This window comes from Paenibacillus wulumuqiensis, from assembly GCF_000971965.1.
GTDB lineage: Bacteria > Bacillota > Bacilli > Paenibacillales > Paenibacillaceae > Saccharibacillus > Saccharibacillus wulumuqiensis.
In genome coordinates this window covers 1-57671 of the sequence record NZ_LAQP01000015.1, presented here as the reverse complement: position 1 = coordinate 57671, position 57671 = coordinate 1, and the positions used below count along the sequence as shown (strand labels likewise).

Here is a 57671-nt window from a genome sequence, read left to right as displayed (position 1 = left end):
TTATTCCTGTTGATTCTTCGCTGCCGGTTATTATCGCGGATGAGGATGCTGTGGCCTCCCGGCTGTCGGTATTGTCCTGTGAAAATATACGGCCGCAGGAACGAATGGACAGCTTCTCGCCGCTGCATCCGGCATACATTCTGTATACCTCCGGTTCCACAGGCAGGCCCAAAGGAGTTGCGGTTACCCGCGGCGGACTGGATAATCTGCTGGCCGGAATGCAGGAGCGATTTCGGTTGGAATCTCATGACCGGCTGCTGGCAGTAACGACGATTGCTTTTGACATTTCCGTTCTGGAAATCTATCTGCCGCTCACCATGGGAGCGATGATGGACATCGCCCGCCGGGAGACGATTCTGAACCCGGAAGCGCTGCTGCAGCGCATTCATGAACAGGGCATTACGATCATGCAGGCGACGCCCACGCTGTGGCAGTCGATTGTATCGGTGAATCCGCCAGAGGGCTCTCTGCGGGGACTGCGCATTATTACCGGTGGCGAGGCGCTTTCGCTGCGTCTGAAGCTTGCACTGCAGCAGCTGGGCTGCGAGGTGCACAATCAGTATGGGCCGACAGAGACGACCATTTATTCCACGGCTGCCCGGCTGAATCATTCGGATACCGACAAGCCGCTGATCGGGGGACCGGTTCGGGGCACCCAGCTGTATATTCTGGACGACACCCTGCAGCTGGTACCCCCAGGAGTGGCCGGAGAGCTGTATATTGCCGGTAATGGACTCGCACGTGGATATCTGGGCAGACCGGATCTGACGGCAGAGCGATTCGTAGCCAATCCGTTTGGTGCGCCGGGCAGCCGGATGTACCGTACCGGCGATCTGGCCAAATGGACCCTCAACGGCGAAGTGGATTACCTGGGCCGTGCCGATCACCAGATCAAGATTCGCGGGTTCCGCATGGAGCTTGGCGAGATTGAACATGTGATCTCCCGCTATCCGGGCATGGGTCAGGTGACGGTTATCGCCCGTGAAGATCAGCCGGGAATGCAGCAGCTGGTCGCCTATGTCGTCGCCCATACCGAAGCGGCCGCTCCGCTGGATCTGGAGCGGCTGCGTGATTATGCGGCCGAAGAACTGCCGGAGTATATGGTTCCGGCAGCATTTGTCCAGCTGCTGCAGCTGCCTCTGACGCCCAACAAAAAGATTGACCGTCGCGCGCTTCCGGCACCGGATCTGAAGCTTGCCTCCTCTGTGCGCGAGCCACGAACACCGCAGGAGGAACTGCTGTGCACTTTATTTGCCGAAGTATTGCAGCTGCCCCATGCAGGCGTCGACAGTGACTTTTTCCGGCTGGGTGGGCATTCCCTATTGGCAGGGCGTCTGATGATCCGGATACGTGAAGTATTTGGAGTGGAGATGAATATCTCCAGTCTGTTCCAGTCGCCTACTGTCGCAGGATTGGCCCGTCAGCTGGATCGGGCGCACAGTGTCAGACCGGCGATCCGTGCCGAAGTCCGGCCGGAGCGGCTGCCGCTGTCTTTTGCCCAGCAGCGCCTGTGGTTCCAGTACTGTCTGGACGGACCGAATCCGACGTACAATATTCCACTGGTTCTTCATTTGCAGGGAGCACTGGATACCGAAGCGCTGGCTGCCGCTGTGCAGGATGTGATCCAGCGGCATGAGACGCTGCGGACCATTTTCCCGCAGGTGGATGGTTCTTCCTATCAGCAGATTCTGGAGCGGCCGTCCGCAGGTTCATTACTGACTGTCCATGATGTTCAGCCGCAGCAGCTGCCTGGTCTGCTGTCGGAAGCTGTGCGTTACAGTTTCCGTCTGGCCGAGGAGCCTTCGCTGCGTGTGCAGCTGTTCCGTACAGCACCCGAGCAGCATACACTGCTGCTGCTGCTGCATCATATCGCCGGAGATGGCTGGTCGCTTCATCCGCTGGCCCGCGATCTAAGTGCTGCCTATACTGCCCGCTGTCAGCAGCAGACTCCTGCCTGGAAGCCTCTTGCCGTACAGTATGCCGATTACGCGATCTGGCAGGGTCGTCTGCTGGGCAGCGAAAGTGAGCCGGACAGCCTGATGCATAGACAACTGGAATACTGGACACGTACGCTGCATCATCTGCCGGAACAGTTGGAGATTCCAATGGATCATGCAAGACCATTGGTGTCCAGCTATGAGGGAGACAGCGTACACTTTTCTCTGTGGGCAGAGCTGCACGAGGAGCTGCTGCAGCTGGCCCGGACGCATGGAGCCAGTCTGTTCATGGTGCTGCAGGCCGGTCTGGCAATCATGCTGACCCGCCTTGGAGCTGGCAATGATATTCCAATAGGCAGCCCGATTGCCGGACGCAATGACGATGCTGTCGGCGAGCTGGTCGGCATGTTTATCAATACGCTTGTTCTACGTACGGATACATCGGGCAATCCAAGCTTTGTGGAACTGCTGTCCAGGGTGCGTGAGCGTAATCTGGAAGCGTACGAGCATCAGGATATGCCGTTTGAGCGGCTGGTGGAAGTGCTGAATCCGCCTCGTTCCCGGTCGAGACACCCCTTATTCCAAATCATGCTCGTCCTGCAAAATACGCCGGATGTCCGCTTGGAGCTTCCAGGCATACAGGCGCAAATGGAAATCCGTGGTGCCGGCACTTCCAAATTTGATATGACTTTTGAACTGACAGAGCGTTACGGACCGGATGGTCGTCCGCAGGGGCTGGACGTTATTCTGGAATACAGCCGCGATTTGTTCCGCAGGGAGACTGCCGAGCGTATGGCCCGCCGTTTCCAGAAGGTACTCGCTTCGGTAGTGAGTGTACCGGACTGTCCGGTAGGGCAGCTGGACATTTTGCTGGACGAAGAGCGTTATGAGCTGACAGCTGCCCCTGTCTCTTTGTCCACTTCTATCGATGAATCCGTGCCCCTGCTGGATCTGATCGGTCGGTTTGAGCAGCAGTGTATACTGCAGCCGCACAAGACAGCAGTCAGCTATGGTGAAGACTGCTTGACCTATGCACAGCTGAATGCCCGTGCCAACCAGCTGGCCCATCTGTTGATCGGGCATGGAATCGGTCCGGAGCAGTTTGTCGCGCTTGCTCTGCCGCGTTCGGTGGAGCTGGTGATCGGTATTCTGGCCGTGCTCAAATCAGGTGCTGCCTATTTGCCGCTGGACCCGGCTTATCCGGCTGAGCGTCTGGCCTATATGCTGGAAGATGCCGAGCCGGGCATCGTCATCATAAACAGGGATACCTGTGACAAGCTGGATCTCTCTGCAGCCCAGACGGCTATCATACTGGACGATGCAGACACAGCCATCCGGCTCTCTACACAGGATGCACAGAAAAGTCCTGCCGCAGACCATCCGGCAGCAACAAATGCCAACCGGTCTGCCTACATGATCTATACCTCCGGTTCGACCGGACGCCCCAAAGGTGTCGTTATTCCGCATCAAAATGTCATCCGGCTGTTCACTGCTACCGAACACTGGTATGGATTCGGTCCGGAGGATACATGGACGCTGTTCCATTCCTATGCTTTCGACTTTTCTGTCTGGGAGCTATGGGGAGCGCTGTTGTATGGAGGCCGTCTGGTGATTGTGCCTCATGATATCAGCCGCTCACCGGACCGGTTTTTGCAGCTGCTGGCAGCAGAGCGGGTAACGGTGCTCAACCAGACCCCATCGGCTTTTTACCAGTTAATGCAGGCCGATCTGGAAAATAAGGAACTCGGACAGCAGCTCACGCTGCGATACGTTATTTTCGGCGGGGAAGCGCTGGAGCTTGGCCGACTGACAGACTGGTATGAACGTCATGCCGAGGATGCTCCGCGTCTGATCAACATGTACGGGATTACCGAGACGACCGTCCATGTCAGCTACAATGAACTTGGCCGTGAGTCGGCAGTATCGGGCGGCAGCAGTCTGATCGGTGTGCCTATTCCCGATCTGCAGGTATATGTACTGGATGAATATTTACAGCATACGCCATCTGGCGTTGCGGGTGAGATGTATGTAGCCGGAGCTGGCCTTGCGCGCGGATACTGGCGTCGTCCCGAACTCACGGCCGAACGGTTTGTGGCTGATCCGTTCGGGCCGGCAGGCAGCCGGATGTACCGGACCGGTGATCTGGCACGCCGACTGGCGGATGGTTCACTGGATTATCTGGGACGAGCCGATCAGCAGGTGAAGATCCGCGGCTTCCGCATTGAGCTGGGCGAGATTGAATCAGCCCTGTCGCGTCATCCGGAGATTGCGCAGGTCGCTGTGATCGTCAGGGAGGATCAGCCCGGGGATCAGCGTCTGACCGCGTATATCGTTCCATCAGCCGGTTCGGAAGCTTCCTCTTCATCATGGCGGCAGCATGCCTCGACATTTTTACCGGATTATATGGTTCCGGCAGCATTCGTTGTACTGGATGAACTGCCGCTCACGCCAAATGGCAAGTTGGATCGCAAAGCGCTGCCGGCACCGGATCGATCTGCAGCTGCAGGCAGTCAGGCACCGCGCAATCCGCAGGAAGAGATGCTCTGTGATTTATTTGCCGAGGTACTTGGACTGGAGCGTGTCGGGATTGAAGACAGCTTCTTCGAACTGGGTGGTCATTCGCTGCTGGCGGTTAGGTTGATGAGCCGGATCAGGGAAGCGATGGGATATGAACCGGGAATCGGTATTCTGTTCGAAGCTCCGAGTGTTGCCGAACTGGCTGCCCGGCTCGATGGGGATACAGGCAGCAATGCACTGCAGGTACTGCTGCCGCTGCGTCCCAATGGAAGCAAGGCACCATTATTCTGTATTCACCCGGCTGGCGGTCTGAGCTGGTGTTATGCGGGACTCATGAAGCATCTGGAGACAGAGCGGCCGATTTACGGACTGCAGGCCCGCGGGATCGGTGAAGCAGAAGGTCTGCCTGCCTCCCTGGAAGAGATGACTGCCGATTATGTGGCCCATATTCGTACGATTCAACCGGAAGGCCCTTATCATTTGCTGGGCTGGTCACTCGGTGGCAATGTCGCTCAGGCGATGGCCGTGCAGCTGCAGCGTGAAGGACAGCAGGTCGCTCTGCTGGCTGTACTGGATGCATACCCGAGCCATTATCTGCCGATTCGTGAAGAGCAGGAGGAAGAAGAAGCGCTGACTGCACTGCTGGCCCTGGGCGGATATGACCCGGACAGTATCGGGGATGGTCCGCTGGATATGGCGCGGGCCATGGAGATTCTGCGCAGTGATACGAGCGCACTGGCCAGCCTAGATGAAGAGACGATTATGAAGCTGCGTACCACCTATGAGAACTCGGTGCGGCTGCTCAGTCATTATGTACCGGAATCTTTTGACGGCAGGATGCTGTTTTTCCGGTCGACGATTATTCCGGACTGGTTTGACCCGATTGAGCCGGAGATGTGGGAGCCTTATGTGGCAGCCGGTCTGGAGCGGCATGATATCGCCTGCCGCCACAAGGACCTGTGTCAGCCCGGACCGCTGGAGATCATCAGCAGCGTGCTGTCCGGACATCTGGAGCAGTCCCATCAACGAATGATAGCGATGAATAGCAGGAGGGATGGACAATGAAAAATCCATTTGAGCAGACGGACGGGCAGTATATCGTACTGATCAATGAAGAGGGCCAGCATTCACTATGGCCGGCAGCGATGAACATTCCGGCAGGCTGGTCTGTCGCGCTGTCATCATCAGATCGCCAGACCTGTATGACCTATATTACTGCCCACTGGCAGGATCTGAGACCGCAAAGTATCCGTCAGCAGCAGGCAGCCGTTCGCTAAAAAGAGCAGATGCTGAATTAGACAGCAGTTCGCTCAAACGACCAAGCGATGAGCTTCCGATTCAGGCAGTTTTCGCTTAAGCAACGAGCTTCTCTTTCAGACAGCAGTCTACTCAAGCTGCCGATTTCTGCTGACAGATAACCTATACCAAATAACAGCAAAAAGGCTGATCCCGGTCATTTCCTCTGACCTGGCATCAGCCTTTTTGCTGTTGATACACTTATCTATTTACCTGTTTGCACAATTGTACGATCTTCGTCCAACCATTCCCTATACTGTAGTGGAGGAATGAATCGGAGCATGGAGCTGCATATATTCCGCATCGAACAGCTGATCCTGCATCATATCGATCACATTCCAGCGATGCTGATCCACGATAATATAGCCGTTATACAGCCGCTTCACATATACATGCTGTTTGGCCTGAAGCACACAGCGGGCATTGGCATCGCTGCCGACCGTACCGGCGATAATGCGTTCTTCGGCCTCCAGCCGTGAGCCGCGACATACCGACTGGTCTTTCATAAAGGCAATGCTGCCTGCGGAGTAGAGATTGCTCTGCAGCACCCCTTCACGGGTAATCAGAATATCGCCGTTGGATTTGATTTCGCTGGACTGACAGCGGGACAGCTCGATATTGACCTGAATCTCCTGCATGCTGGACACACTGGCATACAGCCGATCCAGATACCCGCGCATGCTCAGGACCATCTGCTCATCCACCTTTTCCAGAATGCTGGCAGAGCTCATCAGATCGGCGAGCATCAGCTTGAGCTGCTCGGTATCCTTGGTCTGAATATATTGAATACTGGAAAAAACCTGCAGCAGTTCGCGCCCGAGTTCCGGAATATTCCGGAATTTGCGTTCGATCAGCAGCATGACCATCTGGCTGTACCGTACCGGCTGATTGCGTGTACGCAGCTCGTCGGCGAGCACCTGGGCAGCCATATCGAGCTGGCGCATTTCGTGACTCAGCTGCTTCGACGCGGCATACATCCGGTTGAACATGACGCCAAAATAGCCCGAATAGACCCGTCCGCCAATCACCGTACCCTGAATGGAAATACTGCCGGTTGCCGTAATCGTTGAATTGTATACATTACCGTGAATATATACATTGCCCAGTGATTCGATGATCATATGATCAGTCACATTGCCATGTACAATCACGTCTCCCGCAAACACAATATTGCCGGTACGCAGATCCACATCGCCGCTTACGACAAAAGCACTGGAAATGTCCACCTGCCGCCGATTGCCGCGACCGGTCATCCGTGGACGACCCGGACGCAGGGCAATAATCTCGCCCGCTTCATTCATTTCGGTAAATTCGCCGGGGGTGATCTCCAGATCCTGCGCCGGCCGCGGAGGAAGTTCATTGCCGAACACATCATAACCGGGCATTCCGTTGACCGGTGCATGTTTGGTGGCAATCACTTCCCCTTCATGCACTGAAGGAATCCGACGGTAGCTGCGATGGTCGATGACGCCGCCAGCCTCGTGGAAGACAGACTCAATCTGCTCCGGGAAAAATAGTTCCAACCGCGCATCGGTTCCCGGTACGGACGCCTGTCCGCGTGCGATAACAATCGGTTTGCCGGAAGGGAACTCCAATTCCTGCAAAATGGCTGCTTTATCGATATTTTTGATAATATGTCGGCTCTCCAGCGCATCCATAATATGAGTGAATTCCAGCGTCTCGGTAATGCGCTCGCGGTCGGGTACGGCCTGGACCATAACCTGGGCAGCTGCCGGAGTATCCACGAGATTCCATTCATACCGGACCCGCTCATGCAGGATCAGGTAGGCTTCCATCTTGTCCAAAGTAACCTTAATCTCAAACATTGGATCATGCTGCAGCTCCCAGGTGACGATATCCTCCTCCCCGATCGGAGCAGTGCCCGCGATGATATTTTTATTTACGATTAGCGTGACCGGAGCGACTCCGTGAATCGAAGCCGGGCGTCCTCCCTGACGTGGGGGGAATACATGAATCCGGTTATCTTTGATCTTGACCCATCCGTGCTTGCCGCCGTCTGGAATATCTTCATCCCGTATCGAAGGAGCCGTCGAGTCGGTAGGTTCATTTGTTGAATTCTGCGTGGGATGCCCTGATTCCTGGCCGGATAGGGAGTTAGACATCATGGATACCTCCATTTCGGTTCAATTGCATATCAGCCGATATGATAACGATTGCAATATATAGGAAATTAATAATATTTGTTTAATAGTTAAATAGTTCTAGGTATATTATAATACACATTTTCCCAATTAAAACTTATTTTCGGATAATAAGGACCAAGATTTTCAGCAAAATTTTAAATATACGTTTCCACTGCTGAATATCAACCTGTTTAGCCAGTATATACCAGATGGAAAGGGCTGGCGAATGACGATTAAAAAATACATTTGAAAAAATTATAAATTACGGTATAATATCATTTGTCGCTTAATTCTACATACTATTTGTCCCAGTAGCTCAGCTGGATAGAGCAACGGCCTTCTAAGCCGTCGGTCGGGGGTTCGAATCCCTCCTGGGACGTAAAAAAGCTCTCTTCATTTATTGAAATGAAGAGAGCTTTTTTCATTTATTTACGTGTAGGAACTGGATATTCCTAGAATACCAGGCAGCTGACCCATCAGGCATTGGTGACCAGATACGTCACATTGCATACATTGCCGCTGCCGCCGATCGTTTGGATATTATAGGCGGGAGAACTGGATTGGGCAGAGAATCCATCCGATCCCACATAAGGGTCATCAAAATAAAGAGTGATCTCTCCCTGAGGAAGTTTGTAATAGATCGTTCCTTCAGCACCGGTTGCAAAACCATCCGAATCAGCTTCAAAATTAAGCGGTTTCCCATTATTGGGAACATTGGTTGGAGAGACAATCCATTCACCATGAGCAAGATTGGTTTTACTTTCCAGGACCAGTTCGCTATCCGTTACATTAATTACGGTAATATGAACCTCGCGTGCTGACATAAGTAAATCACTCCTTATGAATAAATAGTAGGTTGCAAACCCAGTCTATAATAATTTACATTTTATGTATATATAATAAAATAAAGGTAATTTAAATAGGCTTAAATAAGTTTATACGTAGTAGCAATCAAGCGCTAAAGTTCGCATATCATCCAATTGTTGCAGCAAATTAAGGCAGATTATATACTCAATTCATCTCTTACCGATTAGCAGCTTACCCGGTTGCAGCCGGTCCATACCATAAAATAGAACCACAGGCAGGAGGAACCAGATATGAAGAACTGGATGCGGCATATACAGCAAATCCCGACCATTTTGCAGGCTGTACTGAATATTACACTCGGATTGGTCGCTTTTACATTATGCTTTTTCCTGTTAAAAGAAACCTGGTATATTTTCAGCTTCATCTTTATAAGCGGCGATCCAGGCACGACTGCCTATGAGTTTATGGACAAGCTGCTCGTGTTCTTTTTGTACTTTGAGTTTATCGCGCTGATCGTCAAATATTTCAAAAGCGGATTTCATTTCCCGCTGCGTTACTTCATTTATATTGGTATCACTGCGATTATCCGGCTGATCATTGTCGATTATGAGGACGCGATGAATACACTGCTATGGTCGCTGGCGATTCTGGCACTGCTCGGTGCGCTGCTGCTCGCCAATAGTCGTCCGATTCGCCGTGACAACTGACAGAGGCATATGCTGTCAGGAATATGATACGATAGTGGTACAATTATTAATGAAGCAATGGAGGACGAACAGATGACAGAACAGGTGAGAATCTCCCAGCGCAGTGCCATTCTTATTGAACGCCTGCGCTCGGACGGCATTACCGAAGAAGTGCTGATCCAGTCACTGGATCAGCAGGAAGAGGCCCCGCTGCGGGCAGCCAGCAGCAGTGATATTGATTTTGCCGAGTGGATGAATTATGCCGCCGAGCATGGTGAACAGCTGGTGCAGGCAGTACGTGACGGATACCGTATGACCTTTACTACCGTACCGGGCATGAAAAATTGGCTCAAGTACGCGCTGGATATGAAGGCAGGACGTGATTATACCGAGGGGGAAGAAGGACGGCTGGACGGCCTGCAGCTGACGCTGGAGCAGGCGCAGCAGCTCAAGGACACTATTGCAGTTAACTGGGTGCTGCTGGAGCATGAAGACGGCACCGCCTCACTGCTGCTGCGTGCACTGCTGACATCATCGGTCCCTCCGCAGCTTTAAGCTGACGATGCCAATCAACCAGCGTTTGGTAGCATAAATGTGACTTAACAGCATGTAGCATCACAATCGCTGGGTTTAGTACCTTTACTGATGTGCCGACAGTTGGCTCCCTTTGCGTACAGCTGTGCGGTATTCCCGGGGGCTAACCTGACACATCTGCTTAAAGATTTTGCCAAAGTGAGAGAAGTTGCCAAAGCCTGAGGCTTCCGCAATATCGATAATTTTGAGACCCGATTCCCTCAGCAGCTGTTGGGCCGTCTGAATACGTACCGTATTCATATATTCGGTCAGATGAAATCCGGTCGTCCGTTTGAACATCCGGCTCAGATGCGAGGGACTCAGATGAAATTGATCCGCAATACCCTGCAGGGACAGCGGCTGCTGATGATTCTGCTTAATGTACTGGGCAATATCCGACATCTGCTGCTGCATCGCGGTCCGGCGGGCCATCGGTTCTGCTGAAGCTGCGGTCTGGCTGCGGGCACAATGTATAAGCAGTTCCATCACCAGATGATGGATCAGCAGCTCATATCCTTCCGCCTGCATGGTCAGTTCACGCACCAGCTGCTGAATGACCGGCTGGATCAGCGCCTGATCACGCACAGCAGTATGGAAGACCGGATAATCACGCTGAAAAGGCTGCAGCAGCCACTGCTCATGTTCCCCAAAATGCTGCTCTACAAACCGGTCATTAAAATACACCACAATCCGCTTGTGATCCGGCAGCTCGCCGGGAAGGGTCCGATGCAGTTCATTTTTCCCGATAAATACAATATCTCCGGTACGCACCTCATAGATCTGATCACGGATAAAATAAGTCCGTTCCCCCGACAGCAAAATATACATTTCATAATGAGGATGTACATGCTCGGTCGCCATGGCAAAATAATCGCTGCGTACCGTATATTCAGCGACGAGCGCGTGCGGATTGGTCAGATTGCTTTGCATATCTGAAAACATCGCGTATTTCCCCTTTCTATTGTAAGCGCTACCCAGATAGAGTATAGCATAACAAAATAAGCGGTATTACCAAAAGAAAGCATCATTTGCGGCGAACAGTACCGCTTTCTTTGCTAATCTGGTCTCAGACAGCCTTATCCGATTCTGAGGAGGAATACACCGATGAAGCCAAAGAAATATGCACTTGTAGGAACAGGTGGACGTGCGGAGTTTTTTTATGGAGCGATCGCCCGTGATTTTCGTGACACAGCCGAACTGGTCGCTTTTTGTGATATTAATCAGACGCGTGCCCGCTATGCGAATACACTGCTGGAGCAAAAATATGATTATCCCCCGGTCGATTTGTATACTGCCGACCACTTTGACGAGATGATCAGGGAAAAGCAGCCCGATATCGTCATCGTAACCAGTGTGGATCGTACCCATCACCGTTATATCATCCGGGCGATGGAGCTGGGCTGCGATGTTATTACCGAGAAGCCGATGACCGTTGACGAGCATAAATGCCAGGACATTATGGATGCTGTGGCACGTACCGGACGCAATGTGAGGGTGACTTTCAACTATCGGTATGCGCCTCATCATACCCGGGCGCGTGAGCTGATCCGTGACGGAGCGATCGGCGAAGTCACTTCCGTGCACTTTGAATGGCTGCTCAATACCCAGCATGGCGCGGATTACTTCCGCCGCTGGCACCGGGACAAGCGCAACAGCGGCGGACTGCTCGTGCACAAGTCGACCCACCATTTTGATCTGGTCAACTTCTGGATCGGCTCCCAGCCGGAGACGGTATTTGCTTTTGGCGACTTGCTGTTTTATGGCCGGGAAAATGCAGAGCAGCGCGGCATTACTTCCTTTTATAATCGGGCGACCGGCAACCCGGCAGCAGAGGGCGATCCGTTTGCGCTTACGCTGGACGACAATCCCAATCTCAAAGCAATGTATCTGGATGCCGAGCATGAAGACGGCTACCAGCGTGATCAGAGCGTGTTCGGTGACGGCATCAGCATTGAAGATACGATGAGTGTCATCGTCCGCTACAAGAACAGAGCCATGCTCACCTATTCCCTGAATGCCTATATGCCATGGGAAGGGTACCGGATTGCCTTCAACGGCACCCGCGGACGAATCGAAATGCAGGTGATCGAGAAATCCTACGTCAATGCCGGCGGAGACAAAGCCGACGAAGGTGCACTGGAAGGCAAGCAGATCACTGTATTTCCCATGTTTGCCGAGCCTTACGAGGTGAAGGTAGAGGAGAAAGCAGGCGGCCATGGCGGCGGTGATCCTGAATTGCTGAACGATCTGTTCGGCGAGCCTGCCGAAGACCCGTTCCACCGGGCTGCCAACCATATCGACGGAGCACGTTCCATTCTGACAGGCATCGCTGCCAATCAGTCGATCCGCACCGGACTTCCTGTTCAGGTAGACAGCCTTATCCATATTCCGTCAGAGATACTCTCCGCGGCAAAGGCGCGGTTAGCAGCAGACCAGATAACCCGTTAGAGAAAAGCCTATTTATCATCTATTTCTCTATTTGCATAGACGGTACGCTTGCCCGGAGGGTGAGCGATCGTCTTTTTGCGTTTGCTGGTAAGAGAGCTGCCGGAACGGGTAATAATAAGGAAGACTGAAGCAACAAGGAGGCAAGCCTATGAACAGTTTAAATTGGGCGGTCGTCGGCACAGGAGAAATTGCACATGATTTTGCGACAGCGATTCGCCAGGTAAACGGCAATGTCTTCGCCGTCTGCTCACGTGAGATGAAACGGGCCAGAGAATTTGCGACCGAATGCGGTGCACAACATGCTTATGACGATTTTGAACAGATGCTGCTCGAACCGGCAATCGATATCATATATATAGCTACTCCTCACAGCAACCATCATAGCTACGTGATGAAATGTCTTCATGCCAACAAGCATGTTTTTTGTGAGAAAGCGATTACAGTGAACAGCAGGGAATTGCAGGAGATCCGGACACTGGCAGAGGAGAAAAAGCTGGTGCTTGCGGAAGCGATGACCATTTACCATATGCCGCTCTATCGGGAGCTGCGTAGATTTATGGAAAGCGGCCGTCTCGGTGCCATCAAAATGATCAATGTGTCGATGGGCGATCCCAAGAAATACGATCCAAGCAACCGATTCTATAATCCTGAACTGGCCGGGGGCGCATTGCTGGATATGGGAGTCTATGCCCTGTCATTTGTACGCTGCTTTTTGTCGGGCGAACTGGAACAGATTTTGACCAGTGTGGAAAAGGCTCCAACCGGCGTAGATACACAATCCACCACTATTCTCAAAACGAACCGGCGGGAACTGGCTGCTGTCTCCCTCGCGCTGAACGCATCCATTCCCCGGTCTGGCATGATCGGATGTGAAAAAGGGTATATCGAGGTGAAGGAATTCTCCCGTGCCGATCAGGCGATTGTCCATTATACCGATGGCCGTACAGAGACCATTCAGTCCGGATCTTCCAGTCAGGCACTCGCTTACGAAGTGGAATACATGAATCGCTGTGTACGCGGAGAGCAGGAAGAGCATACGATGAGACTGACTACCGATGTGATGGAGCTAATGACTCGCATCCGGGACAAATGGGATATGTATTACCCGCTTGAGAAAAATACGACTTCTTCCAGCCAGGAAGAGATTCTGTAAACCCCGGTCTATCTACCATCAAGAAAACGACCTCAAAATCAAACGTACCTGTAAATCAAAAAAAGAAGCCAATCACCATAAGCAGGTGATTGGCTTCTTTTCATTTCATTACGTCCCAGGAGGGATTCGAACCCCCGACCGACGGCTTAGAAGGCCGTTGCTCTATCCGGCTGAGCTACTGGGACAAATATTCAATATTTCAAGCGCAACAAAAATATAATATCATGAACCAAGCTGGAAGGCAAGCAAAATTAATGCGCGACTGCTTCTCCGCCTGTATCTTCAGTATGTCGGAGAGAAATAAATCTCTGTGTGCTCGTACACCTTAAGAGCGTCCATATAAGAATTATGCTTCCCTCTGGTCGTATCGGTAGATATGGTTTATATACATTATAGTAGGAAGCAGCAGCGTTTTTGAGCCATGCACAAGCTGTGCTATAATCATAAAATCACAAACCATGTGATGAATGTAGGAGGTGCCGTTATCGCTGATTCAACGAATTCACATACAGACAACAATCGGAATGTAGTCCTGTTTCCCAAGACACTCGACTATTATCAGGTTGAATTGACCAATATGCTTGAAACGGAGCGCTATCATGAAGCCATGGAACTGCTGGAGTTTTTGCTGCAGTGCCAGGGCCAGGATCAGCGCCAGCTGGAAGAATGGGAGTCGCTGCTCGGATGGCTGCGCACAACGTTCCCGGAGGCTGCGCATGACCGTTTCGAAGGCCAGGGTGCCGGCGAAGAGGAAGATTCTGCTGCCAACAATGAGCAGATTATGCGTGACCGCATCCGGCTGAAGCAATCTGAAGACCGTTTATATGAAGAAAAGCTGCTCAAGACAGCAATGGAGCGTCCGGTAACGGAACGTACGCTGCTGGCGCTGGAGCAGTTGTCTTATCTGGAGCAGCCGGATATCGAACAGCGCCTGATCGACTGGCTGCAGGACGATCACCAGATTCATCCGCTGATCCAGTTCCGTATTTTGCAGACGCTGCGCCGCCGCGGTTATCGTGGAACGGTGTCCTTTATGCATCAGCATGAACGGGTGGATATCGAGGTGGGGACTGTCCCGCTGGACCCGACAGAGTTTCCGCTGACCATCATCCAGATTCTGGAGCGCGTATCCGACAAGGCCGAGATCAGCGCACCGAATCTGTTTTACTTTGCCCAGGAGCTCTGGACCCAGTTCATTATGAGCATCTATGGAACGCAGAATTATATCTGGATCACACGCGGTGATGATGCGGAGATTGATATCTGGGCGGCTGCGCTGCATCACACGGTGGCAGAGACGCTTGAAGGCAGCAGCAACGAAGAAGAGACGCGCAGCATGTACGGAGTAACGGACAGCATCCGCTTCCGTTACGAACAGGCTTACCGCGCGATTCACCAGTTTGTAGCCAGCCAGATGCCCCGCTGAACAGCCATGTGCTGAACATCCGGGCACAGTGCAGAAACAAACTTGATAAAACATGAATTGTTGTATATACTATAGTGGTTATTCTGCACGTGAAATGTATATAATTTCAATAATCAATTCATGTTAATATTTTTTGGAGGGGAATTCTTGAAATGACAGCAAAATGGGAAAAAACAGAAAAGAACCTTGGCGTTCTTGAAGTAGAAGTATCTGCTGAGCGTGTAAGCGCAGCAATCGATAAAGCTTTTAATAAAGTAGGCAAAACTGTAAGTGTACCAGGTTTCCGTAAAGGTAAAGTACCACGGTCTATCTTCGAAGCGCGTTTTGGCGTAGAGAGCCTGTACAATGATGCAATCGACATCCTGCTGCCGGAAGCATACTCCGAAGCAATCGATGAGACTGACATCTTCCCGGTTGACCGTCCTGAAATCGAAATCGAGCAGTTCGAAAAAGGCCAACCATTCAAATTCAAAGCCAAAGTTACTGTAAAACCAGAAGTAAAACTGGGCGACTACAAAGGACTGGAAGTTCCGGTATCCAAAGTAGAAGTAACCGACGAAGACATCAACAGCGAGCTGGAGCGTCTGCAACAGCGTCATGCTGAACTGTCCGTAGTTGAAGAAGGCGCTGCCGAGAATGGCGATACCGTATCCATCGACTTCGAAGGATTCGTAGATGGTACTCCATTTGAAGGCGGACAAGCAGAGCGTTATTCCCTGGAACTGGGTTCCAACTCCTTCATCCCTGGCTTTGAAGAGCAGGTAGTGGGTATGGCTACTGGTGACTTCAAGGATGTAACAGTTACTTTCCCTGAGAACTACCATGCAACTGAACTGGCTGGCAAAGAAGCCGTGTTCAAAGTAAAACTGCATGAAATCAAACGCAAAAACCTGCCTGAGCTGGATGATGAGTTTGCCAAAGACGTTAGCGAATTCGATACACTGGACGAGTTCAAAGCTGATCTGAAAGAGCAAATCGCTTCCCGCAAAGAAAACGAAGTAAAAGCAGCCAAAGAAGCGGCAGTTGTAGAAAAAGCAGCTGAAAACGCTGAAATCGAAATCCCGGATGCTATGGTTAGCTCCGAGACCGACAACATGGTTCGCGACTTCGACAACCGTCTTCGTCAACAGGGCATGAACCTGGACATGTACTCCAGCTTCTCCGGCCAGACAACAGACGATCTCAAAGAGCAAATGAAAGAAGAAGCTTCCAAACGTGTTCGTAACAACCTTGTTCTGGAGCAAATCGCCAAAGAAGAGAACATCGAAGTTTCCGAAGACGAAGTAACAGCTGAACTGGAGAAAATGGCTTCCCAGTTCCAACGCAGCGCTGAAGAAGTTCGCAGCATCCTGTCCGCGAACGGTTCTCTGGCTAGCCTGTCCGAAGAAATCAAACTGCGCAAAACAATCGAACTGCTGGTAGACAGCAGCAAAGAAGTAGAAGCAGCAGCTGAACAGGCGTAATTTCACAATTTCATAACCGCGTTGCATTTTTGCAACCATTTCAAATAAGGCACGTATTAATGACGTGCCTTATTTTTCCTTATCTAAAGCGTTTGGCACTATAAACGCGACCCTGCTTCCAATAGAAAAGTGATTTTTGCTTCAGCAAAATATCTTACATTCAGCGTTTGGCACCATAAACGCGACCCTGGTTCCAATAAAAAAGTGATTTTTGCTTTAGCAAAATATCTTACATTCAGCGTTTGGCATCATAAACGCAGGGTATTATTATATGATGCATGTTTTCCAAATATTCATCTTTGAAAAAATGACATGACGCAGTGTACATGTTAAAATAGAATCTGTATTCGTATTTTCGTACTAATATATATATCTGTCGTCATATTCCCTGAAAAGAAAGAGGTTGGTTCTATGAGTCTGGTACCTATGGTTGTTGAACAAACCAGTAGAGGCGAAAGATCTTATGATATTTACTCAAGATTGCTCAAGGACCGTATCATATTTTTAAATACGGCGATTGATGACCATGTAGCCAATCTTGTCATTGCACAATTATTATTCCTCGCTGCAGAAGATCCGGAAAAAGATATCCATTTGTATATCAATTCTCCCGGTGGTTCTGTCACAGCAGGGATGGGTATATACGATACAATGCAATTCGTTAAGCCTGATGTGTCCACGATCTGTATGGGTATGGCAGCCAGCATGGGCTCCCTGCTGCTAACAGCAGGTGCTCCCGGCAAACGCTTCGCCCTGCCTAACAGTGAGGTTATGATTCACCAGCCTCTTGGCGGGATCAGCGGACAGGCATCGGACATGAAAATTCACGCGGAATGGATCATCAAGACGCGTCAGAAGTTAAATCAGATTTATGTAGAGCGTACCGGCCAGACGCTGGATAAAATTGAGCGTGATACGGACCGTGACTATTTCCTGGAGGCTGAGGAAGCCAAGGCATACGGATTGATCGATCAGGTTATTACTCGTCCGCTCACAAGCTAAGAAGGGGTGTAGACATGTTTAAATTCAACGATGAAAAAGGACAGCTTAAATGTTCTTTTTGCGGCAAATCACAGGATCAGGTCCGCAAACTTGTAGCAGGTCCTGGTGTATATATATGTGATGAATGTATCGAACTGTGCACGGAGATTGTTGAGGAAGAGCTCGGTCACGAAGAAGAGCTGGATCTCAAGGATATTCCGAAACCACAGGAGATCCGTTCTATTCTTGACCAGTATGTAATCGGTCAGGATCAAGCGAAGAAATCCCTTTCCGTAGCGGTATACAACCACTACAAACGTGTAAACTCGCAGAGCAAAATTGAAGACGTTGAACTTCAAAAAAGTAACATTATGCTCGTAGGACCGACAGGTTCCGGTAAAACACTGCTGGCGCAAACAATGGCCCGCATTTTGAACGTGCCGTTTGCGATTGCGGATGCAACGTCCCTGACCGAAGCAGGTTATGTCGGTGAAGACGTTGAGAACATTCTGCTCAAACTGATCCAGGCTGCCGACTATGATGTGGAGAAAGCGGAACGCGGCATTATCTATATCGATGAGATCGATAAAGTAGCCCGCAAATCCGAGAATCCTTCCATCACTCGCGACGTATCCGGTGAAGGCGTACAGCAGGCACTGCTCAAAATCCTGGAAGGTACTGTAGCTTCCGTTCCACCACAGGGTGGCCGCAAGCATCCTCATCAGGAATTTATCCAAATCGATACAACCAACATCCTGTTTATCGTCGGTGGTGCATTTGATGGTCTGGAACAATACATCAAACGCCGTATCGGTAAAAAAGTGATTGGTTTCAATTCCGAGAATCAGGGACAAAAAGACCTGAAAGCAGGCGAATACCTGCGTATGGTACTGCCTGAGGATCTGCTCAAGTTCGGTCTGATCCCGGAATTTGTAGGACGTCTGCCGGTTATCTCCGCTCTGGAACCTCTGGACGAAGAGACACTGGTACGCATTCTGTCCGAACCGAAAAACGCATTGATCAAACAGTATTCCAAAATGCTGGAAATGGACAATGTGGAACTCGTATTCGAACCGGATGCCCTGCAAGCCATTGCTCGTGAAGCGATCAAACGCAATACGGGTGCCCGTGGTCTGCGTGCCATCATCGAAGGCATTATGCTTGATGTGATGTACGAAGTACCTTCCCGTGATGATGTAACCAAATGCGTCATTACAGAACAAGTGGTAGAGAGCAAAGTTGTACCTGAGCTCCAGACCGGTAAAGATAAAAAGCAGGAAGAAAGCGCCTGATCAAAGGGAGTGGATGGCATCAGTAACTGTCTGATGTCACCCTGCCCGGCTAACTTCCATCATGTATAAATCATATCGCGCCGGCCTTTTTCCTTTTTTTTGCAGGATAAAGGCTGGTTTGCGGTTAAGCCCAAATGCAAGGGAGAAGAAACCATGTTTTTGAGAGAAAACACTAGACCTGTCAAAGTTGGCGACCTGACTATTGGAGGCAACAATGAAGTTCTGATCCAGAGTATGTGCACGACCAAGACTGCAGATGTGGAAGCGACTGTAGCTGAGATTCTTCGTCTGGAAGAAGCCGGCTGTCAGCTGGTTCGCGTAACGGTTAACAATGAAGAAGCGGCTGCCGCGATTAAAGAGATCAAAAAGCGCATCCATATTCCACTTGTTGCCGATATCCATTTCAACCATAAGCTTGCTCTGCTGGCGATTGAGAACGGTATCGACAAAGTGCGGATCAATCCGGGTAATATCGGTAAACGTGAAAAAGTCGAAGCGGTTGTTCGTGCCTGCAAAGAAAAAAATATACCTATTCGCATCGGCGTGAATGCCGGTTCACTGGAAAACCATCTGCTGGAAAAATACGGTTATCCGACACCGGAAGCCATGGTAGAGAGCGCACTGTTCCATATCGGTATTCTGGAAGAGCTTGATTTCCATGATATTATCGTATCCCTCAAAGCTTCGGATGTGCCAATGGCAATTGCAGCCTACACCAAAGCTGCAGAAGTTATCCCTTATCCGCTGCATCTGGGGATCACGGAAGCCGGTACACTGCATTCCGGTACGATCAAGAGCTCGGCGGGTATTGGTGCACTGCTGGCCATGGGGATCGGATCAACAGTACGTATCTCCCTGAGTGCAGACCCGGTAGAGGAAGTTAAAGTAGCTCGTGAGCTGCTGAAGACATTCGGCCTGATTTCCAATGCAGCTACACTCGTATCCTGTCCGACCTGTGGTCGTCTGGATATCGACCTATTCTCCATTGCCAATGAAGTGGAAGAGTATATCTCCAAGCTCAAAGTACCGATCAAGGTATCTGTACTGGGCTGCGCGGTTAACGGTCCTGGTGAAGCCAAGGAAGCGGATATCGGTATTGCCGGTGCCCGTGGTGAAGGACTGCTGTTCCGTTACGGCAAAATGATCCGTAAAGTGCCTGAGGCCGATATGGTCGTTGAATTGAAGAAGGAAATCGATGCTATCGTGGAAGCTTTTGAAGCGACAGGCAAGATTCCGGGACGCGAAGAACGTCATGCGCCTGTAGTCCAGCCGTAAATATTCGCAAGAAGGCTGACCGGCATCATGCAGCAGTGAAATGCTCCAGGCTACCTGGTGCATCAGGCTATGATGGTGTTCATAGCTGTATATTATCTGCAATTTTAAATGTTACAAAGATAGATGCATAAAAGGATGACTGCCGATCACAGGGTCGGCAGATTCTTGTAAAGATACTGATAGAAGAGAGTTGCTTCTATCAGTATCTTTTTTCAGTTTGGATTGCCTGTCATTGGTGTTTCGACAGGATATTTGTTAAACTTAGGAATGATATAGGCAGTATGATACGCACTAATTATAGGAGGTACGAAAGCGATGGGACCACATAAACATAAGGCACGTCGTTTTCCTTTGCTGCCTTTAAGAGGACTGCTCGTGTATCCAAGTATGGTACTCCATCTGGATGTAGGGCGGGATAAATCCGTGAAGGCCTTAGAAAAGGCGATGGTCGATGATAACCTGATTCTGCTCTGCTCCCAATCGGAGGTTAATATCGAAGAACCGAGTCAGGATGAGATTTTCAAAATAGGTACGATTGCCAAGGTACGTCAGATGCTCAAGCTGCCCAACGGCACCATGCGTGTGCTGGTAGAAGGTCTGGAACGTGCTGAAGTGATTGAATATACGGACAATGAAGAATACTACGAAGTACAGGCAAGAGAACTGCCTGAGGAAGAGAACAACGATCCTGAAGTTCATGCACTCATGCGCACGGTGCTGACCGAATTTGAACACTATATTAATCTGTCCAAAAAAGTCACTCCGGAGACCATGGCAGCCGTGTCGGATATTGAGGAGCCGGGTCGTCTGGCTGACGTCATTACGAGTCATCTGGTGATCAAAATTAAGGACAAGCAGCATATCCTGGAAGCGATCGATGTACATGTACGTCTGGAACGTCTGCTGGATATTTTGCATAATGAACGTGAAGTGCTGGAGCTTGAACGCAAAATCAGCCAGCGTGTCAAAAAGCAGATGGAAAAAACGCAGCGTGAATACTATCTGCGTGAACAAATGAAGGCGATCCAGAAAGAATTGGGTGAAAAGGAAGGCCGGGCAGGCGAAGCCGAAGAGCTGCGTCAGCAGCTGGCTGAACTGACTGTACCGGAGAAAATACAGGAGAAGATCGAGAAAGAGATCGACCGACTGGAGAAAACACCGGCCAACTCTGCAGAAGGTGGCATTATCCGCAACTATCTGGATTGGCTGCTCAGCCTGCCATGGGATAAACGCACCACCGATGATCTGGATCTCCATCATGCCGAGCGAATTCTGAATGAAGACCATTATGGTCTCGACAAGCCCAAAGAACGGGTACTGGAATATCTGGCTGTGCAGAAGCTGGTCAAAAAGCTCAAAGGACCCATCCTCTGCCTCGTCGGTCCGCCAGGGGTGGGTAAAACTTCACTGGCACGCTCTATCGCCAAGTCGCTGGGACGCGAGTTTGTACGCATCTCGCTGGGCGGCGTACGCGATGAAGCGGAGATCCGCGGTCACCGCCGTACGTATGTGGGCGCGATGCCGGGCCGTATTATCCAGGGTATGCGCAATGCCGGCAGCATGAATCCGGTATTCCTGCTGGATGAGATCGACAAGATGGCATCCGATTTCCGCGGCGATCCGTCGGCGGCGCTGCTGGAAGTGCTGGATCCCGAACAGAACAATACGTTTAGCGACCATTTTGTCGAGGTGCCGTTCGACCTGTCGAATGTCATGTTCGTGACGACAGCCAACAGTGTACAGAGCATCCCGCGTCCACTGCTGGATCGTATGGAGATGCTGTATATTCCGGGTTATACCGAACTGGAGAAACTGCAGATTGGCAGACAGTACCTGCTGCCCAAGCAGACCGGAGAGCATGGTCTGACCACAGAGCAATTGGAAGTTGGCGAAGACACTCTTCTTAAAGTGGTTCGTGAATATACCCGTGAATCAGGTGTGCGTAATCTGGAACAGCAGATTGCTGCGCTATGCCGCAAGGCCGCCCGGGCGATCGTCTCCGATGAGCTCGAAAAGGTAACGATTACACCGGAGGATATCAAAGATTATCTCGGTGTACCGAAGTTCCGCTATGGACTGGTTGAGAAAGAAGACCAGATCGGCAGCGTAACCGGACTGGCCTGGACCGAAGTGGGCGGTGAGACGCTGACGATTGAAGTGACTGTCGTGCCCGGCAGCGGCAAGCTGATGCTCACCGGTAAGCTCGGTGATGTTATGAAGGAATCCGCCCAGGCGGCATTTAGCTATACCCGCTCCAAAGCGGATGAACTGGATATTCCGGCAGACTTTTATGAGAAAAATGATATTCATATTCATATTCCGGAAGGAGCCATCCCCAAAGACGGCCCTTCTGCAGGTATTACGATTGCCACCGCACTGATCTCTGCGCTGACTGGACGCTATGTGTCCAAGGAAGTCGCCATGACCGGCGAGATTACCCTGCGCGGCCGGGTCCTGCCGATTGGCGGACTCAAGGAAAAGACGCTGGCCGCACACCGTGCCGGCTACAAAAAGATTCTGCTGCCGCAGGACAATGAACGTGACCTCAAGGACATCCCGGACAGCATCAAGGACGAACTGACTTTTGTACCGGTCTCCACGATGGATCAAGTTCTGGAACATGCACTTTTGCGCGAGACGACGCTGCATTAATAAGCGGGTCTTGCTTCGCAAATGCTCCTGAATGAGTACCGGCCTATCGGCAATCGCACACCTGTATGACCGGATCGATAATCAGACCCATTATTGGTTCAGTACCGTGAAATGTTACCAATCCACAGGGCAGTTGCTATCGATGGGACAGGCAATCAACACAAATGTGTCATAACAGCAGGATGATCCTGATCATCTCATTATAGCGGCATCGCTCACCAGACAGCGGCGAGCGGTGCCGCTTTTTATATTGGATGGAGCCATTTGAGCCATACATCGTCCCGGTTCGTACGAGTACTCTTCATAACTGTACACAAGAAAGCCTGCAATAACGCAAAAGATGATATACTAGGCTAGAAGCGAATCAGTTCGGTAGGCAACAAGATATGAAGGTAACGGGCACATTTGTGATACGGCCGTCAGCGAACGCTAACAGAGCTTCATCACACGTCGTTCATTTTATTTTATATACGAAAGGGATTTCTAACCTATGAAAGTAAATAATGCAGAATTTATTATCAGTGCCGTACGTCCGGATCAGTATCCGGAAGATGGTCTGCCGGAGGTTGCTCTGGCCGGACGTTCCAATGTCGGCAAATCCTCCATGACCAACCGTCTCATTAACCGCAAAAATCTGGCACGTACGAGTGCCACTCCCGGCAAGACCCAGCATCTGAACTACTATCTGATCAATGAGATGCTGTACTTCGTCGATTTCCCCGGTTACGGATATGCCAAAGTATCCAAAAGCCAGCGCGAAGCCTGGGGTAAAATGATTGAGCGCTACCTGCTGGAGCGCGAGCCGCTCAAGCTGGTACTGCTCGTCATCGATCTGCGTCATGCGCCGTCCAAAGACGATATCATGATGTACGACTGGCTCAAGTACTATGACTGCAACATCTGCGTCGTAGCGACCAAAGCCGATAAAATTCCACGCAGCAAGTGGGATAAGCACGTGAAGATCGTCAAGCAAGATCTGGGATTCGTACCGGAGGACGATTTTGTTATGTTTTCATCGGAGACAGGGCTGGGTAAGGAAGAATTATGGTCCATCATCGAACGTCATGCCTTTGCCACCGATGAAGATGAGTTGGAAGAGGAAGAAATGGAATCTTTGTCTGCGAGCGAAGAGAATAGCGACAACCACCACGAACATGAAGAAGACGATATCCCTTCCCAGTAAGCCATAAACTCATAGATCAACCCGCAAAACAAGGTATTTAGCGAGGAAAATGGAGCATCAAGGGCGTTTTTCCGTTCTTTAGGGCGTTTAATCCGTTTTTCTCTGAAATATGCTAGAAATTGTTGACCCGGGCGGCAGGCAATACCTTTCATGATTGATGTATAATAATGAATATATTGGAATGCCAATAGAATTGAGGAGATTTTTATGGCTCAGCGGTTAGCCACAGAGTATATCAAAGCCAGTTTACAGTTGTCGAAAGATCAAATGTCCCAGTTTATCCACTATGCCGAAGATCCCCATGTCCATCACCGGGTAAAAGTACTCGATAATGGCAGTCAGGAAGTGGTGTTTGGTACCAGAAATGGTGAGGAAGTTCATTTACCTTTTGACCTCAAAGAAGGAAGCTATGTCTGTGAGTTGTCTTTCCGCTTGGTAAACCCGCATTTAACAAATATGATTCGTAAATTGTTTGTCGCCTTCAAAGGCTCAGGCATTGTGAATCGGATCTATAATGGATTCACAATGATATATGATTATGAACAGGGTGTTGTGCAGAGGATCACCGAGCATACGGCAGAAGGCGAGAAAGTGATCTACCAGCAAAAGAATATATCGCTGGAATTCACGACGCGTCTGCAGTCCACCTCCATTGAGACGGATATTGAACTGGTCCGCCGCATTGTGGATCAGCTGCTGGATCAGCGGAATGCTTCCCCGGGTCCTCACGAGGAGATTGACCGGGAGCTGCAGATTCAGGCGAAGCGGCTGTTTAGCCTCGAAGCCTGAGCAGTTATCTGTATATGCAACCATACGTATAGACCATTCATCGTGCCGATGAATGGTCTTTTTATATTTATGCATTATTATGTATAAGGAAAACAATGATGATTGGCGGGCAGGCGTATTGGGTAAAACCGCATAAAGCCGGGCTTTTTTATGGACTTACTCATCCCACAAAAATATTTGAAAAAAGCTTGCAATTCGTGTCGATAGATGTTATTTTTAATCTCGTTGAAAATAACATAGGAACCAGGATTCACTCAGGACATGGTAATGTTGCGAGAGATTATTCCCTCGGGAAGTGAATGACGTAGGTCCTAGCGGATGAAATTTCCAAACATTTTATTCCTAGGAAGGGGGAACCGGAAGATGGAATACTCAACTTTCGGAAGACACGTTGCTGTTGATACTTGGGGTGTAGATTTTGATTTGCTGAACAGTGCAGAATATTTGCAGGCTCAGATGGTTGAAGCAGCTGAGGCTTGCGGTGCAACCGTAATGTCTGTTCAATCCAAACAATTTGAACCACAAGGGGCGACAGTGCTTGTTTTGTTGTCGGAGAGTCACCTCTCGATTCACACGTATCCTGAGAGAGGATTCGCGGCTATTGACTGTTATACCTGCGGAGAGACCGTAGATCCACAATTGGCGATCGACTACCTGGTGTCCGTTCTAAAGCCTGAAAAAACGTATGCCAAAAAACTGGTTCGTGGTCTTGGAGAACTGCAAGTCGAGACTCCAGTGATGCAATCCAGCGAACTGATTAATCGATAATAAGGCTTTGCTTTAAACGGGCAAAGAATGAAAATGAATACGGCTTAAATGAAAGGCATCTGGTACTGTGTATCGGATGCCTTTTTATATGCAGGTCGGTTTATCTACAGTATTTGGGTATATCGGCATGCAGAATTGGTTAAAGAAATAAAAGAACGTCGCCGAAATAGTACAGTAGGCAACCTTTTATATGAACGAATACGATCAGGCAATCCATTGGATTAATAATGCATGAAGATGTGTCGGGATTTCATAAACATTTCATAAAGACGGCGAAATTGCCCTTTTTGCTGTGATATAATTAACGTATTGTGAAGAACGAAAAGTGATAAGTTACAACTTTTAGACTAGGTGGGTGAACTTGCAATGCACATTATTGTTGTCGGACTCAACTACCGCACAGCACCGGTTGAAGTAAGAGAACGGTTTGCCATTGCGGATGAAGAATTACCGGAAGCTCTCCGGCAGCTTAAAGATACCAAAAGTGTATTGGAAGGCACCATTGTAGCAACTTGCAACCGTACAGAAATCTATGTTGTACTGGACCGTCTGCATATGTGTGGACATTTTATCCGCAGCTTTATGGAGCAGTGGTTTGGTATTTCCCGTCAGGAATTTACGCAGCATTTATATATATATGAAGATGAGCAGGCGATTGACCATCTGTTCCGGGTAACATGTGGACTGGATTCCATGGTACTGGGAGAGACGCAGATTCTGGGACAGGTCAAACGGTCGTTCCAGCTGGCTCAGGAAAACAAGGCGACGGGCACATGGTTCAATATGTTGTTCAAGCAAGCTGTTACGCTCGGCAAACGCGCGCATTCGGAGACCATGATCGGTGAAAGTGCCGTATCGGTCAGTTATGCTGCCGTAGAGCTGGGCAAGCGCATTTTTGGTGCTTTCCACAACAAGGTAATTATGATTCTGGGCGCAGGTAAAATGAGTGAGCTGACGGTCAAGCATCTGTATGCGAATGGGGCGGCAGAAGTGATCGTGGCGAACCGCACACTTGGGCGGGCTCAGGAACTGGCTCACAAATTTAACGGTACACCATGTACGATGGAAGAAGCGGTTCATCGTCTGCATGAAGTGGATATTCTGATCAGTTCCACAGGCGCACAGGGTTACGTACTGGACCCGGGTACAATCAAAGAGAGCATGAAACAGCGCAAGTCGCGTCCTCTCTTTATGATTGATATTGCGGTTCCGCGCGATCTGGACCCGGCGATTGGTGAAATCAGCAATGTGTTCCTGTATGATATTGATGATCTGGAAGGCATTGTGGAGAGCAATATGGCAATGCGCCGTGCCGAAGCGATCAAGATCGAACGCATGATTCGTGAAGAGATGGAAGTGTTCCAGCAATGGCTGAAAACACTCGGTGTCAAACCGGTTATCCGCGCCCTTCAGGAGCGTGGTGCCCGCATTCATGAGGAGACACTGGAAAGCCTGTTTAACAAGCTGCCTGAGCTGGATGAAAGACAGCGCAAAGTGATTAGCCGTCTGACCAAGAGTATCGTCAATCAGATGAATCACGAGCCGATTAACCGGGTTAAGGAAATGGCTGCCGAGAAAAACGGTGCAGAAACAGTGGAACTGTTTACTCGTCTGTTTGCACTGGAAGAACAGGCTCAATCTCTGGCAGAACCGGCCAAAGAGATCAAGTCTGCTCCTGAGCGGGCGTCTGTGCCATCCCATTCACCGGTTGCTGAAGGAAACATGGCATCCTTTGCTCCCGCAATTCTATAGGCAGGTGATTTGCTTTGACGCTGTTTAACCTGTTATACGATATTATCATTTATTTATACGCCCTGAGCCTTCTGTTTTATTTCTCGGATTGCATACGTCGCAATCCGAGGGCGAAGCGGACGGGCACAGGGTTTCTTGTTTTCGTGTTTATTATTCAGCTGGCCAGCATTACGATTCGTACGATCGAAGAGAAGACGCTGCCGCTGTTCTCAACGTATGACTTTTTCTTTTTCCTGACCTTTATTTTAATATTGATCTCCTTCTTTATAGAGAGGGTGCTCAAGACTGATTATGCCGTATTGCTGTTAAATGTAATCGGCTTTTGTGCTATGGTTCAGAATCGTCTGCACTCTCCCGGCGAAGGGGCTCTGCCCTCGGGCTGGGACACGGTGCATGGTCTGCTGATTCTGCATGTGGCACTGGCGAACCTGAGTTTTGCCTTTTATACGGTGGCTGCGGTATTTGCGGCGATGTATTTATTTCTACACCGCAAGCTCAAGCAAAAGAAATGGGATAACACCGTACGCCGGCTGCCGAGTCTGGAGAGTATGGAGCGGTATACATACACTTCGATGCTTATCGGTACACCACTGCTGATCGTATCACTGATCGTGGCATTAATGTCTATTTTTGCAGAAGGACGATATGTGCTGCTGCTGGACCTGAAAGTCGTATTTACCCTCCTTGCCCTGTGTGTGTATATTGCCTATTTTGCCACTCGGCATATGCGCAATTACTCGGCGGTCGTTATGGCCAGATGGGCGATTGCCGGTTATATCGTATTTATTCTTAATTTTGTGGCCAATACATGGTCGGCATTTCACCAGTGGGTGGGCGTATGAGTGATATTATTCCCTACGTTCCTGTAATGCTGGACTGTAGAAATCAGCACTGCCTGATCGTCGGCGGTGGCAAGGTGGCGGAGCGCAAAGCGCGTAATCTGCTGCAGGGCGGAGCGATCATTACCTTGATCAGTCCGCAGCTGACTCTCGAATTGCAGGAGCAGGCACAATCGGATCGAATCCGCTGGATCGCCCGTGATTATGAGCGGGGAGATGTCTCCTGCGGTGCAGCGTCCAGCGAGAATGGGAAAAGGCGTTATTTTCTCGTTCATGCGGCGACCGCGCAGACGGAGATCAACCGTCAGGTAGCGGATGAAGCGCGTTATGAAGGTATTCCGGTCAATGTGGCGGATCATCATGAAGCCAGTACATTTATCAATCCGATGGTTATTCGACGGGGACGGCTGATCGCTTCGGTTACGACCTCGGGAGCAGGACCTGTCGTAGGACGCCGACTGGCAGGGGAACTGGACCGGCATTTTGGTCAGGAATATGAGACTTATATTGAATTTCTTTATTATTTGCGTCACCGGATCAAGGAGACGATTCAGGACCACGAACAACGCAGACATTTGCTGGAGCAGGCTTCCGATCTAAGTATATTGGAAGAAATCCGGCAGGGTCGGTTTGTCTGGTGGGATGAATCCCGAATTGAACAGTGGATCGCACAACATCGGGGAGAGATAACCTAATGCGCAAAATAATCGTAGGCAGTCGGCAGAGTGCGCTTGCACTGACCCAGACAGGACATGTAATTGATGCTTTGACAGAGCTGGGCAGACAGCATGGAATAGAAATCGAATTTGAGATCAAAAAAATCGTTACCAAGGGTGACCAGATTCTGGATGTTACCCTCTCCAAAGTGGGCGGCAAAGGATTATTCGTCAAAGAAATCGAACAGGCTCTGCTGAATGGCGAGATCGATATGGCAGTACACAGTATGAAGGATATGCCGTCTGTATTGCCGGATGGTCTGGTCAATGGAGCCATTCCGAAGCGGGTAGACCCGCGTGACTGTCTGATCACCCGTAATGGTGGAGGATTGGATGAGTTGCCGCTGGGTGCCAAACTGGGTACGAGCAGTCTGCGCCGGGCGAGCCAACTCAAGGCGTACCGTCCTGACCTGCAGATTGAATCCATTCGCGGCAATATCGATTCACGGCTGCGCAAGCTGGAGAGTGAAGGATTTGATGCGATCATGCTGGCAGCAGCCGGATTGGAACGAATGGGCTGGTCCGACAGGATTAGTGCCTATTTGCCTGCCGATATATGTCTTCCTGCTGTAGGGCAGGGGGCGCTGGGCATCGAGTGCCGTGCAGATGATGAGCATATGCTGCAGCTGCTCTCCCTCTATAATGATGAGCTGACCGCCTTTACGGTAGCCGCAGAGCGTACGTTTCTCGCCAAGCTGAATGGCGGTTGTCAGGTACCGATTGGTGCCTATGCGGTTCGTGTGCTGACATCGGATTCTCAAGCAGACCAAAACATTATACAATTGTCATTAACAGGGATGGTAGCTTCACCCGATGGCAGCACAATACTGAAAGAAACGCTGCAGGGCACTCATCCTGTAGAGCTGGGGCTTGCAGTGGCGGATCAGTTGATTCTGCGTGGAGCGGATAAGATTCTGGCAGAAGTTGGGGGATGAAGAGAATGACCGGCAAGGTGTATCTGGTAGGTGCAGGTCCTGGAGCTCTAAAGCTGATTACGCTTCGGGGCTGGGAATGTATTGGTTTGGCGGATGCGGTCGTCTATGACCGACTCGCAAGCCCGAGGCTGCTCAAGCAGGCCAAACCGGGCGCGGAAAAGATCTATGTAGGCAAGCTGCCTGATCGTCATACCATGAAGCAGGAAGAGATCAACCAGCTGCTCGTCGATCTGGCACTGCAGGGCAAAACGGTCGTGCGCCTAAAAGGCGGAGACCCGACGATCTTCGGCAGGGTAGCCGAGGAAGCCGATCTACTGCGTCAGCATGGAATTGAGTACGAGATTGTACCGGGCATCAGTTCTTCCATTGCTGTTCCGGCTTATGCAGGCATTCCGGTAACGCACCGGGATTATGCTTCTTCCGTATCGATTATTACCGGACACGAGAGTCCGGATAAGCTGGATCAGAGTATTCACTGGGATAAGGTAACTAACGCCACGGGAACACTCGTATTTATGATGGGTGTTGCCAAAATTGGCTATATCAGCGAACAGCTGATCCGTCATGGACGTCCAGAAGATACACCGGTAGCCCTCGTTCGCTGGGGAACACGGGCAGAGCAGGATACGCTTGTCGGCACGCTCAAAGATATTGCAGTCAAGGTGGAAGAGGCCAATTTCAAACCGCCGGCTGTCATTGTTGTGGGTGAAGTGGTGAATCAGCGTGAGCGGATGCAGTGGGCTGAACGGTTGCCTTTATTCGGCAAACGAATTCTCGTTACACGTGCACGCAGCCAGGCGAGTGAACTGGTCGACCGGATCGATGAACTGGGCGGAGAGCCTTATGAATACCCGGTTATCGAGACGGTCATGCCTTCCTCGGAGCCGGCTCGCCAGCAGATTGCGCATGCTTTCTCACAGCTGGAGCGGTATGACTGGGTGTTCTTTACGAGTGTGAATGGGGTGGAGTACTTCTTCCGTCATCTGGAAGAGCAGGAACAGGATATTCGTTCACTGCATCATGCCCGCCTGGCAGCCGTAGGTCCGGCTACGCTGGGAGCTCTGCGCAGCCGCGGTCTGACGGCTGTTGCCCTGCCAGAGAAATTCCACGCTGAAGGCATGCTGGAGAGCCTGGAAGGCCAGCTGGAGGCCGGACAACGTGTTCTGCTGCCTCGCGGCGATCTGGCACGCGCCTGGCTCCCGGATACGCTGAGACAGATGCAGCTGGATGTGACAGAAGTCGATACGTACGAGACGGTCATGACCGGCGAAGACGATATCGAGCTGCGCAAGCTGTTTGAAGAACAGGCGATCCATGCGGTTACTTTTACCAGCTCATCGACCGTTACGAATCTGCTGGCAGCGATGCGCAAAATGGGCTTCGACAATCCGGTGGAGACGTTGCAGCATTCGGTCATTGCCTGCATCGGACCGCAGACCGCACTGACTGCCGAACAGGCAGGCTTGTCTGTAGGCTTGATGGCGGAGCAGTCCACACTGGATGGATTAATTGATATTTTATGCCGCTGGAATGCGGGCAGTGTCCCGCTTCAGTCGCAATAATTGATGATCGACATAGCGTATGCCGACCACCGCTTGAGCAGGTCGGCTTTATTTTATAAACAAGAGAGGAAGTATAATCATGAGTCAAGCTTTTACACGTCACCGTCGTCTGCGCAAAACCGCTGCTATCCGCAGCATGGTCCGCGAAACCCGTCTGCATAAAACCGACTTTATCCAGCCGGTATTTGTAACCTACGGTACCAATGTGAAGCAGGAAATCTCTTCAATGCCGGGTGTATACAACTTCTCCATGGACCGCATCGGTGAAGAGATTCAGGAGATCGTCGAGCTGGGTATTCCGGCAGTTATGGTATTCGGTGTGCCTGAGACCAAGGACAGCGTCGGTACCGGTGCCTATTCGGAACAGGGCATTGTGCAGCAGGCGATCCGTTATATCAAGGAAAACTATCCACAGCTGGTTGTCATTGCCGATACCTGCCTGTGTGAATTTACTGACCACGGACACTGCGGTGTAGTTCACAGTCATGAGATTGACGGTCATATCCATGCGGATGTGGATAATGATGAGTCGCTGGTACTGCTTGCTCAGACGGCTGTCTCCCAGGCACAGGCAGGAGCGGATATTATTGCCCCTTCCAATATGATGGATGGATTCGTCTATGCGATCCGCGCTGCTCTGGATGATGCGGGATTCCAGGACATTCCGATTATGTCCTATGCGGTGAAATACGCTTCCGCATTCTACGGTCCATTCCGTGAAGCTGCCCAGTCGGCTCCGCAGTTCGGTGACCGCAAATCGTATCAGATGGACCCGGCCAATGTACGTGAAGCGCTGCGGGAAGCGGAGAGCGATGTACAGGAAGGCGCCGATATGCTGATGGTCAAACCGTCACTGGCATATATGGATGTACTGCGTGCGGTGCGCGAGAACTTTGATCTGCCGCTGGTAGCTTATAATGTCAGTGGTGAATATGCCATGGTCAAAGCTGCCGCACAGCAGGGCTGGATTGACGAGCGCGGCATTGTAACCGAGATGATGCTGGGCTTCAAACGTGCCGGAGCAGATATGATCATTACGTATTTCTCCAAGGATGTTGCACGCTGGCTGCGTGAAGAATAGAATGACGATTTCACCCGTCCATTCGGGATTGCCCATGAACAGGACGGGTAAATATACGGGACAGGGAAAATGAATACAGTCTGAAGCGGTGCATCGGTCTGTCCGGTGTACTCCAGGTCTGTATCATTTGGATACCATTTATGGAGGTGCTTGATCAATGAATAATATGAACTCCGTGCGTCGTGATGAACGCTCGCGCACAGCTTTTGAAGAAGCCAAACAGTATATTCCGGGCGGGGTGAACAGTCCGGTTCGCGCTTTTAAAACGGTAGGTCTGACGCCCGTGTATGTGGATCGTGGAGAAGGCTCCCGTCTGTATGATATCGATGGCAATGTATTTATCGATTATGTCGGCTCCTGGGGTCCGCTCATTATGGGACATGCTCATCCGGACGTCGTTCGTGCGCTGCAGGAAGCGACGGTAAAAGGCACAAGCTTTGGCGCACCGACCGAGATTGAGACGCGTATGGCCAAGCTGGTCGCCGAGCGTGTGCCGTCGATTGATATCGTGCGTATGGTAAGCTCCGGCACGGAAGCGACGATGAGCGCGATCCGTCTGGCACGCGGCTACACCAAGCGCGATAAAATTCTGAAATTTGAAGGCTCCTACCATGGACATGGCGACAGCCTGCTGATCAAAGCCGGTTCCGGTGTAGCTACGCTGGGATTGCCGGATAGCCCGGGGGTACCGGAATCGGTAGCTTCCAATACGGTGACGGTTCCTTACAATGATCTGGAATCGGTCCGTCTGGCGTTTGAACGTTTTGGCGAGGATATCGCCTGTATTATCGTTGAGCCGGTAGCCGGCAATATGGGGGTAGTTCCTCCGGCAACCGGATTCCTCGAAGGTCTGCGTGAAGTGACATCGCAGTATGGCAGCCTGCTGATCTTTGATGAAGTCATGACCGGATTCCGCGTGCATATGAACTGTGCCCAGGGACGTTATGGAGTAACTCCGGATCTGACCTGCCTTGGTAAAGTAATTGGCGGCGGTCTGCCGGTTGGAGCTTATGGCGGCAAACGCGAGATTATGGAGCAGATTGCGCCGACAGGCCCTATTTATCAGGCAGGTACACTCAGCGGTAATCCACTCGCGATGACAGCCGGTTATACGACACTGAGCCTGCTGACGCCGGAAGTGTATGCGCGTCTGGAGCAGATATCTGCCCGTCTGCAGGAAGGATTCGAAGCCAACGCTCGCGAGGCAGGCATTCCGCTGACGATTAACCGTGTCGGCTCCATGGTCTGTCCGTTCCTCACAGAAGGACCGGTAACCAATTACGATACCGCCAAAGTGAGCGATATGGATATGTTCAAACGCTATTTTGGCGCGATGCTGGATCGTGGCATCAGCGTGGCACCGTCTCCATTTGAAGGCATGTTCGTATCCGGTGTGCACAGCGATGAGGATATCGAGCAGACGATCGCAGTTCACCGCGATGTCATGAAGTCGCTATAATGATGACACCTGCCATGGACGACCACAATGGTTCCAATACCGGGAATCCTTCTTTCAAATCGATTCGAGCCGCTGCGGAGCGCCGCGGTGAATGGCTGGAGCTCATGCCCGGCCGTGAGCTTGATCTGCAGCAGACCGAGCAGCGTCATACCCGGATGATGCAGTGGCTGGAAAGCCAGTCTTTCCCGGTCAAACTGCTGGGCAGGCTTCATTCCAAAGGAGAAATCAAAATAACCGGCGACCGCATCAGACTGCGTTTGTTCCCGGCAGCCGAGTACGGATTTGAGCCGCGTTATGATCATCCGGTGGAAGTTCTGTATGAAGATGATTACATCCTGGTGGTGCACAAGCCGGCCGGTATGGCTGTACACCCTGCGGATCAGCAGGATACACGGGTGACGCTGGCCCATGCTGTAGCTGCGCATTATGAGAGTACCGGCCAGGATTGTGCCGTACGCCATGTCCATCGTCTGGATGAGGACACGACCGGACCGGTACTGTACGCCAAGAACGAATTTGCCCTTTCCCTGATGGATGAGCAGATGCGGGAGAAGCTCATCGACAGACGTTACGCTGCACTCGTGCAGGGCAATGTCAGTGATCAGCTGACAATAATCGATGAACCGATTGGCAAGGACCGTCATCACAAGCAGCGCCGCCGGGTATCACCGGGTGGACAATCTGCCGTTACTTTTGTGGAAAAGGTAGCTGGTACCAAAGCCGCCAGTCTGGTCAAGCTGAAGCTGGAGACCGGACGGACGCATCAGATCCGTGTCCATATGAGCTATATGGGGCATCCGCTGATCGGTGACGCATTATATGGTGGTCGTAGCGATCTGCTGGATCGCCAGGCACTGCATGGCGAACAGCTTGCTTTTGTCCATCCGTGGACGGGTGAAGAGACGGTCGTGGATGATCCCTGGCCATCGGATATGCTGCAGCTGGCTGAGAGCCTCAAGCTGATTGGACAGGAGTAATGACGCCTTGCAGTTACAGGCGGGCTGCTTTTGATTTAAAGTAAATACAGACAGGCTGGCATTCGGCAGGCATACGCTGGATGTCAGCTTTTTTATTGACTTTGCCACGTCTACAAGTTATGATGTTGAGTGAAAATTAGTTCAAAAACTGTGAACGGAAATAGTAGACATGATCGGCCTTTAGAGAGCGGAACTGCTGCGCTGAGAGGTTCTGTAGGATGCGATACGTCGAAGTCGTCCGGGAGTTGTTCATTTGAGACCAGGCTTGTCCGATCCCCGAGATCGGCAGCAGTAACAGGTATAGAATGGACCGGTAGCAGCCGTTATCTGTCTTAGAGTGTCGTTATCTGATGCGTATTTTCAATATAATCGCAAGGAAGTACAGGTAGCGAAACAAAGGTGGTACCACGAGAGCCAGGCCTTTCGTCCTTTGAGACGAAGGGCTTTTTTTGTTGGTCTGGCCTTACTGGTGGATAATAACTACCGAACAACGATCATACACGGTTTAATACGCAGAAACGGGTATTCATGGCATCTGCTGTCCCGTGCATGCATCAGGTGTACACTTTTACTTATATGATAATGATGGAGGGATCTGTATGACAGAACCAAACACTAATCCGGCAGCAACATCCATGCCGACAACGTATGACCCCAAATCCGCCGAGCGCAAATGGTATGACTACTGGATGGAAAATGATTTCTTCCGTGCAGGCCAGCGTCCGGATGCACAGCCATATACGATTGTTATTCCACCGCCGAACGTAACCGGTATGCTGCATATCGGCCATGCGCTCGACTTTACCCTGCAGGATATTATGATTCGTACCAAACGGATGCAGGGATATGATGCACTCTGGCTGCCGGGTTCCGACCATGCCGGTATTGCTACCCAGACCAAGGTAGAGCAGAATCTGCGCGCCGAAGGCATTACCCGTCATGATCTGGGACGCGAGAAGTTCGTGGAGAAAGTGTGGGAATGGAAAGACAAATACGCACAGACCATTCACGAGCAGTGGGCCAAAATGGGCTTCTCTCTCGATTACTCCCGCGAGCGTTTTACCCTGGATGAAGGGCTGTCCAAGGCAGTACGCCAGGTATTCGTAAAATTGTATGAAAAAGACCTGATCTATCGCGGAAAACGCATCATCAACTGGGACCCTCAGGCACGTACGGCCCTGTCCGATATCGAAGTGGAATACAAAGAAGTAAACGGTCATCTGTATCATCTGGAGTATCCGCTGAAGGATGGAAGCGGCTCGATCACTGTAGCCACAACCCGTCCGGAAACCATGCTGGGTGATACTGCAGTAGCTGTTCATCCCAAAGACGAACGCTACAAAGATATGATCGGCAAAATGCTCGTACTGCCAATCATCGGCCGTGAAATCCCGGTAATAGCAGACGATTATGTAGACCGTGAATTCGGCAGTGGTGCCGTGAAAATCACACCTGCCCATGATCCGAATGACTTTGAAATGGGTCAGCGCCATGATCTGCCGCAGATCGTAGTGATGGACGAAGGCGGCATTATGAATGAAAATGCCGACAAATACCAGGGCATGGACCGCAGTGATGCACGCAAACAGATCGTCAAGGATCTGCAGGATGCCGGTGTACTGATTCGTATTGAGGATCATGTTCATCAGGTAGGACACAGTGAGCGCTCCGGAGCTGTAGTTGAGCCGTATCTGTCTACCCAGTGGTTCGTTAAAATGAAGCCGCTGGCTGATGCAGCCATCGAAGCACAGCGTAATGGCAAAGGTACGAATTTTGTACCGGACCGTTTTGAGAAAACATACCTGAACTGGATCGAAAATGTACGTGACTGGTGTATTTCCCGCCAGCTGTGGTGGGGTCATCGCATCCCGGCCTGGTACTGCGAAGAGACAGGCGAGATTATCGTATCCGCCGAAGATCCAAGCAATCTGCCTGAGCATGCGGGCAAAACGCTGCGTCAGGATGAAGATGTACTGGATACCTGGTTCAGTTCGGCGCTGTGGCCGTTCTCCACACTCGGCTGGCCGGATGAGACAGAAGATCTCAAACGCTATTATCCAACTGATCTGCTCGTAACCGGCTATGACATTATCTATTTCTGGGTAGCGCGCATGATCTTCACAGCGATTGAGTTTACCGATCAGATTCCGTTCAAGGATGTGCTGATGCATGGTCTCGTACGTGCGTCGGATGGGCAGAAAATGTCCAAATCGCTCGGCAACGGGGTTGACCCGCTTGAAGTTATCGAACAATATGGCGCGGACGCGATGCGTTACATGATCTCTACCGGCAGTACGCCGGGTCAGGATTTACGTTTCCGCTGGGAGCGCGTAGAGCAGTCCCGCAACTTTGCCAATAAAATCTGGAATGCTTCCCGTTTTGCACTGATGAACATGGAAGGATTCACTTTTGAAGATATCGATCTGACCGGCCAACTGAGCACGGCGGACCGCTGGATTCTGCATCGCATGAACGAAACGGCGCGCGATATTACACGCCTGATCGATTCCTATGAATTCGGGGAAACCGGACGCTTGCTGTACAACTTTATCTGGGATGATCTGTGTGACTGGTATATCGAGATCGCCAAGCTGTCCCTGTATGGAGAAGATGCAGCTGCCAAGAAGACGACCCAATCCGTACTCGCGTATGTACTGGATCGCACGATGCGGATGATTCATCCGTTTATGCCGTTCATTTCCGAAGAGATCTGGCAGCATCTGCCGCATGAAGGACAGACCATTACACTGGCGGCGTGGCCGGAATTCGATCCTGCACTGGAAAATAAAGCAGCTGAAGAAGAGATGAGCCTGCTGATCGATATGATCCGCTCCGTACGTAATATCCGTGCGGAAGTAAACGTACCGATGAGCAAAAAAATCGAACTGCTCGTTAAAGCCAATGATCAGCAGTCCCTCGATATCATCGAATCCAATGCCCATTATATCCAGCGCTTCTGTAATACTTCCGAGTATCAGGCAGGTCTGGAACTGAATGCGCCGGACAAGGCGATGTCCGCTGTCGTAACCGGTGCGGAACTGTACCTTCCGCTGGCAGGACTGCTCGATATCAGCCAGGAAATTGCCCGTCTGGAAAAAGAAATGGCTACGCTCAACTCCGAAGTGGAACGTGTGGAGAAGAAGCTGTCCAACCAGGGCTTCGTATCCAAAGCACCGGCGAAAGTGATCGAGGAAGAACGTGCCAAACAGGCTGATTATTCCGACAAACGCGACAAGGTTCTTGCCCGTATTGCCGAACTGAAAGGTTAAGGTGAACGTTATGGAATACGAAACTGGGGAGGGGCAGCCAGCCCCTCTACATACGTACGAACAGGCTGTGGAGTGGATTAATAATCTGATTCCTTTTGGCATTCGTCCGGGATTGGAGCGGATCGAGCAGCTGATGCAGCTGCTCGGCAATCCGCACCGCAGGCTGAAGTTCATTCATGTGGCAGGCACCAACGGCAAAGGCAGTACCTGTGCCTTTCTGACGCGGGTATTGATTGAATCGGGTTATGATGTAGGTACATTTACTTCGCCGTATATCACCAAGTTCACCAACCGTTTTCAATATAATGGTCAGGATATCCCCGAAGAGACGCTGCTTCGTGTCGCCAATCGTCTGTATCCGCTCGTCGCGGAGATGGCAGCGACCGAACTGGGTTCTCCCACCATGTTCGAAGTATCGACCGCACTGGCTATTGTGTATTACGCCGAAGAGTGCTATCCCGATGTTGTCGTATGGGAGACCGGTCTTGGAGGACGGATGGATGTGACCAATATCGTGCATCCGATTGTGTCGGTGATCACGAATGTGGGTTATGATCATACGGATATTCTGGGAGATACACTAGAGCAGATCGCCGGCGAAAAGGCAGGCATTATCAAGCCCGGCGTGCCGGTAGTGACCAGTGTCGATCAACCGGAAGTAATCGAAGTACTTGCCCGCAAAGCGGAGCAGTGTCGTACAACCATGTATTTGGCAGGCCGGGATTATACGGCAGAACGTCTGAGCGGAGACGAGGACAGCCAGTCTTTTCATTTCAAGGGACCTTTCCGTGAAATGGATATTCAGATCGGTATGCAGGGCGAGCATCAGTGTGCCAACGCCGGCCTTGCCATGATGACGCTGGAAGTGCTGCGTCAGTATATGGCCTTTGTGCTGGATGATGAGCCGCTGCTGTCCGGGTTCCGTCATACATTCTGGGCAGGACGCCTGGAAAAGGTGTCGGATCACCCGCCGATTGTACTGGATGGCGCGCATAATCCGGAGGGAGCCGCTTCACTCGTGAAGAGCATTCCGCAGACGTATACGTACAACAAACTTCATATGCTGGCAGGCATGCTGGAGAACAAGCAGCATGAACCGGTATTCCGTCATCTGCTGTCCATTGCGGACACATTGATTCTGACCGAACCGGATTTTAGACGTAAAATGGATGCGGACAAATTGTACGAGCTTGTCCGTCAACTACAACATGACATGAACAAAACGGAAGTTGAGATTATAGTGGAAAGTGACTGGAAGCAGGCATTGGAGCTGCTGAAGTCACGCACAGAACGGGAAGATCTTGGGGTCGTTACCGGAACACTGTATTTAATTTCAGATGTAAGAGCGACTCTTTTGCATCAATCCGATTCTGAAAAGGGCTGGTGAGACATAATGAATAAGACAGAACATGTACATTTTATAGGCATCGGCGGTTACGGCATGAGCGCTATCGCCAAAGTATTACTCGAAATGGGCTACAAGGTGACCGGTTCGGATGTCGCGATGAGTGCATTGGCAGCCAAGCTGCAGCAGCAGGGCGCCGAAATACACATCGGACACGACGCACAAAAAGTACACGGCGCGGATCTGCTCGTCTACTCTTCGGCAGTAGCAGCCGATGACGTGGAGCTCGTAGAGGCGAGACGTCTAGAGATTCCTGTACTGCATCGCTCCGAGATGCTGGCACGTCTGCTGAACGAACGTAAAGGGGTAGCGGTGGCAGGAGCGCATGGCAAGACAACCACGTCTTCCATGATCGCACTGGTGATGGAAGAGTGTGACGCTGATCCAACGTATATTATCGGCGGAGAGATCGTGAATCTCGGCACCAATGCCAAGGCAGGCAAAGGGGACTATGTAGTCGCCGAAGCCGATGAGAGCGACGGCACGTTCCTGCAGTACCATCCGACGATTGCAGTCGTAACCAATATTGAAGCGGATCATCTGGAAAACTATGACGGTGATTTTGCAAACATCAAAGCGGCTTATGTACAATTCCTTAGCCAGCTGCGTCCCGGCGGTAAAGCAATTGTCAATGCGGATGACGAGAATGTCCGCGAACTGCTGCCCAATATCCAGGGAGATACGGTTACCTTTGGTATTCAGCAGGATGCAGACTATACGGCAGAAGACATTCAGCCGGATGACCGCAAAATCTCATTCATGATGAAATACCGGGGCGAGAAGCTGGGAACTGTCCAGCTATCCGTACCGGGTATCCATAATGTCTATAATGCAATGGCAACGATCATTTCCTGTCTGGAAGCAGGACTTTCCTTTACTGCTGTAGCGGCGGCGATTGTACGTTTCCAGGGAGCTAAGCGCCGCTTCCAGGTGATCGGTGAAGCCAAGGATGTACTGGTTGTGGACGATTATGCCCACCATCCAACCGAGATCGAAGCGACCCTGCAGGCTGCACGCGCAACCGGCAAAAAGATCATCGCGATCTTCCAGCCGCAGCGGTATTCACGTACCTTCTTCCTGCTGGATGAATTCAGCCGTGCTTTCACGGAAGCGGATGAAGTGATCATTACGGATATTTATGCACCGGCTGGCGAGAAGCAGATCGAAGGCGTTCACTCTTCCCGTCTGGTCGAGCTGATCCGTGAGAACAGCAACAGCAATGCCCGCTATATCGCGGAAAAGGAAGAAGTCGTTACCATGCTGACTTCCCGCCTGGAACCGGGAACACTGATCATTACAATGGGTGCAGGCGACATCTGGAAAGTATCCAAAGCGCTGGCGGAACAGTTGGAATCGGCACAAAAAGCCAACTGATTTGCCTGCTGTCGGACATTGGACAGATGATGTTTTATCAAAAGACTGTCTTCGGACAGTCTTTTTTAACGGGATTTTCAGCAAAACAAACCTCTTTTCTTTTTTGTTTGTATTGCTGTAAGAATCAACGTATAATAATGTGGTGTCAAATCAAAGGCAGGGGAAAGACAGCATGAAAAAAAATGCAGGAACATTAATTTTATTTTTGCTGCTGGGCTGGCTGATTGGCGAATGGATCGCTACACTGCTGGAGCCTGTAGCAATTTTATCTTTTCTGACCAAGTCGACGACCATTGACTGGTCTCCCAGTGCCAATTTGAACATTATACGCTACAACATTGAGCTTCATCTCAAATTGAGCCTGCTCAGTCTGCTCGGGGTAGTGGCCGCGATATGGCTGTACCGCAGACTCTGAATCATTCAATAATAACATGTAAAAGGAGAGGGCCTTTCTTATGAGTAGAGAATCTCAGCGTCGTATCATACTGGCGTCCGCTTCTCCACGGAGGAAGGAATTGATGGCCTCTTTACAGCTGGAATTTGAAATTATGCCGAGTGAAGCCGACGAATCCGTACCCGGGGATTGGTCTCCGGAACGTATCGTTACTGAACTGGCCCTTCGTAAGGCAAACGCTGTATGGGAGCAGTACCCTTCCAGGGTGACCGATGCGGTTATTGTCAGCAGCGACACGATTGTCGTGCTGGACGACCGTGTATTTGGCAAACCGGAGAATGAGGAACACGCTGCGGCCATGCTGCAGTCTTTACAGGGACGGAGCCATTATGTGTATACCGGAATCGCCTGCACCGATACGGCAACTGGCCGCACTCGCACGGATTACCGGCAAACGCTTGTACATATGAAGCCTCTCACACCAGAGCGGATTCAAGCTTACGTACGCAGCGGTGAACCTGCCGACAAGGCCGGGGCCTATGCCATTCAGGGATTGGGTTCCACACTGGTTGACCGTATTGAAGGCTGCTATTTTACCGTAGTGGGTCTGCCTGTTTCGCTGCTAAGCGATATGCTGGAGGAGTTTGATATATCCGTTCTTGGTTCTTAATTCTGTCATAGAGAAGAGGAGTACCGATGGAGGCGCCACAATATCGTTTGCGTGATATTCCTCTCGAAGATCGTCCGCGTGAACGGATGATCAGTTATGGAGCCGAGGCACTCAGTCATGCCGAACTGCTGGCTATTTTGCTGCGCACCGGCACAAGAGACGAGTCTGCCATTCATCTGGCAGCACGGATTTTGCAGCAGGTGGGCACCGTTCGTCAGCTGGTAGATCTCAGCATCGAGGAACTGACGGAGATCAAGGGAATCGGCACAGCCAAAGCGATCCAGATCAAGGCTGGAATCGAGCTGGGCAGGCGAATTAGCCGTACTGGCAAGGAAGACGCCATGGTGATCCGCAGTCCGCGCGATGCCGCCGATTTATTGATCGAACAAATGCGCTATTTGCAAAAAGAACATTTTGTATGTTTGTTTCTGAACACTAAGAATCATATTATTTCCCAGGAAACATTGTCGATGGGCAGCCTCAATGCTTCGATTGTACATCCGCGTGAAGTATTCCGTGCAGCGATCAAATGCAGCAGTGCATCGGTCATCTGTGCACATAACCATCCGAGCGGCGATCCTACGCCAAGTCCGGAGGATATTTCACTTACCCGGAGACTCGTTGAAGCAGGGCAAATCATCGGAATTGAAGTGCTGGACCATCTGGTCATTGGAGATATGAAATTCGTAAGTTTGAAGGAACAGGGCTTCATGTAATATAATAGTCGAGATTCAGAGGAAAGGGAGTTAAAAGTTATGTTTGGTGGTTTTACGAAAGATTTGGGGATTGACCTTGGGACAGCAAATACACTGGTGTATGTAAGAGGTAAAGGAATTGCAGTTAGAGAACCTTCCGTAGTCGCGATCCGTACGGATACGAATACGATCGAGGCTGTTGGCGAATCCGCCAAAAAAATGATTGGTCGTACACCGGGTAACATCCGTGCCATCCGTCCGATGAAAGATGGCGTTATCGCTGATTTTGATACTACAGCGACAATGATCAAATACTTTATCCGCCAGGCACAAAAACAGCGTTCGATGTTCCCGCAGCATCCGAATGTAATGGTATGTGTACCTTCCGGCATCACTGCAGTTGAGCAGCGTGCGGTTGAAGATGCAACCAAACAGGCTGGAGCACGTGAAGCCTACACGATCGAAGAACCATTCGCAGCAGCGATTGGTGCTGATCTGCCAGTATGGGAACCAACAGGCAGTATGGTTGTCGATATCGGCGGCGGTACAACAGAAGTTGCCGTTATCTCTCTCGGTGGTATCGTAACGAGTCGTTCCGTGCGTGTAGCCGGTGATGAAATGGATGAAGCAATCATCCAGTACATCAAGCGTCAGTACAATCTGATGATCGGTGAACGTACATCCGAGCAGCTCAAAATGGATATCGGTTCTGCGATTCCTTTTGAAAAAGTGGAAACAATGGAAATTCGTGGTCGCGACCTCGTATCAGGTTTGCCAAAAACACTGACCATCACTTCCGATGAAATCTCTGAAGCACTGTCCGATACGGTTGCTGCTATTGTGGAAGCTGTCAAAGTAACGCTGGAGAAATGTCCACCGGAACTGGCAGCGGATATTATGGATCGCGGTATCGTACTGACAGGCGGCGGCGCACTGCTTCGCAATCTGGACAAACTGCTTGCTGGCGAGACAGGTATGCCGGTAATTGTAGCTGAGAATCCACTGGATTGTGTAGCGATCGGAACAGGCAAGGCTCTGGAAAATATCCATCTGTTCAAATCACGCAGCAGCTCGGCCGTTCGTTCGAAGCGTTAATTTACGGCCATCTATGGTCAACCCCCATCAGGGAAGAATAACCGTTAATTAAGAGGGTGTTGAAACTGTTTAAGCTGCTGGGTAACAAGAAACTGTTTATCCTGCTGGTAGGACTGATTTTATTCATCGCATTAATGGGATATACATTGACCAACCGAACTTCGTTATCCTGGCCCGAGAAATTGGCCCGGGATACGGTCGGTTTTGTACAAGGTGTATTTTACAAGCCCGCTTCTTACATAGCGGGCTTCTTTGAAGATATCAGTAACCTCAGTGAACTGCATGAGGAGAATCAGGAACTGAAATTAACTGCTGCACAGTACATGATGCAGCAGGCAAACTATAATCAATTGGTACAGGAAAACAAAAGGTTCAAAGAGCAGCTTAAGTTTACGAACAACCAGTTGGCTCAGAACCAGTTTGACCTGCATGTGGCCAATGTAACAAGTGTCGATAACGATGAAGACACTGGAACCATCGTTGTCGATCTTGGAAGCAAGGATGGCGTCCGTAAGGATATGCCGGTCATTTCCCTGGAGGGCATGGTCGGAATCGTCAGCCAAACGAGCAATTACCATGCGACGGTTAAGCTGCTTACCACACTTGATCCGCTGGACCCGAATTCCAAAGCTATTGCAGCCACAGCTGTCGGCAAGGAAAATCAGTCCTTTGGTATGGTGGAAAGCTATGACAAGGCGACAGGCATGCTGACCATGACGCAGATCAAGGAAGATGATCCGCTGAAAAAAGGCGATACAATTGTATCTTCCGGCAGCGGTGGTCTGTTCCCACGAGGCATGATTATCGGTACAGTGGTGAGCCGTCAGGTGGGAGACTTTGGTCTGACCAATACAGCTACCATTGATCCGTCAGCCGACTTCAAGGACTGGAAAGAAGTATTTGTGGTATATACCAAGGAGACTCAGGAATAATGGCGCGTCGGTTGATTTTGCTGCTGCTGCTATTTCTGGTCTTTATCTGGGAAGGAACGATCATTCCCTGGTTAATACCGGACTTTCTGGATACGAGGCTTGTTCCTCATCTGGCCTATATTTTAATTCTGTTTGTAGCCATTTATTATCATCGTCATACGGCGCTGGCACTCGGTCTGATCTTTGGTCTGCTGCATGATGTCGTCTTTTATGGGGATATGATCGGCGCCTATGCTTTTGCAATGGGATTGTCAGCGTATGTACTGGGGCTGCTTTTCCAGTCGCCCCGTGCACCATATCCGCTAATGATGACCGTTGTGCTGATCGGCAGCCTGCTGCTGGATCATCTGCTGTATGGGCTGTATCTGGTCTTCGGACTGACGCGTGAACCTTATGCGTGGGCTCTGGGACACTACATGTTCCCTAACCTGCTGCTGCATTTTGTTTTTGCACTGATCATATTTGTGCCGGTGCGCCAGCAGCTGGAGAAGGTTGCCAAGCTGCGCAGACGGGCAGCAGAGGAAGAGTAGAGCCGAGCCGAGCATGATGTCATTGTGGAAAAAGCCGCTTAATTTGCGGTTCAGGCAGGAATTCCCGCCACCGGCGCGAACTGTATAGTAAGGTGGGGGTGACCGAAGAATGGCTGTAAGAGCCTCAAGATATGTAACGATCAAAGGAATCAAAGACGGATTAACTTTCCAGTTTGATGATAAATGTGATTTTGAAGAGCTGGTTAACGATTTGCGTTTTAAGCTGGAACATACCCATCAGAACATTCTGACCGGTCCACTGGTACATGTGGATATCCGGACAGGTGAACGCGAGATGACGGAGGAGCAAAAGGATACCCTGCTGGATATACTGAGCCAGAAGGGTAATCTGCTCGTCCGCTCTTTTGAAGAACCGCCTGTACCGGAACTGGAAGTCATCGACCGGAATGCTGTGAAAATTCTCACGGGCATGATCCGTTCGGGGCAGGTGCTCCATCATGAAGGTCCGCTGCTGTTTCTGGGGGATGTGAATGCGGGCGGTACGGTAACGAGTACAGATGATATTTATATACTGGGTGCACTGCGTGGAATGGCGCATGCCGGTATTGATGGAAATGAAGATGCTGTTATTGCTGCTTCGTTCTTTTCCCCGACACAGCTGAGAATTGCAGACCGGATCAGCCGGCCGCCGGATGATGGGGAGAACCGGGAATCCCATATGGAATTCGCCTATCTGCAGGATGGAATTATGAAGATTGATAAAATGGCAAATATGGCCCGGCTTGGTCGGGATTTTAACGTGTTTAAAGGGGTGTAGTACATGGGAGAGGCTATTGTCATCACTTCAGGCAAAGGCGGAGTAGGAAAGACAACCACTTCCGCAAATATTGGTACCGCGCTCGCGCTCCTCGGCAAAAAAGTCTGTCTGGTAGATACGGATATCGGTTTACGTAATCTGGATGTCGTGATGGGACTGGAAAACCGGATCATTTATGATCTGTGTGATGTCGCCGATGGCCGCTGCCGTCTGAATCAGGCGCTGGTCAAAGATAAACGTTTTGACGAACTGTATATGCTGCCTGCCGCACAGACCAAAGACAAGAATGCGGTCTCACCGGAACAGGTAAAAGAAATCATCGAGGAACTGAAAAAGGATTTTGAATACGTTCTGATTGATTGCCCTGCAGGAATTGAGCAGGGATTCAAAAATGCGATTGCCGGAGCAGACCAGGCCATTGTGATGACTACACCTGAAAATGCTTCTGTTCGTGACGCTGACCGTGTAATCGGTCTGCTGGAGAGCTCGCATATTAGTTCACCCAAGTTGATCGTGAACCGGATTCGCCATAGCATGGTGAAATCAGGAGATATGCTGGATATTGATGAAGTACTGCAGGTGCTGAATATTGACCTGCTTGGAGTAGTACCGGATGATGAAATGGTGATCAAGGCAGCCAACTCTGGAGAGCCGACAGTCATGAATCCGGATTCCAAAGCTGCAATTGCTTACCGGAACATCGCCCGCAGAATTTTGGGGGACACGGTTCCATTAATGCAGATGGATCAGAAAAAAAGTGCATTTTCTCGCTTTAAGAAGTTTTTTGGAATGGGTTGATGGATTTTGCTTAACAAGTTTAAAAAGCTGGATTGGGGAATTATTACCCTGCTCGGCGTATTTATGGTGTTCAGTACATTGCTCGTACGCAGTGCCATTGCCCCGGACCCCAAATTCCAAGGCTATGACATTCGTGCGCTCCTCTTTTACGGTATTGGCTTTGTGATCATGTTTGCTGTCAGCATTTTCGATTATCGGATTTTGCTGCGCAAGCACTGGTATCTGTATGGGATCGGGATTTTATCTTTGCTGCTGCTGTACCCGTTTGGTTCCGAGATCAATGGTGCCAAAAGCTGGTACAACTTGCCGGGATTCCAGTTTCAGCCTGCAGAGATGGTCAAGATTGTTGTTGTTTTGACCACAGCGTATCTGCTGGGTAAACGGGATGGTGACCCGCTTCGGTTCCGCTCGGATTTACTGCCGACTTCACTGGTCGTTTGTATACCGTTTCTCATTGTTTTGATTCAGCCCGATCTGGGAAATGCCATCATTTACTTGATCATCCTGGTAGGTATGCTCTGGATTGGTAATACCAGATATACACATGTCATTGTGGGGCTTACGACGATTATCGGTGGGTTAATACTGGTGGTCGTATTATTTACAACCTTTAATCAGCAGATTCATGATTATTTGTACGATAACAACAAGGCTCACTGGTATGAGCGGATTAATACCTTTATTGATCCGGATAAGGCTTCGGATGATGCCAAACATCAATCCAGCTATGCCAAGATTGCAGTAGGTTCAGGCGGATTATTCGGTGACGGATATATGCAGGGCCAACTGAAAAATAATAAATTCGTTCCTTATCCATACTCGGATTCAATCTTTGTCGTTATTGGAGAGGAATTTGGTTTTGTCGGATCTTCGATCCTGCTTGTAGTATATTTCCTACTGATCTATCGAATGATACTCATCGCCTTGCAGTGTTATGACAGGCGGGGTTCCTATATTATTGTTGGTATTGTCAGTATGTTCGTATTCCAGATTTTTGAGAATGTGGGCATGATGATTGGTCTGATGCCAATAACGGGGATTACACTTCCATTTATCAGCTATGGAGGCACGTCCCTGATACTGAATATGCTCAGTATCGGCCTCGTACTCAGCATCAAGATTTATCAGGAAAAATACGAAGTCGATTAACCGGTACATCTGTACCGGTTTTTTTGTGTTTTCCTTTTCCCTATAAGTGACCCGCCAATACCGGAAATGAATACCGTTCCGCGAGATAGTCGCGCGCTTATCCGATAGGCGTGCCTTTGCAGAGGAATGAAACCTTTTATTACCACCTGTCGTCTAGAAAAAGAGGAATGGATATGGAAGCAAGCATCGATGACGATAGCTTTTTCAGAAAATAGAGGTGGAACATAATAATGAAGCAGATGATAGTAAGTTATGCGTCCAAAGAAATACAGATGGCACTTCTGGATCGGGGCCAGCTGGTTGAATTTGCTTCAGAACGTTCATCTGGTAAAGGAATTGCCGGTAACTTTTACAAAGGCAAAGTCATGAATGTACTGCCGGGTATACAGGCTGCATTTGTCGATATAGGCCAGAAAAAGAACGGCTTTTTATATATCGATGATGTGCTGCATCCTCATATGGACAAGCAGCCTTCCATCAAACCCAATATCGCAGACCTGATCAGTGCAGGACAGGAAATCATCGTACAGGTAGCCAAGGAACCTGTCGGTACCAAGGGAGCCAAACTGACGACCCATTATTCACTGCCGGGCCGCTGGGTCGTCTACATGCCCGAAGCGGATTATATCGCGGTCTCCAAAAAAATCAGCACCGACGAAGAGCGTCTGCGGTTGAGAAGGCTCGGTGAAGAGCTGCGTAAAGGGGAAGAAGGACTCATCCTGCGCACCGTGTCTGAGGGCGAGCCGACTGAAGCGATTGCTGCCGATATCCGGCAGTTGCGTGAGACCTGGAAACGGATCATCAGCCGGGCAGGTCAATCTGCACCGCCGATCGAGCTGCATCGTGATCTGGGAATTGTGGAGCGGATGATCCGAGACGTATTTAATCCGGAGGAAGACCGTTTTATTACCGATCATACTGAAAGTGCCCAGCAGGCCTCGGAATTTATCCGGACACTGGTCCTGCCGGGTACCCCTGTTCCTGTAGAATTATACAGCGGGCAGGAGCCGCTTTTTCAGCATATGGGTGTGCAGGAACGCCTCTACCGTGATTTTCAACGCAAGATCTGGCTGGAAAATGGCAGCCATATTATCTGGGACCAGACCGAGGCACTCACTGTCATTGATGTGAACACTGGCAAATTCACCGGTGGAGCCACACTGGAGGAGACGGTGACCCATACGAATATTCAGGCAGGGGAAGAGATCGCCAGACTGCTTCGTTTGCGTGATACCGGGGGAATTATAATTATCGACTTTATCGATATGGACAGCGAGTCGGGACGAGAAGCGGTCGTGGAAGCCATGGAGAACGTGCTGTACAAAGACCGCACCAAAACACATATTGTGGGCTGGACAAGGCTCGGCATGTTGGAATTGACCCGCAAAAAGGCGCGTGAAGAGACCGGCAGCATGAGCTACAAAACCTGCAGTGTTTGTCATGGAACCGGCAAAATTGCTTCCCGGATAAAGGATTGATTTATTGATTTGGCTGTGCTACAATAATTTGGTATGTGTCGGGTATTACTCCTTTCACATGCTGCAACCGCTCCGATCGGGTATAAGTTCATGGGTATTCCCTGTGGCACCTGGATCAGGCGAGTCTGAGACATGAGGAGGTGCAAGGAGAATGTACGCAATTATCGAAACAGGTGGTAAGCAATACAAAGTGCAAGAGGGCGATGTATTGTTCATCGAGAAGCTGGACGCTACTGATGGCGACAGCGTAACTTTTGACCGCGTTCTGGCTGTATCCAAAGAAGACGGTCTGGTAACTGGTTTGCCGCTGGTAGAAGGCGCTAGTGTAACAGCGAAAGTTGAAAAACACGTTAAGGGCCAAAAGGTTGTAGTTTACAAATACAAACCTAAAAAGAACTACCACGTAAAACAAGGTCATCGTCAACCATATACTAAAGTGACTATTGAGAAAATCCAAGCATAAGAAGGTGCGGTAATTGATTATCGTACGCATTGAGCGTCATGAAGACGGTACAATTGGTGGTTTTTCATCCCGTGGACATGCAGGATATGCCGATCGTGGAGAAGATATTGTGTGTGCAGCCGTTTCTGCCATTACGGTAGGTACGGTGAACTCCGTTGAAGCTCTCACAGGTATAGAAATGAAGGCCAAGATGAAGGATGGTTTCCTGAGTGCACGCTTGCCGGTTCTGCCGGAAGAGAGTCCAAAGGACCAGATTCAATTGTTGTTGGAATCGATGCAGGTTATGCTGGCTAGTATCGAAGAGTCTTACGGAGAGTATATCAAGATAAAGCAAGTTACATTAACGTAAAAAGGAGGTAGACAACATGTTGAAGCTTAATTTGCAATTGTTCGCTTCCAAGAAGGGTGTAGGTTCCACAAAGAACGGACGTGATTCCCACTCCAAACGTCTTGGTGCAAAACGTGCAGATGGTCAGTTCGTAACTGGTGGTAACATTTTGTTCCGTCAACGCGGTACTAAAATTCACCCAGGAACAAACGTGGGCATCGGTAAAGACGATACACTGTTTGCAAAAGTTGACGGCGTCGTGAAATTCGAACGTTGGGGCCGTGACCGCAAAAAAGTGAGCGTCTACCCGGTTGACGTTGCTCCAGTAGCAGCAGCAATCGAACAATAATCCGGTCTGCGGACTAGGATCAATAAGCCTCCGGTACATGTTGGTGCCGGAGGCTTATTATATTTATCTAGCGTTGAATAATAGCTTCATTTTTAAGTATAATACGGTTATACACAATATTTTCCAGAAATAGCTTGGCTTTTATAGAATAGCTCCTGGATAATTGTGATATACTTGTTCTTGGTTAAAAAGCCGTCGGAAGATTGGGGAGAAACCATGAATCATTTTAGCCGTGTTCCAGTCCTGCTGGGCGGAACAATCATCATACCTTTAATCGCAGCCTATCGGTTTCATTCGATAGCGGCTTATGTTGTGTTGGCAATCTGGATTGGTGCCGCATACTGGCTTGGAATTCGAAGCATACGGAGCAGTATGCAGGAGCGGCTTACCCATCGTAATGGAGAACTGCAGAGACAGATGGGCGAGGTAAGACAGCAGAATGAACGCCTGAAGCGGGAAAATCTGCATTACGCTCAGCAGCATGCATCGATGCAGCAGCAGAATGAAGCTGTGCACATGACAGCGATCGAGGCATTCAGTCATCATCGTCATGATTGGATGAATGATCTTCAGCTGCTGTATGGGTATATTCAGTTGGGCAACAAAGATAAGCTTGTTGAGAATATAGAGCGAATCAAAGAGCAAATGATGACGGACAGCCGGGTATCCAAACTGGGTATTCCTTCCCTCATCTTTTATTTGCAGTCCTTCAAGGCGGTAAACCGTGATATTCAGTTAGAAGTAGAGATAGAAGATGGGATCACACTTGAAGGCCGGCTGGGAACGGAACAGAGTGAGGAATTGACCCGAGTCATTCAAGAGACGATCTCTGCTTACCAAACGAGCGGAGGATCGTCCTGGGGTGAGTGCCCCACCTTATCGATTATTATCCGGAATGACGACGATGAGGTTCAGTTTATATTTGAACCCGAAGAAGTCTATCCCGGACCGGATCAAATCTGGGCAGCGGTCAATCAGCTTATTGAAGGAACGACGATTACTGCGACCCGCCCGGAAGACGATCCTGCTTCTATTTCACTGCATATCTATCCGGTTCAGACAAAGACATCCGTATAAAAGAACGGATGCATACTCATGAAGCAATCATGGGTCAGAGTACTATAAAAGTTGAGGTGCAACTAATGTTTGTAGATAAAGCGAAGATTTTTGTAAAAGGCGGCGACGGCGGTAATGGTACCATCTCTTTCCGCCGTGAGAAGTATGTACCGAATGGCGGACCTGCAGGCGGCGATGGCGGACGCGGTGGCGACGTTATTTTCCGTGTAGATGAAGGTCTGCGTACACTGATGGACTTTCGTTACCAGCGCCATTTCAAAGGCCAGCGTGGTGAAAAAGGCCGTACCAAGAACCAGCACGGAGCAGGTGCGGAAGATACAATTGTACGGATTCCACCGGGTACTGTAATTATCGATGAAGATAGCGGAGAAGTTCTGGCGGATCTGACCCGTCATAACCAGGAGATCATTGTAGCCAAAGGCGGACGTGGCGGACGCGGGAATACACGCTTCTCGACACCGAACAACCCGGCTCCTTATCTTGCGGAGAATGGCGAAGAAGGTCAGGAACGCAATATTGTTCTGGAATTGAAAGTTATGGCAGATGTAGGCCTAGTTGGTTTCCCAAGTGTTGGTAAATCCACGCTGCTGTCTGTTGTTTCTGCAGCGGAACCGAAGATTGGCGCCTATCATTTTACAACCATTACACCTAACCTCGGTGTAGTTGCTGTCGGCGACGATCGCAGCTTTGTTATGGCCGATCTACCGGGACTGATCGAAGGCGCTCACGAAGGGATCGGACTGGGACACGAGTTTCTCCGTCACGTTGAGCGTACGCGCGTAATCATCCATGTCGTGGATGTATCCGGATCAGAGGGCCGGGATCCTTTTGAAGACTGGCAAAAAATCAATGAAGAGCTCAAGCTCTACAATATTGAACTGGAAAGCCGTCCTCAGATCGTAGCCGCGAACAAAATGGATATGGCTGAAGCTCAGGAAAACCTGGAAGAATTCACAAAGAAAATTCGTGAAGTGAATCCGGACATTCAGATCGTACCGATCTCCTCACTGACACGCCAGGGTATTCAGGAACTGCTCTATAAAGCAGCCGATATGCTCGATCAGATGCCTGAGATCGTGACCGTAGAAGAAGTCGAGCAGGTAGCCGAGCGTAAAGTGTACAAGTTGGAGAAGAAGGAAGACGACGGCTTCACCGTGCATCGTGAGAATGAGATGTTCGTAGTTGAGAGCAAGAAAATCGAGAATCTGATGAAGCGTATGCAGCTTACTTCAGAAGACGCGATTATGAAGCTGGGACGTACCATGAGACATATGGGTGTTGATGCAGAGCTTCGCAAACGTGGTGCCAAAGACGGCACAATTGTGCGCATTGGCGATTTCGAGTTCGAATTTGTTGAAGGCAGCAGCTACTTCTAAGCTGTACGCCATTATCATTTGTATAGCAGCGATTGTTTTATAATCAGATACAGAATCAGCCGGAAACCTTTATGGTTTCCGGCTTTTTTTATAAACGCATCAGCATCCGGCAGCACTGCAACCATATTAATGCCATTCATCTGGATATCGCTTTATTCATCTTTCTATATCGATAGTGGATGAAGGATTTTTGCGCAGTACTTACTGGGATCTAACCCTTCGTTAGCTAAAAAAGGTTGCCTGACCGAAAGAGTTACTTTATAATGTCCACTATACGAATACATGAGTCTTTGAGGAGAGGACGTTGTGAAAGAACGATATTATCTGGTGCGGGAAGATATACTGCCTGATGCCGTACTGAAAACGATGCGTGTCAAAGAAATGCTGGCTGCAGGCGAGAGTCGCACGATCAATGAAGCTGTCGAGAAGGTTGGACTCAGCCGCAGCGCCTTTTATAAATACAAGGATGGCATACACCCACTCAACAAGCTAGAAAGGGATAAAATTATCACCGTCTCTTTTGATCTGGATCACCGTTCCGGCATTTTGTCCCATGTGCTTGGTTTGATGGCCGAATATGGTGGCAATGTACTGACGATCCATCAAAGTATACCATTGCAGGGACGAGCCAATGTTGTGCTTTCAGTAGAGACATCCCGTCTGACGCAGGACCTGGATACAATGGTAGAAGCGATGCAGAATGTGACCGGTGTCCGTCATATTCACATTATTGGACAGGGTTAATTTAACAGTTTATGCTGTTTACAATGCTTTACGGGTAACAGTCAATCCGTACAATGAGTAGCAATATATACTGCAACCTAAATCAGCCCAGGAGGGGAAGCAACGTATGAAAACGGTAAAAGTAGGATTATTAGGACTAGGAACTGTAGGTACAGGGGTAGTGAGAATTGTGGAAGGTAACCAGCAGGACCTGAACAGTCAGGTAGGGTCTCCGATTGTAATTGAGAAAATTGCCGTACGTAGCGCTGATAAAGTCCGTAATGTGGAGATCGACGCTGCCAAGCTGACGGTTGATCCGTGGGAAGTTATCCATGATCCGGAGATTGACGTTATCGTAGAAGTAATGGGCGGCATTGATCAGACCAAGGAATATATTCTCGAAGCGCTGGAACGCGGCAAGCATGTAGTAACGGCTAATAAGGATCTGATGGCACTGCATGGCTCCGAGATTCTCGCCAAAGCCCAGGAAAAGCAGTGTGATGTTTTTTACGAAGCCAGTGTAGCCGGCGGTATTCCGATCATCCGCACACTGATCGAAGGCTTCTCTTCCGACCGGATTGTGAAAATTATGGGGATTGTCAATGGAACGACCAACTACATACTGACCAAGATGAGTCAGGAAGGTGCTTCTTATGAGGATGTATTGAAAGAAGCCCAGGATCTCGGTTATGCCGAATCCGATCCGACCAGTGATGTGGAGGGACTGGATGCAGCCCGTAAAATGGCTATTTTGGGTACACTCGGTTTCCGTACGAATGTCGAACTGGATGATGTGGCTGTACAGGGGATCTCTTCCGTAACCAAGGAAGACATTACTTATGCCAGAAATCTTGGCTATGAAATGAAACTGCTCGGGATCGCAACGAGTGCCAATGACCATATTACGATCAGCGTACAGCCAACCATGATCAAGCAGAGCCATCCGCTGGCTTCTGTAAATGGTGTATTTAATGCAGTCTATGTTCATGGCGAAGCCGTAGGTGAGACGATGTTCTATGGAGCCGGAGCAGGGGAAATGCCCACTGCCACTTCGGTAGTAGCTGATCTGGTCGCTGTTGTCAAAAACCTGAAGCTGGGTGTAAACGGACTAAAAGCAATTGTTCCTTACAAGACCAAAAAATTGCAAAGTGACGATCAGGTATTCTACAAAAACTTTATCCTGCTGCATGTGGATGACAAAGCGGGCGTACTTGCTCAGATCACCCAGGTGTTTGCCGAGTATGATGTCAGCCTGGCCTCGGTGGTGCAGCAGCCGAATGAGCATAATCCGGATGCGGAGATTGTAATCATTACTCACCGCGCCAGCAAAGCGAACTTTGACAGAGTGCTTCAGCATCTGGAGCAGCTTGATGTGATCCAGCGGATCAAGAGTGTATACCGGGTAGAAGATATCTAAAGGAGCAATGCGATCATGAGCAATCAGGGTTCTGAAAAAGTATATAATCGGAGAAACTCCGTGCGTGTAGCGGTACCTGCGAGCACTGCCAATCTGGGCCCCGGGTTCGACACGCTTGGCATGGCGCTCAGTTTGTATTCCTGGATCGAAATGAGAGAAGCGGATCATACTTCGATTACTCTGCTTGGTGACCAGTTGGACGGAATCCCGACAGACAAGACCAACCTCATTTACAAAATGGCACAGGCTGTATTCGAGAAAACCGGAATTTCCATCCCTGAACTGAAAATCACCATGTATTCGGATATCCCGCTGACGAGAGGACTTGGCAGCAGTGCTTCGGCTCTGATCGGTGCCCTTGCAGCAGCGAATGCCCTGACAGGCCATCTTCTGTCCGATGAAGAGCTGCTTAATATGGCAACCGCCTTTGAGAAGCATCCGGATAATGTGGGTGCCTCTCTCTATGGAGGAATTGTAGCCGCGACATGGAATGGAGAACAGGCGAGATGTATTGGGATTCAACCGCCCGAAGCGCTGCAGGCACTGGTCGTTATACCGGAGTTCCAGCTGTCTACAGCTGCAGCGCGCGAAGTGCTGCCAACCGAGCTCTCCATGGCAGATGCAGTGTATAATATCAGCCGCAGTTCCTTGCTGGTTGCAGCACTGACCTCGGGCAAGCTGGACATGATCAGGGAAGCGATGCAGGATCGTCTGCACCAGCCTTATCGCGCGGCGCTTATACCGGGGATGGAGCCAATCCTGGCGCATGCATCTGATCATGGAGCGCTTGGTATTGCGCTGAGTGGAGCTGGTCCTACCATGATTGCTCTGGTAGATCGCCATTCCGGGCAAAAGCAGCAGCTGGAGAATTATTTGCTGAACACCATGCAGTCGCATGGTATTACGGCGCAGGCATTATGGCTTGAACCGGTGACCGGGGGAGTTATATATTACTACGATACCGAATCAGGTTCATTTATGGACACCGTCAAAGGAGAAGTACGTCTATGATCCGTATAGCAGCCTTACCTTCCGGCTCGGTCTCTCATGAAGCACTGCTGCATATTATGGGACAACAGCCGCTTGAGATCACCCATCACAAAATGATTGCTGATGTATTTATGTCTACAGCTCAGGGGAAAACGGATTATAGTGTAATCCCTATTGAAAATACGATAGAAGGATCGGTATCCCTTCATATGGACTGGCTTGTACATGAAGTCGATATTCCGATGCAGCTGGAATGGGTATACCCGTCCATTCAGAACCTGATTGGAAGCCGTGCTGAATTTGTATCCGCAAGCGGTGAACTGGACTATTCCAAAGTCACTAAAGTTTTGTCTCATCCTGTAGCAATGGCCCAGTGCCTTCAGTTCATCCGTGCCGAGATGCCGCAGGCCGAACTGGAGCATGTAGGTAGTACAGCAGAAGCGGTACAAATGGTCAGCCAAAATCCAGGCAAAGGATGGGCAGCGATTGGTACCACGCTTGGTGCCCAAAAGTATAATCTGGATATACTGGCGAGTCGTGTCACTGATCATGATAATAACCATACAAGGTTCGTTCTGATTGGCAACAACCCGATAACCGTATCCAAAGATGCCGATCACCAGAAAACCAGTATCCTGGTTACCCTAAATGAAGACTTTGCAGGGGCGCTTCATCAGGTACTCGCTGCATTCTCCTGGCGCAAACTGAATCTGTCCCGCATCGAATCCCGCCCTACCAAGAAAAAGCTGGGCACCTACTATTTCTATATTGATGTACTGGATAACCGCAACTCGGTACTCCTAAAAGCAGCCATAGAAGAAATCGGGGCACTCGGCTGCCAGGTAAGAATACTTGGTTCTTATCCATGTTATGAGTACAATTTGGCAGCTAAGAGCTAAGAGCTAAGAGCTAAGAGCTAAGAGCTAAGAGCTAAGAGCTAAGAGCTACAAGTAAAATTAAAGTCAAATTATTTGTTTATCCTATTGAACAAATCATGTATGCGATCTTGTCATTTCCAAAAGCCGATCTGCTTCATCAATAAGCAGATCGGTTTTTTTGTAACTTTATGTAGAGGGGATGAATTCTATTCTAAATGTGAGCCTGACTTGATAGTTCCAAGTAAATCTTGGAACTATCTTATAGGAGTCTATCATTGAGAACTGGCTACCTCTATATCGTCTCTGTATCTGCTAAGGATTTCTTTCTAATGAAGTAATGTCAGTTTCGCATTGGCAGTGCATTACATGAATGAACCGAGAGAATAAGAAGAAAGGTAGAGAAGAAGAAAGATAAGGTATAACAGGCTAATGCCACACCTAATGTCGCAAAAGAAACGTCACAAAAGAAATGTACCATAGTCTGCAGCCTTAATGAGTACAAAACTAAATTCTAAAAAAGTGCTTGCTAAAAGTCTAACTACATGATATATTATAAAAGTTGTCACGAACGAGTGATAATAAGATCATTATCACTTCTCAATCTGTTAGAACTGAAAATTTACAAGTTGAAAAACTTGTTCAAAAAAAGTTGTTGACAGATGATTGCCAACATGATAGGATATAAAAGTTGTCACCGAGAGACATGGTGATGATGAAAAAGACTTTGATCTTTGAAAACTGAACAACGAGTGAGTGAAGAACTTAGTTCTTCAAATATAGAGAACAGCAATG

48 protein-coding genes, 2 tRNA genes and 2 other annotated features (1 of these 52 running past the window's edge) are annotated in these 57671 nt (G+C 49.8%); of the genes, 46 read left to right on the top strand and 4 right to left on the bottom strand.

Annotated features, from left to right (window positions below; all coding sequences use genetic code 11):
• Both WH45_RS17565 and WH45_RS17560 read left to right on the top strand, forming a co-directional pair.
• Window positions 1–5519: the 3' portion of an amino acid adenylation domain-containing protein gene (locus WH45_RS17565; RefSeq protein ID WP_046215884.1), read on the top strand. It extends 1708 nt beyond the left edge of the window; the window shows 5519 of its 7227 coding nt (coding positions 1709–7227); its start codon lies beyond the left edge, outside the window; its stop codon occupies window positions 5517–5519.
• Entirely contained in the window at window positions 5516–5731 is a 216-nt protein-coding gene (locus WH45_RS17560; protein ID WP_046215738.1) for an MbtH family protein, read from the top strand. Before WH45_RS17565 ends, WH45_RS17560 begins: the two co-directional genes overlap by 4 nt.
• A gap of 270 nt (window positions 5732–6001) precedes the next feature.
• Here WH45_RS17560 and WH45_RS17555 read toward each other — a convergent pair whose 3' ends face one another.
• Complete coding sequence (locus WH45_RS17555; RefSeq protein ID WP_162198450.1) at window positions 6002–7876, bottom strand: DUF342 domain-containing protein; 1875 nt, start codon at window positions 7874–7876, stop codon at window positions 6002–6004.
• A gap of 323 nt (window positions 7877–8199) precedes the next feature.
• On the opposite strand from WH45_RS17555, the gene WH45_RS17550 reads away from it, so the two are divergent.
• A tRNA-Arg gene (locus WH45_RS17550) sits at window positions 8200–8273 on the top strand.
• 97 nt (window positions 8274–8370) lie between these two features.
• Here WH45_RS17550 and WH45_RS17545 read toward each other — a convergent pair.
• On the bottom strand, window positions 8371–8718 hold the full coding sequence (locus WH45_RS17545) for an aegerolysin family protein (RefSeq protein ID WP_046215736.1): 348 nt from the start codon (window positions 8716–8718) through the stop codon (window positions 8371–8373).
• A gap of 273 nt (window positions 8719–8991) precedes the next feature.
• On the opposite strand from WH45_RS17545, the gene psiE reads away from it, so the two are divergent.
• Together psiE and WH45_RS17535 are read left to right on the top strand one after the other, a co-directional pair.
• On the top strand, window positions 8992–9408 hold the full coding sequence (gene psiE / locus WH45_RS17540; protein WP_046215735.1) for a phosphate-starvation-inducible protein PsiE: 417 nt from the start codon (window positions 8992–8994) through the stop codon (window positions 9406–9408).
• A gap of 72 nt (window positions 9409–9480) precedes the next feature.
• Entirely contained in the window at window positions 9481–9942 is a 462-nt protein-coding gene (locus tag WH45_RS17535) for a hypothetical protein (RefSeq protein ID WP_046215734.1), read from the top strand.
• A gap of 84 nt (window positions 9943–10026) precedes the next feature.
• Here the strand turns inward: WH45_RS17535 and WH45_RS17530 are convergent, their stop codons facing one another.
• Window positions 10027–10902 (bottom strand): helix-turn-helix transcriptional regulator, encoded by an 876-nt coding sequence (locus WH45_RS17530; RefSeq protein WP_046215733.1) that lies wholly within the window; start codon window positions 10900–10902, stop codon window positions 10027–10029.
• A 162-nt stretch (window positions 10903–11064) separates the two neighbouring features.
• On the opposite strand from WH45_RS17530, the gene WH45_RS17525 reads away from it, so the two are divergent.
• Together WH45_RS17525 and WH45_RS17520 are read left to right on the top strand one after the other, a co-directional pair.
• A complete protein-coding gene (locus WH45_RS17525) occupies window positions 11065–12408 on the top strand; it encodes a Gfo/Idh/MocA family protein (RefSeq protein ID WP_046215732.1) in 1344 nt (447 codons plus the stop codon).
• 148 nt (window positions 12409–12556) lie between these two features.
• Complete coding sequence (locus tag WH45_RS17520; protein WP_046215731.1) at window positions 12557–13561, top strand: Gfo/Idh/MocA family protein; 1005 nt, start codon at window positions 12557–12559, stop codon at window positions 13559–13561.
• Window positions 13562–13672: 111 nt separating this feature from the next.
• Here the strand turns inward: WH45_RS17520 and WH45_RS17515 are convergent.
• Window positions 13673–13746 (bottom strand) — tRNA-Arg (locus WH45_RS17515).
• Window positions 13747–14024: 278 nt separating this feature from the next.
• Between WH45_RS17515 and WH45_RS17510 the strand changes: the two genes are divergently transcribed.
• The 39 genes from WH45_RS17510 to pheA all read left to right on the top strand — a co-directional run bounded on the left by WH45_RS17510 (window position 14025) and on the right by pheA (window position 56900).
• The gene (locus WH45_RS17510) at window positions 14025–14987 is read left to right on the top strand and encodes a hypothetical protein (RefSeq protein WP_046215883.1); all 963 of its coding nucleotides are present in this window, start codon (window positions 14025–14027) and stop codon (window positions 14985–14987) included.
• Window positions 14988–15139: 152 nt separating this feature from the next.
• Window positions 15140–16450, top strand: coding sequence for a trigger factor (tig, locus tag WH45_RS17505; RefSeq protein ID WP_046215730.1), 1311 nt, complete (start codon window positions 15140–15142; stop codon window positions 16448–16450).
• 411 nt (window positions 16451–16861) lie between these two features.
• Window positions 16862–17452 carry an ATP-dependent Clp endopeptidase proteolytic subunit ClpP gene (gene clpP / locus WH45_RS17500; protein ID WP_046215729.1) on the top strand — a complete coding sequence of 197 codons (591 nt, stop codon included), beginning with the start codon at window positions 16862–16864 and terminating at the stop codon, window positions 17450–17452.
• A 14-nt stretch (window positions 17453–17466) separates the two neighbouring features.
• Window positions 17467–18723, top strand: a complete 1257-nt coding sequence (gene clpX, locus WH45_RS17495; RefSeq protein ID WP_046215728.1) for an ATP-dependent protease ATP-binding subunit ClpX — start codon at window positions 17467–17469, stop codon at window positions 18721–18723.
• A gap of 153 nt (window positions 18724–18876) precedes the next feature.
• Window positions 18877–19998, top strand: coding sequence for a flavodoxin-dependent (E)-4-hydroxy-3-methylbut-2-enyl-diphosphate synthase (ispG, locus tag WH45_RS17490; RefSeq protein WP_046215727.1), 1122 nt, complete (start codon window positions 18877–18879; stop codon window positions 19996–19998).
• Between the two features lie 315 nt (window positions 19999–20313).
• On the top strand, window positions 20314–22650 hold the full coding sequence (gene lon / locus WH45_RS17485; RefSeq protein WP_046215726.1) for an endopeptidase La: 2337 nt from the start codon (window positions 20314–20316) through the stop codon (window positions 22648–22650).
• A gap of 490 nt (window positions 22651–23140) precedes the next feature.
• Complete coding sequence (yihA, locus tag WH45_RS17480; RefSeq protein WP_046215725.1) at window positions 23141–23833, top strand: ribosome biogenesis GTP-binding protein YihA/YsxC; 693 nt, start codon at window positions 23141–23143, stop codon at window positions 23831–23833.
• Window positions 23834–24040: 207 nt separating this feature from the next.
• Window positions 24041–24622 (top strand): hypothetical protein, encoded by a 582-nt coding sequence (locus WH45_RS17475; RefSeq protein WP_046215724.1) that lies wholly within the window; start codon window positions 24041–24043, stop codon window positions 24620–24622.
• A gap of 363 nt (window positions 24623–24985) precedes the next feature.
• Entirely contained in the window at window positions 24986–25390 is a 405-nt protein-coding gene (gene speD, locus WH45_RS17465; protein ID WP_017814088.1) for an adenosylmethionine decarboxylase, read from the top strand.
• Window positions 25391–25756: 366 nt separating this feature from the next.
• On the top strand, window positions 25757–27142 hold the full coding sequence (hemA, locus tag WH45_RS17460; protein ID WP_046215722.1) for a glutamyl-tRNA reductase: 1386 nt from the start codon (window positions 25757–25759) through the stop codon (window positions 27140–27142).
• Between the two features lie 14 nt (window positions 27143–27156).
• Window positions 27157–27984 carry a cytochrome C assembly family protein gene (locus tag WH45_RS17455; protein ID WP_046215721.1) on the top strand — a complete coding sequence of 276 codons (828 nt, stop codon included), beginning with the start codon at window positions 27157–27159 and terminating at the stop codon, window positions 27982–27984.
• The gene (locus tag WH45_RS17450) at window positions 27981–28676 is read left to right on the top strand and encodes a precorrin-2 dehydrogenase/sirohydrochlorin ferrochelatase family protein (RefSeq protein WP_046215720.1); all 696 of its coding nucleotides are present in this window, start codon (window positions 27981–27983) and stop codon (window positions 28674–28676) included. The genes WH45_RS17455 and WH45_RS17450 overlap by 4 nt, the downstream gene beginning before the upstream one ends.
• The gene (gene hemC, locus WH45_RS17445; protein WP_046215719.1) at window positions 28676–29632 is read left to right on the top strand and encodes a hydroxymethylbilane synthase; all 957 of its coding nucleotides are present in this window, start codon (window positions 28676–28678) and stop codon (window positions 29630–29632) included. The genes WH45_RS17450 and hemC overlap by 1 nt, the downstream gene beginning before the upstream one ends.
• A 5-nt stretch (window positions 29633–29637) precedes the next feature.
• Window positions 29638–31194 (top strand): uroporphyrinogen-III C-methyltransferase, encoded by a 1557-nt coding sequence (gene cobA / locus WH45_RS17440; RefSeq protein ID WP_046215718.1) that lies wholly within the window; start codon window positions 29638–29640, stop codon window positions 31192–31194.
• Window positions 31195–31273: 79 nt separating this feature from the next.
• A complete protein-coding gene (gene hemB / locus WH45_RS17435; protein WP_046215717.1) occupies window positions 31274–32275 on the top strand; it encodes a porphobilinogen synthase in 1002 nt (333 codons plus the stop codon).
• 157 nt (window positions 32276–32432) lie between these two features.
• Complete coding sequence (gene hemL / locus WH45_RS17430; RefSeq protein ID WP_046215716.1) at window positions 32433–33734, top strand: glutamate-1-semialdehyde 2,1-aminomutase; 1302 nt, start codon at window positions 32433–32435, stop codon at window positions 33732–33734.
• A 2-nt stretch (window positions 33735–33736) separates the two neighbouring features.
• Window positions 33737–34711 carry an RluA family pseudouridine synthase gene (locus WH45_RS17425; protein WP_046215882.1) on the top strand — a complete coding sequence of 325 codons (975 nt, stop codon included), beginning with the start codon at window positions 33737–33739 and terminating at the stop codon, window positions 34709–34711.
• Window positions 34712–34852: 141 nt separating this feature from the next.
• Window positions 34853–35145, top strand: a binding site (T-box leader).
• 165 nt (window positions 35146–35310) lie between these two features.
• Entirely contained in the window at window positions 35311–37980 is a 2670-nt protein-coding gene (locus tag WH45_RS17420) for a valine--tRNA ligase (RefSeq protein ID WP_046215715.1), read from the top strand.
• Window positions 37981–37990: 10 nt separating this feature from the next.
• A complete protein-coding gene (locus tag WH45_RS17415) occupies window positions 37991–39367 on the top strand; it encodes a bifunctional folylpolyglutamate synthase/dihydrofolate synthase (RefSeq protein WP_046215714.1) in 1377 nt (458 codons plus the stop codon).
• A gap of 6 nt (window positions 39368–39373) precedes the next feature.
• On the top strand, window positions 39374–40759 hold the full coding sequence (gene murC / locus WH45_RS17410) for a UDP-N-acetylmuramate--L-alanine ligase (protein WP_046215713.1): 1386 nt from the start codon (window positions 39374–39376) through the stop codon (window positions 40757–40759).
• A 172-nt stretch (window positions 40760–40931) separates the two neighbouring features.
• Entirely contained in the window at window positions 40932–41174 is a 243-nt protein-coding gene (locus WH45_RS17405; protein ID WP_046215712.1) for a DUF4321 domain-containing protein, read from the top strand.
• Between the two features lie 40 nt (window positions 41175–41214).
• Window positions 41215–41823, top strand: a complete 609-nt coding sequence (locus WH45_RS17400; protein ID WP_046215711.1) for a Maf family protein — start codon at window positions 41215–41217, stop codon at window positions 41821–41823.
• A gap of 26 nt (window positions 41824–41849) precedes the next feature.
• Window positions 41850–42539, top strand: coding sequence for a RadC family protein (gene radC, locus WH45_RS17395; protein ID WP_046215710.1), 690 nt, complete (start codon window positions 41850–41852; stop codon window positions 42537–42539).
• 39 nt (window positions 42540–42578) lie between these two features.
• Window positions 42579–43613, top strand: coding sequence for a rod shape-determining protein (locus tag WH45_RS17390; RefSeq protein ID WP_046215709.1), 1035 nt, complete (start codon window positions 42579–42581; stop codon window positions 43611–43613).
• Between the two features lie 59 nt (window positions 43614–43672).
• Window positions 43673–44545 carry a rod shape-determining protein MreC gene (mreC, locus tag WH45_RS17385; RefSeq protein WP_200897738.1) on the top strand — a complete coding sequence of 291 codons (873 nt, stop codon included), beginning with the start codon at window positions 43673–43675 and terminating at the stop codon, window positions 44543–44545.
• Window positions 44545–45075 carry a rod shape-determining protein MreD gene (gene mreD, locus WH45_RS17380; protein WP_046215707.1) on the top strand — a complete coding sequence of 177 codons (531 nt, stop codon included), beginning with the start codon at window positions 44545–44547 and terminating at the stop codon, window positions 45073–45075. Before mreC ends, mreD begins: the two co-directional genes overlap by 1 nt.
• 109 nt (window positions 45076–45184) lie before the next feature.
• Window positions 45185–45853, top strand: coding sequence for a septum site-determining protein MinC (gene minC, locus WH45_RS17375; RefSeq protein WP_046215706.1), 669 nt, complete (start codon window positions 45185–45187; stop codon window positions 45851–45853).
• A 3-nt stretch (window positions 45854–45856) separates the two neighbouring features.
• On the top strand, window positions 45857–46651 hold the full coding sequence (gene minD, locus WH45_RS17370; protein WP_046215705.1) for a septum site-determining protein MinD: 795 nt from the start codon (window positions 45857–45859) through the stop codon (window positions 46649–46651).
• 6 nt (window positions 46652–46657) lie between these two features.
• On the top strand, window positions 46658–47800 hold the full coding sequence (locus WH45_RS17365; RefSeq protein ID WP_046215704.1) for an FtsW/RodA/SpoVE family cell cycle protein: 1143 nt from the start codon (window positions 46658–46660) through the stop codon (window positions 47798–47800).
• 230 nt (window positions 47801–48030) lie between these two features.
• Window positions 48031–49278 (top strand): Rne/Rng family ribonuclease, encoded by a 1248-nt coding sequence (locus WH45_RS17360; RefSeq protein WP_046215703.1) that lies wholly within the window; start codon window positions 48031–48033, stop codon window positions 49276–49278.
• Window positions 49279–49333: 55 nt separating this feature from the next.
• Window positions 49334–49415 (top strand) — a sequence feature (ribosomal protein L21 leader region).
• A 14-nt stretch (window positions 49416–49429) separates the two neighbouring features.
• Window positions 49430–49741, top strand: coding sequence for a 50S ribosomal protein L21 (rplU, locus tag WH45_RS17355; protein WP_017814066.1), 312 nt, complete (start codon window positions 49430–49432; stop codon window positions 49739–49741).
• Window positions 49742–49754: 13 nt separating this feature from the next.
• The gene (locus tag WH45_RS17350; RefSeq protein ID WP_046215702.1) at window positions 49755–50090 is read left to right on the top strand and encodes a ribosomal-processing cysteine protease Prp; all 336 of its coding nucleotides are present in this window, start codon (window positions 49755–49757) and stop codon (window positions 50088–50090) included.
• A 16-nt stretch (window positions 50091–50106) separates the two neighbouring features.
• Window positions 50107–50418: a 50S ribosomal protein L27 gene (gene rpmA, locus WH45_RS17345; RefSeq protein WP_017814064.1), complete on the top strand. Its 312-nt coding sequence runs from the start codon at window positions 50107–50109 to the stop codon at window positions 50416–50418.
• Window positions 50419–50634: 216 nt separating this feature from the next.
• The gene (locus WH45_RS17340; RefSeq protein WP_052723838.1) at window positions 50635–51495 is read left to right on the top strand and encodes a Spo0B domain-containing protein; all 861 of its coding nucleotides are present in this window, start codon (window positions 50635–50637) and stop codon (window positions 51493–51495) included.
• Window positions 51496–51560: 65 nt separating this feature from the next.
• Window positions 51561–52871 carry a GTPase ObgE gene (gene obgE, locus WH45_RS17335; RefSeq protein ID WP_046215701.1) on the top strand — a complete coding sequence of 437 codons (1311 nt, stop codon included), beginning with the start codon at window positions 51561–51563 and terminating at the stop codon, window positions 52869–52871.
• A 306-nt stretch (window positions 52872–53177) separates the two neighbouring features.
• Window positions 53178–53615: an ACT domain-containing protein gene (locus tag WH45_RS17330; protein WP_046215700.1), complete on the top strand. Its 438-nt coding sequence runs from the start codon at window positions 53178–53180 to the stop codon at window positions 53613–53615.
• A gap of 106 nt (window positions 53616–53721) precedes the next feature.
• Window positions 53722–55011 (top strand): homoserine dehydrogenase, encoded by a 1290-nt coding sequence (locus tag WH45_RS17325; RefSeq protein ID WP_046215699.1) that lies wholly within the window; start codon window positions 53722–53724, stop codon window positions 55009–55011.
• Between the two features lie 15 nt (window positions 55012–55026).
• Complete coding sequence (gene thrB / locus WH45_RS17320) at window positions 55027–56022, top strand: homoserine kinase (RefSeq protein WP_046215698.1); 996 nt, start codon at window positions 55027–55029, stop codon at window positions 56020–56022.
• Complete coding sequence (gene pheA, locus WH45_RS17315; RefSeq protein ID WP_046215697.1) at window positions 56019–56900, top strand: prephenate dehydratase; 882 nt, start codon at window positions 56019–56021, stop codon at window positions 56898–56900. The genes thrB and pheA overlap by 4 nt, the downstream gene beginning before the upstream one ends.
• Window positions 56901–57671: the final 771 nt, after the last annotated feature.

Bases quoted from the DNA above. Each gene is read 5' to 3' on its own strand.
- WH45_RS17560 (WP_046215738.1), top strand. From the start codon at position 5,516: ATGAAAAATCCATTTGAGCAGACGGACGGGCAGTATATCGTACTGATC.
- WH45_RS17555 (WP_162198450.1), bottom strand. From the start codon at position 7,876: ATGATGTCTAACTCCCTATCCGGCCAGGAATCAGGGCATCCCACGCAG.
- WH45_RS17545 (WP_046215736.1), bottom strand. From the start codon at position 8,718: ATGTCAGCACGCGAGGTTCATATTACCGTAATTAATGTAACGGATAGC.
- psiE (WP_046215735.1), top strand. From the start codon at position 8,992: ATGAAGAACTGGATGCGGCATATACAGCAAATCCCGACCATTTTGCAG.
- WH45_RS17535 (WP_046215734.1), top strand. From the start codon at position 9,481: ATGACAGAACAGGTGAGAATCTCCCAGCGCAGTGCCATTCTTATTGAA.
- WH45_RS17530 (WP_046215733.1), bottom strand. From the start codon at position 10,902: ATGTTTTCAGATATGCAAAGCAATCTGACCAATCCGCACGCGCTCGTC.
- WH45_RS17525 (WP_046215732.1), top strand. From the start codon at position 11,065: ATGAAGCCAAAGAAATATGCACTTGTAGGAACAGGTGGACGTGCGGAG.
- WH45_RS17520 (WP_046215731.1), top strand. From the start codon at position 12,557: ATGAACAGTTTAAATTGGGCGGTCGTCGGCACAGGAGAAATTGCACAT.
- WH45_RS17510 (WP_046215883.1), top strand. From the start codon at position 14,025: ATGAATGTAGGAGGTGCCGTTATCGCTGATTCAACGAATTCACATACA.
- tig (WP_046215730.1), top strand. From the start codon at position 15,140: ATGACAGCAAAATGGGAAAAAACAGAAAAGAACCTTGGCGTTCTTGAA.
- clpP (WP_046215729.1), top strand. From the start codon at position 16,862: ATGAGTCTGGTACCTATGGTTGTTGAACAAACCAGTAGAGGCGAAAGA.
- clpX (WP_046215728.1), top strand. From the start codon at position 17,467: ATGTTTAAATTCAACGATGAAAAAGGACAGCTTAAATGTTCTTTTTGC.
- ispG (WP_046215727.1), top strand. From the start codon at position 18,877: ATGTTTTTGAGAGAAAACACTAGACCTGTCAAAGTTGGCGACCTGACT.
- lon (WP_046215726.1), top strand. From the start codon at position 20,314: ATGGGACCACATAAACATAAGGCACGTCGTTTTCCTTTGCTGCCTTTA.
- yihA (WP_046215725.1), top strand. From the start codon at position 23,141: ATGAAAGTAAATAATGCAGAATTTATTATCAGTGCCGTACGTCCGGAT.
- WH45_RS17475 (WP_046215724.1), top strand. From the start codon at position 24,041: ATGGCTCAGCGGTTAGCCACAGAGTATATCAAAGCCAGTTTACAGTTG.
- speD (WP_017814088.1), top strand. From the start codon at position 24,986: ATGGAATACTCAACTTTCGGAAGACACGTTGCTGTTGATACTTGGGGT.
- hemA (WP_046215722.1), top strand. From the start codon at position 25,757: ATGCACATTATTGTTGTCGGACTCAACTACCGCACAGCACCGGTTGAA.
- WH45_RS17450 (WP_046215720.1), top strand. From the start codon at position 27,981: ATGAGTGATATTATTCCCTACGTTCCTGTAATGCTGGACTGTAGAAAT.
- hemC (WP_046215719.1), top strand. From the start codon at position 28,676: ATGCGCAAAATAATCGTAGGCAGTCGGCAGAGTGCGCTTGCACTGACC.
- cobA (WP_046215718.1), top strand. From the start codon at position 29,638: ATGACCGGCAAGGTGTATCTGGTAGGTGCAGGTCCTGGAGCTCTAAAG.
- hemB (WP_046215717.1), top strand. From the start codon at position 31,274: ATGAGTCAAGCTTTTACACGTCACCGTCGTCTGCGCAAAACCGCTGCT.
- hemL (WP_046215716.1), top strand. From the start codon at position 32,433: ATGAATAATATGAACTCCGTGCGTCGTGATGAACGCTCGCGCACAGCT.
- WH45_RS17425 (WP_046215882.1), top strand. From the start codon at position 33,737: ATGACACCTGCCATGGACGACCACAATGGTTCCAATACCGGGAATCCT.
- WH45_RS17420 (WP_046215715.1), top strand. From the start codon at position 35,311: ATGACAGAACCAAACACTAATCCGGCAGCAACATCCATGCCGACAACG.
- WH45_RS17415 (WP_046215714.1), top strand. From the start codon at position 37,991: ATGGAATACGAAACTGGGGAGGGGCAGCCAGCCCCTCTACATACGTAC.
- murC (WP_046215713.1), top strand. From the start codon at position 39,374: ATGAATAAGACAGAACATGTACATTTTATAGGCATCGGCGGTTACGGC.
- WH45_RS17405 (WP_046215712.1), top strand. From the start codon at position 40,932: ATGAAAAAAAATGCAGGAACATTAATTTTATTTTTGCTGCTGGGCTGG.
- WH45_RS17400 (WP_046215711.1), top strand. From the start codon at position 41,215: ATGAGTAGAGAATCTCAGCGTCGTATCATACTGGCGTCCGCTTCTCCA.
- radC (WP_046215710.1), top strand. From the start codon at position 41,850: ATGGAGGCGCCACAATATCGTTTGCGTGATATTCCTCTCGAAGATCGT.
- WH45_RS17390 (WP_046215709.1), top strand. From the start codon at position 42,579: ATGTTTGGTGGTTTTACGAAAGATTTGGGGATTGACCTTGGGACAGCA.
- mreD (WP_046215707.1), top strand. From the start codon at position 44,545: ATGGCGCGTCGGTTGATTTTGCTGCTGCTGCTATTTCTGGTCTTTATC.
- minC (WP_046215706.1), top strand. From the start codon at position 45,185: ATGGCTGTAAGAGCCTCAAGATATGTAACGATCAAAGGAATCAAAGAC.
- minD (WP_046215705.1), top strand. From the start codon at position 45,857: ATGGGAGAGGCTATTGTCATCACTTCAGGCAAAGGCGGAGTAGGAAAG.
- WH45_RS17360 (WP_046215703.1), top strand. From the start codon at position 48,031: ATGAAGCAGATGATAGTAAGTTATGCGTCCAAAGAAATACAGATGGCA.
- rplU (WP_017814066.1), top strand. From the start codon at position 49,430: ATGTACGCAATTATCGAAACAGGTGGTAAGCAATACAAAGTGCAAGAG.
- rpmA (WP_017814064.1), top strand. From the start codon at position 50,107: ATGTTGAAGCTTAATTTGCAATTGTTCGCTTCCAAGAAGGGTGTAGGT.
- WH45_RS17340 (WP_052723838.1), top strand. From the start codon at position 50,635: ATGAATCATTTTAGCCGTGTTCCAGTCCTGCTGGGCGGAACAATCATC.
- obgE (WP_046215701.1), top strand. From the start codon at position 51,561: ATGTTTGTAGATAAAGCGAAGATTTTTGTAAAAGGCGGCGACGGCGGT.
- WH45_RS17325 (WP_046215699.1), top strand. From the start codon at position 53,722: ATGAAAACGGTAAAAGTAGGATTATTAGGACTAGGAACTGTAGGTACA.
- thrB (WP_046215698.1), top strand. From the start codon at position 55,027: ATGAGCAATCAGGGTTCTGAAAAAGTATATAATCGGAGAAACTCCGTG.
- pheA (WP_046215697.1), top strand. From the start codon at position 56,019: ATGATCCGTATAGCAGCCTTACCTTCCGGCTCGGTCTCTCATGAAGCA.